Here is a 53535-nt window from a genome sequence, read left to right as displayed (position 1 = left end):
ACCTAAAGACAAGCATGTGGTCAAGACCGACAGCGTTGCAGACAGCATCTGGTGGGAAAATAACGCGGCCATGAGCCCGGAAGGATTTGATGCCCTGCATCAGGATATGCTCGCGCACATGAAAGGCCGCGACTATTTCGTTCAGGATCTCGTTGGTGGTGCTGACCCGACCTATTCGATCAATGTGCGTATGGTCACCGAACTGGCCTGGCACAATCTGTTTATCCGACACCTGCTGCGCCGTCCGGATCGTGAAGATCTGGATGATTTCGTCGCAGATTTCACCATCATCAACTGCCCCAGCTTTCAGGCAGACCCCAAGAAACACGATTGCCAAAGCGAAACAGTGATCGCGCTGAACTTTGATCGCAAGCTGATCCTGATTGGCGGCACGGAATATGCGGGTGAGAACAAGAAATCCGTCTTTTCACTGCTCAACTTCATGCTGCCGGAGAAAGGCGTGATGCCGATGCACTGTTCGGCCAACCACGCGGTTGGCAATCCGGTGGATACGGCTGTTTTCTTTGGCCTGTCCGGCACCGGAAAGACGACTCTGTCAGCAGACCCCGCCCGCATTTTGATTGGCGATGACGAACATGGCTGGTCGGATCGTGGCACCTTCAACTTCGAAGGTGGCTGCTATGCCAAGACCATCAATCTGAGTGCCGAAGCCGAACCCGAGATCTATGCGACCACCAGCAAGTTCGGGACTGTGATCGAAAACATGGTCTTTGACCCAGAAACCAAGGAACTGGATTTCGATGACGACTCCCTGACAGCCAACATGCGCTGTGCCTACCCGCTGGAGTATATCTCTAACGCCTCGTCCAGCGCGCTTGGCGGGCATCCGAAAAACATCATCATGTTGACCTGTGATGCCTTTGGTGTGCTGCCGCCCATCGCGCGTCTGACCCCGGCGCAAGCGATGTATCACTTCCTGTCTGGTTTCACCTCCAAGGTGGCAGGCACCGAACGTGGCGTGACCGAGCCGCAGCCCACGTTCTCAACCTGTTTCGGTGCCCCCTTCATGCCGCGCCGTCCCGAAGCCTATGGCAATCTATTGCGCAACAAGATCGCTCAGCATGGCGCCACATGTTGGCTGGTAAATACCGGCTGGACCGGAGGCGCCTATGGAATTGGCAGCCGGATGCCGATCAAAGCCACCCGCGCCCTGTTGACGGCAGCACTTGAAGGATCGCTGCGGGATGCAGAATTCCGCAAAGATGCGAATTTCGGCTTTGATGTTCCGGTCTCGGTTCCCGGCGTCCCCGAGGTGCTTTTGGACCCGCGTCGCACATGGGACGATCAAGCTGCATTCGACAAACAGGCCGAAAAGCTGGTGCATATGTTTGCCGAAAACTTTGAGCAGTATGTCCCGTTCATCGACGAAGACATTAAGGCCGTCGCAATCGGCTAGTCGGTAAAGGGGCCTCTTGGCCCCTTTCCTTCTTTCCGGTGTGCAATATGTTTCCGCCGGACAACACAACCCATCACGTTGACGCGAACCGGTTCAGAACGCGTTGCGAGGCTGGTTGGCCATAGTCTAAGACTGAGACTATTGCAGCGACGGCACTAGGCGCGTATACGCCCGAGCCGTCGTTCAACTTTAGCTGGCCTTTGCGCGCTCACTCACACCTGCGCTAATGGCTGACCAGATTTTGTAATGGACAGGAAAATGGGGGTGAGTGTTGGTTTCGGCGTTTTGGTAACGCGCCGCTAATCATGGACCGGCACTGAACAACACAGGAATATGATGACAGAAATCTCGAAACTTGCTGAACTTCGCAAACTCATGCAAAGCATGGAGCGTACTCTGGGGCTGGAGGAGCTTTCTCCGGTGGAAAAAGACATCTATTATGCCGCCGAAGAGCTGTCGAAGTCACAGCAAGAGGTTCGCACCTTTGGGTTGATTGAGCATACTTTGGTTCAGAGCGTATCCCGCCCGACCTTTTTTCGCGCTTTGAAGTCTCTGGTTCAAAAGGGTTACCTCTCGCAAAGTGGTAATGCGAACCGCGGGCGCTATGTGGTCAATGCACCGCGGTAACAGATGAACAACAATTTGGCTGACCTTTGTGCGTGACTGGATTTCTGAAACCTTAATCGCCTCGTCGGCCTATGTTCTTGCTTCCATCTTCACCTTCGAGGTGTTGATGCCTTTGCAGAACATGTTCTTTCCGCAGTATCCAAGCTATGCCAGCTTGCTGTTCCTACCCCACGGCGTACGGGTCCTTGCGGCTTGGTTGTTGGGGTGGCGCGCGATCTTTTCGCTGCTGCCCGGCGTATTCTTGGTGTTCGTCATGGTCGGCGGTTGGAGCGTGTTTCTGCCCAGTCGACTGTTGGCCATCGTCGTGGCGGTCACGACGGTGCCTGCGGTGTTCTATGCGTTCAAATGGATGGGGTGGGATCTGTTTCCAAAGCCAGATCGGCGCCCTTGCTGGTCCTGCATGATGGGCGTTGGCGTAATTACATCCGTTCTGGTCGCAATCCTGACCAACGCAGCGTTTGGCAGTGCCCGAGTGGAATATATTGCCTTTCTCATCGGCGATATCTCGGGTTTGTTCTTCCTGATGCTTGGTCTCTATTTTGCCTTCCGGTTTTGGGACAGGCGGGCCTAGCCCAAAAGCGCACGGCGCAGCAGGTTCAACCCGGCGATTAGCAACACCAACAGCGTCAGCTTTCTGAATTGGGTCTGGTCGATGCGGGTTTGAACTGCCAGGCCGCACATCATCCCCGCGATGGCCGGGGGCACGAGCGTGGCCGAGAACAGCGCCGTTTCGGTACGCAGGATACCCGACCCCAGATGCGCGACAACCAGAGCCACGGCCCCAAGGCCATAAATCACCCCTTGGATCCGCATCTGTTCAGCCTTGGGCGTGTTCAGAGCCGTCAGGTACGATACCGTCGGCGGCCCCCAAACACCCGAAAACCCGCCAACAAATCCCGCAAGCCCACCAATCAGCGCCTCGATGCGCAGCGACGGGTTTTGCAGCACCAGTTTCACGCCCAAAAGCTGGATCAGGGCGAAAAAGGACACCGGCAGCCCGATCATCAACAAAAGCGCCTGTGGGGACATCGCGCTGACCAGTTGCGCGCTGACCAAAAGGCAGAGCAAGCCGATGCTCAAAAACACCCGGAACCGACGGATCGACGAGAGCGCCGCGACCGGCCCTTCGCGCAGCGCTTGAACGCCGTTTGTCACAAGTGTCGGCAGGATCAATCCGGCCAAGGCCAAATCCGGCGGCAACATGATGCTAAGCCCTGAAATAAGTACCATCGGCATGGCAAACCCGACCATGCCCTTGATCCATCCCGCGACAAACGCCACCAGAAATGCCAAATACAGATCCTGCGGAGACATGAGTGAAAACAAAGTCATGCCCCTACATAACACCCAGATTTTTCTCTGCACTGCAAAATTCATCGCGTAACTTTTGAACTTTTTTGCGTCAAATAAGGTATTTTTGTTGCGCTGCACGTGCAGCATGATATGACCGGACAACCCAGAGAAGGACGTGATTCATGCCTCATGACGGACAGGATGTGACCACCATGACCCCCGCAGCCGTGTTGCCCGAGCTTCTGACACTCACCCGTGCTGCTTTGCCCGCGGTTCAGACTGTCTATGACCTCGCGCGGGAATCTGTCCGTGAAATGGTTGTCCAAGATGGGCGTGTGTCGGGCGGCTTGATCGAGGCGAACCAGACCGCAGCACATGGTCTGGCCTGGTTGGCCACATATCACCAGTCCTTGCAACAGATGCAGCGCTGGGCCGAGGCCCTGGACGCTGAAGGCAAATTTGCTGAGCTGGAACAGCTCTTGCACCAGATCGCTTTTGGCGAGTACCTGCATCAGATCGCTGGTGGAATTCCGATGAACCAGGGCGAAGTTATTCGCCTGCAGGATATGGGTCTCGGTTGGGACGCTTTATCTGGTTTCCAATGCACCGAGGCTCAGACTTTGATGGCGCAGGCCAACTCGCAACCGGCGCGCAGCCGGTTGGTTGCGTTGATGCAGGATCAGGCGGGCGCGACCATGTTCGGTGCTTCCGGGTTGGACGATGAACTGGAAATGATCCGCGACCAGTTCCGCCGCTATGCACAGGAAAAGGTCGAACCGAACGCGCATGAATGGCACCTAAAAGACGAGTTGATCCCAATCGAGATCATCGAGGAGCTGGCCGAGATGGGCGTCTTTGGCCTGACCATCCCCGAAGAATTCGGCGGTTTCGGCCTGTCCAAAGCCTCAATGTGCGTCGTATCGGAAGAACTATCGCGCGGCTATATCGGCGTGGGATCGCTGGGCACCCGCTCCGAGATCGCGGCTGAGTTGATTCTGGCCGGCGGCACAGATGAGCAGAAGGCAAACTGGCTGCCAAAGCTGGCCAGCGCCGAGATTTTGCCGACGGCGGTTTTCACCGAACCCAATACCGGCTCGGATCTGGGCAGCCTGCGCACCCGCGCCGTCAAGGATGACAACGGCGATTATCAGATCACCGGCAACAAGACTTGGATCACCCATGCGGCCCGCACCCATGTGATGACTCTGCTGGCCCGCACAAACCCCGACACCAGCGATCATCGAGGGTTGTCGATGTTTTTGGCGGAAAAGACGCCAGGCACGGATGAGAACCCCTTTCCCACCCCCGGCATGACAGGTGGTGAGATCGAAGTTCTGGGCTATCGCGGCATGAAGGAATACGAGCTGGGCTTTGACGGATTCCACGTGAAGGGCGAAAACCTGCTGGGTGGCGAAGAAGGCAAAGGCTTCAAACAGCTGATGGAGACTTTCGAATCCGCCCGCATCCAGACCGCAGCCCGCGCCATTGGCGTGGCCCAAAGCGCGCTGGATATCGCAATGCAATACGCGCAGGACCGCAAGCAGTTCGGCAAATCCCTGATCAACTTCCCCCGCGTTTCTGGCAAGCTGGCAATGATGGCGGTCGAGATCATGATTGCCCGGCAACTGACCTATTTCTCGGCCTGGGAAAAAGACAACGGCCATCGCTGTGACCTTGAGGCCGGAATGGCCAAGCTGCTGGGGGCCCGCGTGGCCTGGGCCGCGGCTGACAACGGGTTGCAGATCCATGGTGGCAACGGGTTCGCGCTGGAGTACAAGATCAGCCGCGTGCTGTGTGACGCGCGTATTCTGAACATCTTTGAAGGCGCCGCCGAAATTCAGGCTCAAGTCATTGCGCGACGGCTGCTGGGCTGACGCCCGGTTGTCATCGCGGTTTCCCCACCTGACCCGGCTTCAAGCAGCCGGGTCTTTTTTGGTCAAATTGATCACGCTCTGCAACGGATCGGCCTCGATCCGCCAATTCTGAAACTTTCCCCTAGGAAGACCGGCGCAACGGGACTACTGCACCCAACGAACACGCTTTGACCGAACAGCAGACGAACCAAGAAACATGACCAGACGCCTCTTCGCCCTGTGCCTGACATTTGTCCTCCTTGCTCTCGGAGGGTGTGCCACGACCTACCCCACGGCCAGCCAGACCGACATCGATGCTTTGGCCGCCGAAATCCGCAATCTGGGCCCCAATGTCGACCCCGCCGAGGCGCAGCGCGCCGCCACAATCTCATACGAGTATTCTCAGCGACTGGCGCGAGAGTGGCAGGTGACGGATTCTGCGCTCGTGCACAATGCCAAAATCGCCAACGGGTTTCGCGAAAAAGGTCTGTGCAACGACTGGGCGCAAGCGATGACAGGACGTCTCAACCAGGAAGGCTTTCGAACTCTTGACCTGCATTGGGTGACCTCGCCACCGACCTCTTGGCGCATCATTCACCATTCAGCCGCCATCAGTGCCAAAGGCGCGACCATGAAAGACAGCATCATCCTTGACCCGTGGCGAAACAGCGGTGCCTTGTATTGGGCTCCGCTTCAGGCAGACACGCGATACAGCTGGCGACCCCGGCTTGAAGTGCGCGACGAGCTTTTGAGCGGGGAAATCGCCTTTTGAGGGCGGTTTCAGCTGAAGTACGGACGCGTTAAGATCACGTGATGACCCGTTTGATCCTGACCCTGCCCTTTGTCGCCCTGTTACAGTGTGACAAGGACGAAACCGTCACAGCCTATGGCGCAGCAGACCGCAGTTGGTCTCTGCAGGAGATTGACGGTCAGCCCTACGCAGCAAGCGCCATCTTGAGCTTTCCAGCAGAGGGCAAGATTGCCGGCAACGCGCCTTGCAACAGCTATTCTGGCACGTTGGACGCCCCTTACCCCTGGTTCGAGATCAAAGACCTGTCCGCGACCCGCGCCGCCTGTGCGGGGCTAGAGGCCGAAGGGACCTTTTTCGCGGCCCTACTTGCGATGACGCAGTCCGAAGTGTCCGGCGAGGTACTGATCCTGCGCAATGAGGATGGGCATGAGATGGTTTTCACAGCCGTCGAGTGAAATGGTCCACGAACCGCCCGCGCGCCTCGGGCAGCGGCGTATGGGCTAGTGACGGCGCGACGCGGTGGTGCAGGAAGTATCCGGTCGTCTCAAGGGCTTGCGCGACCTCGGCATCCGGTGCCGCACCTTCTCCGCGCAGGCAAGGCGGCAAGGGCAACAGCTTGTCCGCCCATTCCCCTGCCCCTTGAGCGCTGACTGCGCGCCCGGTCTTCGGGGACACAAAAACCAGACCCTCGGTTGCGCCAGTCACGGCGCAAGAGGTCAAATCCAGCCCAAAACCCATCGACTCGAGCAGCGTGCGCTCCCAATGCATATAGGCCAAGGGCCAGATCTCATCCTGGCCCAGCAAATCCATCAACTGTTCGGTTTGTTTGTAAAGCGCCTGATAGGCGGCGCGCTCGGGCAGACAGAATGACAATAGCGCCACCACCGCGTTCAAACCGGACAACGCCAACCGCCCGGAAAAGGCCGCAGCTGCCCGCGACCGCAATGGTTCTACCTGAAACGTGCCCAGATGCTCTTCCAACCGCGCGCGCCACAGAACGTCCAATTGCGCTCCGGGCTGAAGGATCGGCGCGATCTTGCGACTGGTCCCTCCACGCACAACACCCGCATGGCGGCCATGGTCTTCGGTAAAGACCTCGATAATCGCTGCCGTCTCACCATGACGGCGAGAGGTCAGAAGTATGCCGTGATCGCGCCAGTCCAACTGATCTTCAAGTCCAGAAACAAAGGCAGAAAACCTGATCGCACGCGTTATCGCAAGAGCCGTTTGCGACGGCGCATGGATTGGAACCGGAACGCCTGCGCATTGATCAAGGTCAGCGGCAGCAAAACACGCTCTCCCAACCCGTCGATCACCACAAGCTTTCCGTCACGCTCCTGAGCCCGCACGATATTTTGCAGCCCGATATCCCCAACAATGATGCGACCACGATCAAGGTCATCCAAAAGCTCGATCAGCTCTTGTTTCAGGGCATCGCGTTTTGGATCATCCTTTGGCGTTTCGTTGAACTCTTGCGCCAGCGTGCGCGCCATCTGCCCGTCCGGGCCTGTCATCTTCTCGACAGCAATAGCTGGCCCCCTGCTGGTCGCGGCATAGCCGAAAAACCCCGCAAGCCGCCAGATCTCGGGGCATCCCCGGTGCAGAGCGGCAAGGTACTCATTCGCCTCACGGCTCCATTGCCGGAGGTTGCCATACCGGTATTGCGAATACCGTTTGAACAGCCTTTTTTTCGGCTTATCCACGCGCACCTTCAACAAAACGCCGGCATGAACCGGGTGATCAAAGATCTCGTAATTCTGGCTTTTCTGAAGGGGGTGTGCATCGTTCAAATCAAGCATTCACAAAACTTACACATTCGGATTGCCGATAAAAAGAACCGCTCAGTCGTTTCCGATCACATATCAGTAATTTGGCCACAATGATGATGACCCGTCGCGTGTCGAAAAAAGAGTTGCGCGTTGCCTGGGTAATCCCTAATGTTCCCTTTACGTTCTTTTTCAGGGAATTCAAAAATGTCACTTAACTATGTCATGATCGGTTCTAACGATGTGCCCAAAGCGCGCGGGTATTACGATGCCGTTGTGTCGAAAATGGGCGGCAAGGTCATCGCCGAATACATGCCGCATGCGGTCTGTTATGAGCTGCGCAGCGGGGGTACCATCTGGGTTGCCACACCGTTCGACAAAGGTGAAGCAACTGTTGGCAATGGCACTATGGTTGGCCTTCTATGTCAAAGTCAGGACGAGGTGCGCGACGTGCATGCGGCGGCTCTGGCAAATGGTGGCACCAACGAAGGCGATCCCGGCGAACGCCCTGACTATGGTCCCAACTTCTTTGGTGCATATGCCCGCGATCCCGACGGCAACAAAATGAGCTTTGTGTATTTGGGTGAGAACGGCTGATCCTGTCGGCAGCCATGGAAGTTGACGGGTTGTTATTCCAGCCCTTCTTCACCCAGCAAATGCCGCCCTTGCCGGTCTTCGACCTCGATTACCCAAAGATCAGGGTCAAAGCTGCGTTGTTTGGCGATGGCAGAATCCACTTCCAGCTCAGCACCTTTGGAAAGCTCGACCCATGCGCGCTCACCGCTCATCAGGTCAATGCTGCGCTGAAAGGCAACGGCCTGGCCGTCAAGTGTGTTCAGCTTGACCAGAACGGCGCCTGCGGTGTTGTCCCCATGGGTGACGACAAAGGCCGGGATGTCCTGGAACCGCAACCGGGCCAGATATGCATGAACCCAGAACTCGGCCGTCAGACGCGTCATGCGTTACCGTCTTTGAAATCCAGACCCATTTCCGAATAGCGCTCGGATTCCTCTAGCCAGTTGGGCCGAACTTTGACCTGCAGGAATAGATGGATCTTGCGGTCGAGAAACTCTTCCAGCTCGGCCCGCGCGGCCTGGCTGACCGCCTTGATCGTCTCGCCCTTTTTGCCAAGAACGATGCCCTTGTGGCCGTCGCGCATGACATAGATCACCTGATCGATCTTGGCGGAGCCGTCCTTTCGCTCTTCCCAGCTCTCGGTCTCGACGGTCAGCTGATAGGGCAGTTCCTGATGCAGGCGCAGCGTCAGTTTCTCACGCGTCATTTCAGCAGCGATCATGCGCAGGGGCAGATCAGCGATCTGGTCCTCGGGGTAGAGCCACGGGCCTTCCGGCAGCTTAGCGGCAAGCCATCTGCGCAGGTCATCAACACCGTGGCCTTTCTCGGCCGAAATCATGAAGGTTTCGGCAAAGGGGTATCGCGCGTTCAGATCGCTGGTCAGGGCCAAGAGCTTCTCGCTCGGCACTTTGTCAATCTTGTTGATGGCCAGTGCGGTTGTCCGGCCCTGCCCGATCTCTTCCAGTCCTTCGAGGATGCGTTCAACCCCTTCGGTGATACCGCGATGCGCCTCGACCATCAGCACAACGATATCTGCATCTGCCGCTCCGCCCCATGCTGCGGCCACCATGGCGCGGTCCAAACGCCGACGGGGTTTGAACAGGCCCGGCGTGTCGACAAAGACCAGCTGCGCGTCGCCCTCCATCGCCACGCCACGGATGCGGGCGCGGGTGGTCTGCACCTTATGGGTCACGATTGAGACCTTGGCCCCGACCATGCGGTTCAAAAGAGTGGATTTGCCCGCGTTGGGCTCTCCGATTAGGGCGATAAATCCGGCGCGTGTGGTCATATCTGTTGCGATCCTGGTTGCAGGTGCGCACCCCTATAGCAGATTGCACCGACGGGCCAGAGGGATTTGGTGCTTTGGGCTTGGGTCTAAAAGGGCTAGAGGGGTCCACCCACTTCACCCGGACGCCGTCCGGGCTCACCCTCAGGGTATTTTGGGCCAGATGACGTGGGGAGCGTGATTTGAGTTATTTGGACAGGGTGTCCAGCAGCGCTTTGGCGGCCGCCTGTTCGGCCTGACGTTTTGATCCAGCTGTGGCTTGGGCTTCGGTTCCGTCCTGCAGGCGCGCGGCGATGGTAAAGATCGGTGCGTGATCCGGGCCGCTGCGTTTGGTTTCCACATATGATGGCGGTTTCTGACCCCGTGCTTGAGCCCATTCCTGCAGCGCGGTTTTGGCGTCGCGGGCGTCGGCCTCAACCGAATGAATGCGGTCGCCCCAAAGGGCCAAGATCACATCGCGCGCAGCCTCGAACCCCGCGTCGCGGTAGATCGCTGCGATTACCGCCTCCATCGCATCCCCCAGCAGAGCTTGCTTGCGGCGCCCGCCGGAAAGCATCTCGGAACGGCCCAACTTCAATACCGCCCCCAGATCGATCTGGCGGGCCACATCGGCGCAGGCCTCTTTGCGCACCAGAGCGTTGAAACGCGGGGCGAGTTGCCCTTCGGTGGCTTTCTTGTCTGCTTCGAGCAAGGCAGTGGCCATCACCAGACCCAAGACCCTGTCGCCCAGAAACTCAAGCCGCTGATTATCAGGTCGCGTCGGCGAAGACACCGACCCATGGGTCAGCGCCCGCAACAGCAGCTCGGGGCTTTGAAATTCATAACCCAAGCGTTTTTGAAAAGCCTGTATCTCAGACGATAGCTTCACTTGACGGCCTTAAAGAACCGGTCGCCGCGCCATGTCCAGAAGAACAGCATCGAGCGGCCGGCGGACGAGAAGAAGATGCGATCTGCGCGACCGATCAGGTTTTCGTAGGGCACATATCCGACACCTCCGGCCGATTGCGGCAGTCGGCTGTCAGCCGAGTTGTCGCGATTGTCCCCCATAAAGAAGTAGTGGCCTTCGGGCACGTTGTAGATGCCTGTATTGTCCGATCCTTGATTGCCGATATTCAGAACGTCATACGAGACGCCATTTGGAAGGGTTTCAATCGAGCGGGACTTTTCGCAGGCGCCGCCAATCCCCACCGGGCCATTTTCGCATCGCGGACGCAGACCTTGCGGGCCCTGAGGCTCTGCGATTTCGGTGAACACGCCATCGGGCTGTTGTGGCACGGCAACATCGTTCAGGATGATCTGGCCATCGCGGATCTGGATACGGTCGCCGGGCAAGCCAATCAGGCGCTTGATATAGTCACGCCCAGTGACCGGGTGGCGGAACACGATGACGTCGCCGCGCTCAGGCTCTCCGCCCCAAATGCGTGTATTGTCGCCTTTCATCCAGCCGCAGATATCTTCGGCGTCGATATTCAGACCAAAGCGCGGGATGATCAGGCTGGGACAAGAAGCATAGGAATAGCCATAGGTCATCTTGTTGACGAACAGGAAATCCCCGATCAGCAGCGTTTGCTTCATCGACCCCGAGGGGATCCAGAACGGTTGAAAGAACAGGGTGCGGAATACACCTGCGATCAGCAGCGCATAGACGATGGTTTTGATCGTCTCCCAGACGCCGCTTCCGGTCTTGGCTTCCTCGGCCATACTGCTCTCTCCAGTCTTTGCTTGGCTTTGCTGCTACATGCGGGGATGGTGGGGGCAAGTCAAGGCCGTGTGGCGTGATCTTGAAGGGGCCGCGCCTCGATCACGACAAAGGCCTGCGCCCAAGGGTGGTCATCGGTCAGCGTCACGTGGATGATGGCTTCGTGGCCTTCCGGGGTCATCTCTTTCAACCGCTCAGCCGCCCAGCCCGTCACATGCATGATAGGTTGGCCCGTACGCAAGTTGCTGACCGCCATATCCTTCCATGCGATGCCCATGCGCAGCCCGGTGCCCAGCGCCTTAGAGCACGCCTCTTTCGCCGCCCAGCGTTTGGCGTAGGTGCCCGCCGTGTCTGCTCGACGTTCCGCCTTGCGTTGTTCGGTCTCGGTGAAGACGCGATTGCGGAAACGGTCGCCAAACCGATCCAGCGTTCCCTGGATGCGGTCGATATTGGCAAGATCTGTGCCGATGCCGAGGATCACGTCAGACTTCCAAAACCACGGTGCCCAGTTTCTGTCCCGCCTCAACCAACTGATGGGCGGCAACGGCATCTTCCAAACCACCTGCGGGCACTACCGCGTGGCTCAGCGCGCCTTGGTCCAACCACTGGTTCAATTGCGCCTCGCCCTTTCGGCGGGTGGCGGCGTCCAGTTGGTAGACGATCAACATATGCAGGCGGATGTTCTTGAACATGAAGCCATAGAAATCCAACTCGGGCCGCATTTGCGAGGCAGATGCGTAGCTGGCAATCGTACCACCGGGTCGGATCAGAGCCAGCGAGGCAGCTTGGTTGGCGGCGAAATCCACCTCGACGATGCGGTCCACACCTGCGCCTTGGGTCATATCCAGCACGGCTTCGGTCACGTCATCGGTGCGGTAGTTGATCCAGTCCGAGGCGCCGGAATGGGCCGCCTTTTCTTCCGAACTGACGGTAGTGATCACCCGCGCACCGCCCAACGCCGCCATTTGGCAGGCATAGCGCCCCACGGTCCCCGCCCCGCCGGTGACCAGAACGGTTTTTCCTTCGATTGGGCCGTCGCCAAAAAGAGCGTACCAGGCTGTCAGCGCCGGTATGCCCAAGCACGCCCCTTCGGCAAAGCTTGTCCCATCCGGCAGCCAAACCCCCTGTTCGGATGGCAGGGCGATGTATTCGGCACCTGTTCCGAAAGCACGCTGCCATTGACCGTTCCAGATCCAGACCCGCTGGCCAACCCGTGCCGCGTCGACGCCTTGCCCGACAGCCTCGATCACGCCAGCACCGTCCGAGTGGGGGATGACCAGAGGATATGCCATCACGGCACCGGGGCGCGCACCACCGCGCAGCTTTACGTCTGACGGGTTGATCCCACTGGCATGAACGCGCACCAGAACTTCGCCTGGCGCGGGGCTTGGCACAGGCATCTCGGTGATGCTCAGCACGTCTGCGGCGGGGCCAAATTCTTCGTAAGTTATTGCTTTCACAATTCGCCTCGATTCACGTTGTCATAAGCAAAGGCACAAAACACCTATAACCGCACCGTCAGTATCTTGTAGCTTGCGACACCAAAGAAACCTGCAAACGCCAAGTCAAACCAGCGACGTGTGTTGCGATAAATACGGACCATTCTTTCGGACGAGAAAAGAAATGCATAGCCGATGAAAACCAGCAAAGAACCCACATATAGCATCAAGAAATACGCCAAAAGGACCGATAACCCGGCGTTCTCGGGCGCAACAATGGCATAGATGGATCCCCAGCTTAGGATCGCTTTGGGATTGGTAAGATGTATCGCCGCGCCCTTGGCGAAGACGGTGCCAAGGCTACCAGTGACAGGTCTTCCCATCGCAACCTCATCCGAGTTGAAAGCCCGGCGCAACGCCTTGAGCGCCAGCCAACTCAAATAGGCAACGCCAACATACCGGATCACCTCAAAGACCCAGACATTTGCAAGCATGATAGCCGAAAGGCCTAAAGCGGCCGCTATGCCCCAACTTGCTGAGCCCGCGCAAATGCCCAGAGCAAAAACCAAACCCGAACGACGTCCTTCGTTCATTGCCGTACCGGCAATGCCCATGGTTGCAGGTCCGGGCGACCCACCTGCCATAAGCCAGGCGAACCAAATAGCGATAAAAGCCGGGGTAATCATGCGCGCGCCACATCCATCAGGCGGCGCATTTCGCGTATCGCGGGCTCGAGGCCCAGAAAAATCGACTCACCGATCAGGAAGTGACCGATGTTCAACTCGCGCACCTCGGGGAAGGCTGCGATGGGCATGACCGTATCATAGGTCAAACCGTGCCCGGCATGGACCTCAAGACCCAGTGAATGGGCAAATGTGGACATCTGCCGCAAGGCTTCCAATTCCCGCGCGGCGTCGTCCTCTCGGCCTTCGGAGAACGCATCGCAATAGGCGCCTGTGTGCAGCTCGATCACTTCCGCTCCGATCCGGTGGGCAGCTTCGATCTGTCGCTGATCCGCAGCGATGAAGATGGACACCCGGCAGCCCACGTCACGCAGGGGCGCAATGAAATGCGCCAGTTTGTTTTCTTCGCGCGCAACTTCCAGCCCGCCTTCGGTGGTCCGTTCCTCACGCTTTTCGGGCACGATACAGACCGCGTGTGGCTTGTGACGCAGGGCGATTTTCTGCATCTCATCGGTTGCCGCCATCTCAAAGTTCAGCGGAACCGAAAGCACTTCCATCAGCCCGTCGATATCCGCGTCCGAGATGTGGCGACGGTCTTCACGCAGATGGGCGGTGATACCGTCAGCACCCGCCTCTTCCGCCAATTTGGCAGCCCGTAATGGGTCGGGGTAAGCCCCGCCCCGTGCGTTGCGGACGGTTGCTACATGATCGATGTTCACACCCAAACGCAGATGGTTGTCAGACATCCGTTGATTCCTCTTTCACAGTTCGGCCCGAGACTATGGGCATTGCCCCTGGAACGGCAGAGTTTTCTTGTGCAAGGCGTTTGATTTCCTCGAACTTCGCCTTGATCCGCGCGCGGCGGCGCTGCTGATAGGTGAGGATCAATGGATAGCTGAGGTAATAACAGATAACGCCTGCGATTAGGCCTGGAATGATCCCGCCGATCATATAGGGGAAGAACACATCATCATAGAACTTGTCCAAACCACGCCAGTCAGCAACGCGATCCGAAAAAATTGCGAAAAAGTTGTTCTTCAGGTCGCCCAGGGCATCGGCAAACTTGGCGCCCAGGCCTTGCGTGTCGCTTTCGTCATATTCCGTACCCAGTAGGAAATGACCCGTTTGCAGACAAATCACACCTATCGGAACATAGGTCAGCGGATTGCCGAAAAACGTTCCGCTGAGCGAGGCCAGTATGTTGCCTTTGATCAGACGTGCTCCAATCGCGGCCACCACAAAATGCATCCCGTAAAACGGCGTGAAGGCCGCAAAGACCCCGGCACCAATCCCGCGCGCGATGCGGTCAGGTGTATCGGGAAGCCGGCGCACCCGGTGTTTGACATAGAGGAAGGCGCGGGTCCAACCGCCGCGCGGATAAACGAATTCCGATGCGATCTGGATAGGCGAGCGTCGATCTCGGCGCTTGAATACCACTCCTGATCACCCTTTCCTAACCAGCTGCAACTGCGGTTTTAGCTATATCCCGGTGCCGTTCAACTGCAGCCACATCACTTTCCGCCTCAAGCATCAGCATCAGCGAATGCAGCTGCTCAAGATCACGCAGCTCAACGCTCAGCAACAGGCGGTAAAAATCGGGTTTACGATCGACAAATTGCAAGTTCGAAATATTGGCCTTCTTCTCGCCGATCAATGTGCAAATGCGACCCAGAACTCCGGCGTCATTGCCAATGGTCAGCTCAAGCGTGGCGCTGTAGACAGCCGGGTGAGTACCAGAATGCCAATGCAGATCCACCCAACGCTCGGGCTCGCTCTCGAACTCGCTGAGCCGGTCACAGTCGATGGCGTGCACCACAACACCTTTACCGCGATAGGTGATGCCAACAATGCGCTCGCCCGGCAAAGGCTGACAACAAGGCGCACGATCAAAGCCCTGACCGGGCTCAAGACCGATCACTGCACGCCGCAACGGGATCGCGTCGCCTTCGTCTTTTGTCAGCTCGGGATAGACCGCCTCGACGACATCATGCGCTGTCAGCTCAGCGCTACCCAAGCGCGCAAGAAGCTCATGCCGGTCGTTCAAGCGCAAGTGTTTCGCGGCGGTGTCCAACGCCTTGTCCGTTGCTTTGCGCCCGACATGTTCGAAACCCGAGCGTGCCAATTCCTTACCCAGCTTGATAAAGCGTTCGCGGTCCACCTCGCGCAGCGCCCTGCGGATGGCCGTGCGCGCCTTGCCGGTCACCGCTATCTCAAGCCAGGTGACCTGCGGCGTCTGCCCATCAGCCGTAATGATGTCGACGGATTGACCGTTTTTCAGACGGGTCCAAAGCGGAACGCGGATACCGTCAACTTTGGCACCCACACAAGCGTGCCCGATGCGTGTGTGGATGGCATAGGCAAAATCGATCGGAGTTGCCCCACGCGGCAGTTTCACAACATCCCCTTTGGGGGTGAAGCAGAACACCTGGTCCGAGTACATCTCCAGTTTGACGGCTTCGAGGAAATCTTCGTGATCCTCTTCGCTGTCGAACTGTTCGGTCAGATTGGCAATCCATTTGGCGGGATCGACCGCAAACGGGTTTTCCGAGCGCACGCCGTCACGATAAGACCAGTGCGCAGCCACGCCTGTTTCGGCCACGTCATGCATCTGGCGGGTGCGAATCTGCACCTCGACGCGTTTGCCGTCACGCCCAGATACCGTGGTGTGGATCGAACGATAACCGTTCGACTTCGGTTGACTGATGTAGTCCTTGAACCGTCCCGGCACCGCGCGCCAGCGTTGATGGATCGCACCCAGCGTACGATAACAATCTTCCTCAGACCCGGTGATGATCCGAAAACCATAGATGTCAGATAGCCGCGAAAAGCCCTGATCCTTTTCCTGCATCTTGCGCCATATCGAATAGGGCTTTTTGGCGCGCCCAAAGACCTCGGCCTCAATCCCGGCCTTATCCAATTCGTGCCGCATGTCACCAGTGATCCGGTGGATCACGTCGCCGGTTTCGCGTTGCAAGGTGATAAACCGACGAATGATCGATTGCCGACCTTCCGGGTTCAACACGCGGAAAGCGAGATCTTCCAGCTCTTCGCGCATCCAATGCATCCCCATGCGGCCGGCAAGTGGCGCGTAGATGTCCATCGTCTCGCGCGCTTTTTGAACCTGCTTTTCAGGACGCATCGCCTTGATCGTGCGCATGTTGTGCAAACGGTCGGCCAGCTTGACCAGGATCACCCGTAGATCCTTGGACATGGCCATAAACAGCTTGCGGAAGTTTTCGGCTTGCTTGGTTTCACGGCTGGACAGTTGCAGATTGGTCAGCTTGGTGACGCCATCGACCAGCTTGGCAACCTCATCGCCGAACAGGTCCGCCACCTTCCCATAGTTGGCCTTGGTGTCTTCGATCGTGTCGTGCAGCAAAGCCGTGATGATCGTCGCATCATCCAGACGTTGTTCGGTCAGGATGGCGGCAACAGCAACGGGATGGGTAAAATAGGGCTCGCCGGAATGGCGAAACTGCCCCTCGTGCATCTGTTTCCCGAACTCATAGGCCCGGGTGATGCGGTCAACATTCGTTTTCGGGTTGTAATTGCGGACCAGCGCAATCAGGTCGTCAGCAGAAATCATCCGGTCCGCACCTTCATACTGGGGCTTAGCCCTGGCCCTGTGCCTCCATCAGGGCACGCAGGAGCTTTTCTTCGGACATGTCGTCTTCGACAGGTTTGTCCGAATCTGCACCCATAAGCAGTGCCATCTGATCTTCTTCCGGCTCGTCAACTTCGATCTGGGTCTGGTTTGACTCGATCAGACGCTCGCGAAGCTCATCTGCGCTTTGGGTCTCGTCTGCGATTTCCCGCAACGAAACAACAGGGTTCTTGTCGTTGTCACGCTCAACGGTGATCGACGCACCAGCGGAAATCTCGCGTGCCCGGTGGGCTGCAAGCATAACCAGTTCGAACCGGTTCGGGACCTTGTCTACACAATCTTCAACCGTAACGCGGGCCATTGGGCGCTCTCCGTAACTTCATCCGTGGCAAGAAGGGGTTTATCTAAGCGCGAATCCCGGCCTTTACAAGCAAGAAATACGGCCAACCGGCAGATCACAGGGGCTGAATAGCCGAGATGTCTTCGTCGGGCAGGTTGTCCAGCATCTGCCGCACGGTTTGGCCCAAAACGGGATGCGTCCAATCGGGCAGAATATCCGCCATCGGAACCAACACAAATGCCCGGTCCTGCAAGCGTGGATGCGGCAATATCAACTGATCTGGAGCCGATTTTATTTGTTCTGTCGAGGGCAGCAGACGCCAATGATTGTATTCTTTGAGGCTTGGTGAGACCTGATCGCCGCAGCACACCATGTCCAAATCAAGTGTTCGCATTCCCCAACGCTGCTGTCGCTGCCGTCCAAACCGGTTCTCAATTTCGTGCAATATGTCCAAAACAGACCGGGACGGCAGTTCGCTACCGACCAGAACGGCAGCATTCACATAATCAGGCCCGGAACCGGCGGGATAACACGGTGTCTTGTAAAAACGACTTCTGGCGCGAATCACCAAACCAGCAGTTTCCATTGCGTCAACTGCACGTTCAAGTGTCATCTCGGGGCTTTGCGATCTCAAACTGAGATTAGCCCCAAGGGCCACAACGGTATCTAAAGTATTATTAACCAAGGATACCTCCATATTCGGTTCAGAGAATACTTGCGGTAACAGCCAAATGACTTATTTTAGGCTCATCATTGTGCTGACCAATTTTTTCTCACTCACGGATCTCACGGCACGATGTTTTGTACCGAAAGGGTCTTTTTATGTTCTACAAAGACGAACGGCTAGCGCTGTTCATCGATGGATCGAACCTCTATGCCGCCGCCAAAGCGCTTGGGTTCGACATCGACTACAAACTCCTCCGCCAGGAATTCATGCGCCGAGGCAAACTGCTTAGGGCATTCTACTACACCGCACTACTGGAAAACGACGAATATTCGCCGATCCGGCCTTTGGTAGATTGGTTGCACTACAACGGCTTCACCATGGTGACCAAACCAGCCAAGGAATACACCGACGCGATGGGGCGTCGGAAAGTCAAAGGCAACATGGACATCGAATTGACCGTCGACGCCATGGAGCTTGCACCACGCGTTGATCACATAGTGCTGTTCTCGGGCGATGGGGATTTCCGCCCGCTGATTGCCAGCCTGCAACGTCAAGGCGTTCGCGTCTCGGTCGTGTCGACCATTCGCAGCCAACCCCCGATGATCTCGGATGAGTTGCGCCGCCAGGCAGATAATTTCATCGAATTGGAAGATCTGCGCGACGTCATTGGCCGCCCACCTCGCGAAATGCCAACCGATACGCGCGGCGTAGCAGTGGCCGGAGGCAGCTAAGCTTTTCTGGCCCACACAAGCGAAAAAAAATAAACGCGGTCAGAGCATTTGCCCTGGCCGCGTTTCTTTAACTAAGACTTGGTGATCAAACACCTGTTTCTTATCTACGATTCATGTCAAACAAATGACGCGCTCCTGTCTGGACCAAGGCAGGTAAAAGACCTAACTGGCTCGTAAGGAGACAGATGATGACCAAGCCCCCCCTGACCTTGTACCTTGCCGCCCCGCGCGGGTTCTGCGCCGGTGTGGATCGCGCGATCAAGATTGTCGAAATGGCAATCGAGAAATGGGGGGCACCCGTCTATGTGCGCCATGAGATCGTGCACAACAAATTCGTCGTCGACAGCCTACGCGACAAAGGCGCGGTCTTTGTCGAAGAACTGGATGAATGTCCTGACGACCGGCCCGTCGTGTTCTCGGCGCACGGGGTTCCGAAGTCGGTTCCCGCGGAGGCGTCTCAGCGCCAAATGGTGTTTGTCGATGCCACCTGCCCTTTGGTATCGAAAGTGCATGTCGAGGCGCAACGCCATTCGGATGCCGGGCTACAGATGATCATGATCGGCCACAAAGGCCACCCCGAGACTATTGGCACCATGGGACAACTGCCCGAGGGTGAGGTGCTGCTGGTAGAAACTGTCGCAGATGTCGCAACCGTGACGGTCCGCAACCCGGAAAAGCTAGCCTTTGTCACCCAAACCACGCTTTCGGTGGATGACACGAAGGACATCATCGCCGCGCTGAAAGATCGCTTCCCGGCCATTGTCGGCCCACACAAGGAAGATATCTGCTATGCGACCACCAACCGGCAGGAAGCGGCAAAAGCCGTGGCGCCAAAATCAGATGCATTGCTGGTCGTGGGCGCGCCCAACTCGTCGAACTCGCGCCGCCTGGTCGAAGTCGCGTCGCGCGCAGGCTGCAATTATGCGCAACTTGTTCAGCGCGCGACAGATATTGACTGGCGCGCGCTTGAGGGGATTTCCAGCGTCGCGATCACCGCCGGTGCCTCAGCCCCCGAGGTCCTCGTAAACGAGGTCATCGACGCGTTTCGCGCCCATTACGACGTCACCGTTACACCTGTGGAAACCGCAACCGAAAACGTCGAATTCAAAGTCCCGCGTGTTTTGCGAGAACCTGCATGAACGGCATTCCCCGTGCCCCCCTGTTCTTGGGATTGGCGGGCCTGATACCCTTTGTTTGGGGGGCGCTGACTCTTTTGAATAGCGATCTTCAGGCCTGGGGCAGCCGTGCCTTGGGGCCACGGATGGTCGGGCCTTATGTGCAGCTGTTCTATGGCTCAGTCATCCTCAGCTTTATGTCCGGGGTTCTCTGGGGCTTCGCCACAAAAACCGCGGGAACCAAGGCGACAATCTGTTATGGCCTGTCAGTGCTGCCTGCCCTCTGGGCGTTTTTCATGACAGGGGGTGGACCGGTAGCTGCTGGCCTGAACCTGATGACCGGCTTTGTCGGCCTTCTGATCCTGGATGCCCTGTTCTGGCAATGGGGGCTGGCACCGCGTTGGTGGCTGAAACTGCGCCTGTTGCTCACCGCCGTCGTTGTCTTGTGCCTGGCCGTCGGAGTGTACCTGTGACCGATCAAGACACCATTGCCGTCTATGACGCCCAAGCCGAAAAATATGCGCAGCTTACCAATAAGGACAACGCAGCCGATCCTCGGGTTTCCGAGTTCATCGCTGCAATTCCCGCAGGTGGACGCGTCTTGGATCTTGGATGCGGGCCGGGAACCTCGGCCGCGCTTATGGCGCAAGCCGGATTGGTTGTGGACGCGACAGATGCCTCAGCCCGCATGGTCGAACTTGCCTCGACCCATCCCGGCGTGACAGCCCGACAAGCCGGATTCGCAGACCTTGACGCTGCAGGCCTGTATGATGGGATTTGGGCCAATTTCAGCCTACTCCACGCCGCGCGGGCGCAATTTCCCAGCCATCTGGCCGCTATCCAGAATGCGTTGAAACCCCGTGGCATCTTCTTTATCGCGATGAAATTGGGCCAAGGTGAAGGCCCGGATCGGCTGGGGCGGTTCTATAGCTATTATTCCGAGGATGAATTGAAGACCTACATGAAGGATGCCGGTTTCACGGTAGTCAGCCAACGCACCGGTCGCGGAACGGGCCTGGATGGCTCGGAGTCGGACTGGATCGGATTGCACACCCATGCCTGATCTGTTTGCCTTTACTGACGGGGCCTGTTCCGGCAATCCCGGACCCGGAGGCTGGGGCGTCCTGCTGCGCGCCATGCAGGGCGAAACGGTTTTGAAAGAACGCGAACTTAACGGCGGCGAGGCGGAAACCACCAATAACAGGATGGAGCTTCTCGCCGCGATCAGCGCGCTTGAAACGCTGGAGCGCGCGTCCACGATCACCATCGTGACTGACAGCGCCTATGTGAAAAACGGTGTGACCGGCTGGATTTTCGGCTGGAAACGGAACGGCTGGAGAACCTCGAACAAAAAACCCGTCAAGAATGTGGACCTTTGGCAGCGTCTGGATGCGGCGCAAGAGCGGCACGATGTGACATGGGAATGGGTCAAAGGTCATGCAGGTCATCCCGAAAACGAGCGCGCCGACGAATTGGCGCGTGCCGGTATGGCCCCGTTCAAACCCAAAAAGTCAGAAGCATGACGGCGCTGTCGCTGCTGGATTACGCATCGGTTCTGGTCTTTGCCCTGACCGGGGCGCTGGTCGCCAGCCGGGCGCAGCTGGACCTTGTGGGATTTGCGTTCATCGCCTGCCTGACGGCGGTAGGCGGTGGCACGGTACGAGATCTGCTGCTGGACCGACATCCGGTTTTCTGGGTGGGTCAACCCAACTATGTCCTGATCGCCTGTGCAGCAGCCGTTCTGGTGTTCTTCACCGCACATCTGGTTGAAAGCCGTTACCGCTGGCTGATCTGGCTGGACAGTTTTGCCCTGTCCATCGCAGTCGCGGCGGGGACAGGCGCAGCCCTGTCACTGGATCAGTCGGGGGTGATTGTCGTGCTGATGGGTGTGACCACGGGCTGCCTGGGTGGTTTGATGCGCGATGTGGTCTGCAATGAGGTGCCGTTGGTGCTGAAACAAGGTGAACTTTACGTGACCTGCGCTTTTGCAGGGGCAGTGACGGCTGTCATGGCGACCCGGTTGGGTTTGCATGCTCTACCCGCGCTTGGCCTCTGCGCATTGGTCTGTTGGGGGCTCAGGGCCGGATCCTTGTTGTTTGGCTGGCAACTGCCGGTTTACAAAGGGCGCCCACCATCGGCTTAGCGCCGCAGGTAGGTTTTCCAGATCCAGATCACCAGCAACGCGCCCAGAACCGCACCGACGAAACCGGACATCCAGCCCATCATCGAGGCAAGCGAACGTAGGATCAACCCACCCAAAAGGGCGCCGACAATACCGATCAATAGCGTGGCAGGGATGCTTGCTTCGATCCGCATCAGGCGTGTGGCTAGAAAACCGGCTGCGGCTCCGATGATGATCAACACGACGATGGGCATGTCATTTTCTCCAATGCGTGGGGACGATGATCAGCGCACCAATCGAAGACAGCACCGCATCAAGTCCCGGCGGTCCAAAGCTGATGCCAAACATGATGCGGACAAAATAGAACAGGAACGCGCCGCCGACACATATGATGATCGACGGCAGGTACCCGTTATGGGTGAACCCGGTCTTCTCGGATAGATAGCCCACAATCCCGGCAATCACGACAGTGCCCATCAGGACCATGAACATGGCGGTCTACTCCGACGAAAGACGGGTGCCGACCGGGATCGGCCACCCTCGCAAGAAAGTTTCCCTATCCTGCGCGCCTTTGCCCGCCCGTTGCAAGCGCAACAACTCAACTGCACCTTCCCCGCAGGCCACGCGCAGCTGGTCATCCAGCACCTCTCCCACCGATCCCTGCCCCTCGGCCAGCCGAGAGGAGAGCAACTTGATCCGCTCGCCCTCGATTTCGGTCCACGCGCCAGGAAACGGAGACAGCCCGCGGATTTTTCGATCCACCTCGGAGGCGGGTGCTGACCAGTCGATGCGCGCTTCGGCTTTGTCGATCTTGCTGGCATAGGTCACGCCTGCCTCAGGTTGCGGTTCCAGGGTCAGGTCCGGCAATTGGGCCAAGGCCCGAACAATCAGCGCCGCCCCCATATCCGACAGGCGATCATGTAGCTGGGCGGTGGTTTCCTCAGCCCCGATATCAGTGGCCTGACGCAGCAGAACGGGCCCGGTGTCCAGCCCGGCCTCCATCTGCATGATACAGATCCCGGTCTGCGCGTCACCGGCCATGATCGCACGGTGGATCGGTGCCGCCCCGCGCCAGCGCGGCAACAGGCTGGCATGGATATTCAGACACCCTTGGCTGGGCGCATCCAGAATGGGTTGCGGCAAGATCAGCCCATAGGCGACCACCACGGCCACATCAGCTTTCACTGCAGCAAAACGGTCTTGTTCTTCGGGGGATTTCAAAGAGGTCGGATGCCGCACCTCTAACCCCAAGGCTGCAGCCCGCGCATGCACCGGCGTTGGACGATCTTTCTTACCCCGCCCGGCAGGACGCGGCGGCTGACAATAGACGGCGGCGATCTCGTGCCCGGCCTCGATCAGCGCATCCAGCACCGGCACCGAGAATTCCGGCGTTCCCATGAAGATAACACGCATCGCTACCCCTGTTTCTTGGCCTTGCGCAGCAGCATGTCGCGCTTGACCTTGCTCAGCCGGTCAAAATACATCCGCCCGTTCAAATGGTCGATCTGATGCTGCACGCTGGTGGCTTCGATCCCGACAAAGTCGCGGCGGTCGATCATGCCCTGTTCGTTCAGAAACCGCACGGTCACCGCGCGAGGGCGTTTCACCTTGGCCGAGACACCCGGCAGGTTTGGGCTGGCCTCATCATGTTCACGCAGCTCGACTGAGCTGTGCAGGATCTCGGGATTGGCCAGACGCACCGCCTTGCCGCGCTGCGTCGATCCGTCAACAACCGCCAATCGCAACATCACCCCGATCTGTGGCGCTGCCAGTCCAACGCCTGGCATCGCCTCCATCGTGTCGATCATATCGTCCCAGATGGCACGGATCTCATCGGTGATCTCGGATACTTTTTCGGCCTTGGTGCGCAGGCGTTTGTCAGGCCAAGGCAGGCATGTGCGCACCGTCATGCGCGCGCCCGTTCACGTTTGAGCTTTTGCATCTTGCGCGTGATCATCTGACGCTTGAGTGGTTTGAGATAGTCGATGAACAGCTTGCCGTTCAAATGATCAATCTCGTGCTGCACACATGTGGCCCACAACCCGTCGAACGTCTCTTGCTGCGCGTTGCCGTCACGGTCCAGCCAGGCGACATCCACCACCTTGGGGCGCGTGACCTCGGCATATTGCTCGGGGATCGACAAGCAGCCTTCTTCGTAGACATTCGTCTCATCCGATGACGCGATGATCTCGGGGTTGAACATGATCAATGGGCGCGGAGACTCGCCTTCTTCTTTGACGCAATCCACCACGATCAGCCGGTCCAGCACCCCGATCTGAGGAGCCGCGAGGCCGATGCCCGGCGCGTCATACATCGTTTCCAACATGTCATCGGCCAGGCTACGCAGTTCGTCGGTGATATCGGCCACCGGCGCGCAGACCTTTTTCAGACGGGGGTCAGGATGGATCAGGATATTGCGTTTCATGAGGCTGATTTAGGCCATCGCGCCCGTCACCGCAACGGCCCCCTTGCACCCGATCGATTTGTGGTTAGCTTTCGCCCCGACAGATGGAGATGACATGACTTTCAACGACCTGATCGACCGCCGGGGCACCAACTCTTCAAAATGGGACAAGATGGAGCGTCTCTATGGCGTGTCGCCCGAAGATGGCTTGGCCATGTGGACGGCAGATTCCGACTATGCGACCGCCCCTTGCGTGATCGAGGCCGTGCGCGCGGCCGCAGAACACGGCGCGTTTGGATATTCGTGGATACACCCGGACTACTTGAACGCGGTGCAGTGGTGGATGAACACGCGTCACAACTGGCAGATCGACACGGATTGGATTCTCACCTCGCAAGGTTTGGGCAACGCGATTGCCTTGTCGCTGGACGTCTGGAGCGAACCGGGTGACGGCGTGGCCATATTCACGCCCGTTTATCATGAGTTTGCGCATAAGGTGAACAAGGCCGGTCGGCGACTGGTCGAATGCCCATTGGTGCGTGACGGAGACAGCTATGCGCTGGATCTGGAGGACGCTCAACAGCGCTTGGACGGATCCGAAAAGCTGTTGCTCTGGTGTTCACCACAAAACCCTTCGGGCCGGGTCTGGACTGCGGATGAGCTGCGCGCGGTGGCGGATTTTGCCAAGCGGAACGGGTTGATACTGGTGTCGGACGAGATCCACCACGACCTGGTCTATCCCGGAAACACGTTTGTGCCGATGGACATCGCTGCCCCCGAGGCACGCCCTTGGACAGTGACCCTGAACGCCGCATCGAAAACCTTCAACATCGCCGGTCAGCGCACCGGGAATATGATCATCCCAGACCCGAAACTGCGCGCGGAAATGCGCCACCGGTTGCAGACGCTGGACTATGATCCCAGCGCATTGGGCGTGGCGATGATCACGGCCGCCTATTCCCCGGAAGGGGCGGCATGGGCGGATGCTCAGGTCGCGCATCTGGATGAAAACCGCAAGCTGTTCGATGCCACCATTGCCGAAATCCCTGGGCTCTGGTCGATGCCGCTCCAGGCAACCTATCTGGCTTGGGTCGATTTTTCGGGCACCGGGATGAACCATGCCGAGTTTGTGAAACGCCTGCGCGAGGATGCGCGTATCGCCACCTCATCCGGCCCCGGTTTTGGCCCGGGCGGAGAAACGTTCGAGCGTTTCAACCTCGCCACGCAGCGCACGCGGGTGGAAGAGGCCTGCGTACGGTTGAAACAGGCATTCGGCGATTTGCAATAAGGCAGCGACAGCATTCCACTGCAAAAAATGGAAGATCAATACGGTATTCTGCCGGCTGGCTGGCTTGCCGAGCCGGAAATCAATCAAGCGTTCGCTGAATGCTGCTTTCACCGCTGGCGAGCCTCGCAAACCGTCTTGGCAGGCGTTTCCCGACAACGGTCGTTCATGTATGGGGCCTGATGAAGAATAGGTGCTGGCCTTCCGGAAACGGATCCAGTGATGAAATGCGCGCGAACAGTCTAGGTTCAATAATCACACCCTGAACCAAGAAGTTGGGCTGGCGAGTACGGCGGAATCACTCAAAGCTTAGGGTGGCGACACCTTCGCCTCCAAAGCGTCTTCCGACCCCTATTCGTCGGATTCCAGCAAAGCGATCGGTGCGTCGGGCGCGCGATAGAAATCCAACGGCGCTTTGTCATGCGCCGCCGTGCTGCGTTTGAATTCGTAGCGCATTTCGCCCGCCTGTTCTTCATCCGCGATGATCAGGCACTGATACAGGTGATTTGCCCCATCAAAGATGTCGACCAATCCGCGCAGGCGCGGTGTTGATGCCGCCTCAACTGCAAAGCCATCTTTCCACAATGAAAGGATTTTATAGGCATTGTCGCCAAATTCGACACGAAGGCGACTGGCTTTTTTCAAGGATGCGATTCGCGCAGCGTCCAATTCGGCGCGAATTTCTTTTGAAACATAGGTACTCATTCAAAAAACTCCCCAAGCGCACTCTATTTTGACCCCATCCAGGTAAAAATCCAATGAACACGCGCAGGACCTTTTCGACTGTGTGCATCGCTGCAGGCAATCTGCGCGTCAATTCCGGTAGGAAAACACAAAGCCAAGACCTAGGTTCGGTTTCAACCAATCGGAGGACGAAAGATGGGGCTGCTTGTTGACGGCATCTGGCACGACCAGTGGTATGACACCAAATCCAATAATGGCGCTTTCAAAAGATCTGCCGCTCAGTTTCGCAATTGGATCACAGCCGATGGGGCCGCCGGACCTTCGGGCAAAGGCGGGTTCAAGGCGGAAAGCGGACGGTATCACCTCTATGTCAGCCTTGCCTGCCCCTGGGCGCACCGCACACTGATCTTCCGTGAACTCAAAGACCTGAGCAATCATATCTCCGTCTCGGTTGTTCATCCCGACATGCTGACACAAGGCTGGACTTTTGAGACCGACGAAAACGGTGCCACAGGCGACGATCTCTATGGGCTCGACTTCGCGCATCAGATCTATACCAAAGCTGATCCCACCTATTCCGGGCGCGTGACCGTTCCGATCCTGTGGGACAAGGTGCAGGAAACGATCGTGTCGAACGAAAGCTCGGAAATCATCCGCATGTTCAATTCAGCCTTTGACAGGATCACCGGAAACACCGACGACTATTGGCCCGAAGCGATGCGCGACGAAATCGAAGAGGTGAACGCCCGCATCTATTCGAACGTCAACAACGGCGTCTACAAATCCGGCTTTGCCACATCGCAAGAGGCCTATGACAATGCGGTTGCGCCGTTGTTCGAGACCTTGGACTGGCTGGAAGATCGCCTGGTGCGAAACCGCTACCTGATGGGCGAGCGCGTGACCGAAGCAGATTGGCGCCTGTTCACAACCCTGATCCGGTTTGACCCGGTCTATCACCTGCATTTCAAATGCAACCGCAAGCGTCTGATCGATTACCCGAACCTATGGGCCTATACGCGCGAATTGTATCAGTGGCCGGGCGTGGCCGAGACGGTGAATATGAACCACATCGTGCGTCACTATCACTTTAGCCACGAAAGCATCAATCCGCACCGGATCATTCCGGTCAATCCACAGTTGGATTACCTGGAACCACACATGCGGGATCAGCGCCCCGCGGCATAGTGCTCGACCATCGCGGCCAAGTCTTCGGGCGGGGTACTGCTTTGAACATAGGCGCAGGCATTGGCGCTATGGGAAAAGATTGACCCGTCCGAAAAGAAGGTTGTGTTGGTAACAAAGATGACGCGCGCCTCTGGTCGGCGATAGCTTGCGAAATCGGCAACCGCCAGAGCGCTGCCGGTCTCGAGAACCAGGTCCAGCACGATGATCTCGAAATCCGTTCCGTAAAGTGCAAGAATTGCGGCTTCCTGAGTTCCCACCAAAGTGACCTCGGCACCCTGTCTCTCCAGATGCCTTTTCCAAACCCGACCGAGGTCAGGATTACTCTCAACAATCAGTACTTTCATTTGCAACTACCTCGGCACGTGATATGATGCGTTATGCCGACCCCCAAGGTCCGTGATCCAGCCAAATCCTTAACAAAGTGTTAACATGACCTGTCACTGGCCCTGCTCGCGCGGATTTGCTTGCCCGAACGGCGAAAATCCGCTTGAAACGGGAAAATCCGGCCAAATCCAACGAATTGTACGATGAACCACTCTGACAGTTTGAACCCACGCGCAACACGCGACCATGGCGGTGGGCTCGCCGCTGCGATGGAGCGTTATGGTGGCATCCGTGGAGACTGGCTTGACCTATCGACAGGCATCAATCCTCATGCTTATCCGATCGGCGAACTGTCTGGCACGGATTGGACGGCGCTACCCGACCATGATGCTTTCCAGGCCATAAGCGGCGCAGCCCGCGCCTTCTGGAACGTACCGGATCAGGCTGCAATTCTACCCGCACCTGGCGCTTCGGCTCTGATCGCGCGCATTCCCGCACTGACGGACCCGGGGCGTGTGCGGATCACAACACCCACCTATAACGAACATGCCGCAGCTTTTGCGGCGCATGGATGGAACGTTCAGGAAGCAGGCCCGGCGGAAGCGCGGGTTCTGGTGCACCCCAACAACCCAGATGGCCGCCTGTGGTCGGCCAGTGACGCGGATGCCGCGCTGACCGTGATCGATGAAAGCTTTTGCGATGTGACGCCGGGCACCACATTGATCCAATTGGCCAAGCGACCGAGTGTGATCGTTCTAAAGAGCTTTGGCAAGTTTTGGGGGCTTGCGGGTCTGCGCCTGGGCTTTGCCATTGGTCAACCAAGTGTCATCGATCGGCTCAATGACCTGACAGGACCGTGGGCCGTTTCGGGCCCTGCCTTGCGCATCGGAGAGCGCGCTTTGCGCGACCTGAGCTGGGCCGAGGAGACACGCGCTCGCCTGAGCCAAGACGCAGACCGTTTGGATGCGATGTTGACCGCACACGGAGCACAAGTCGTAGGAGGCACCAGTCTCTTTCGCCTGTATCGCGTCGACCGGGCGTTCGCGTGGCAAGACCGCCTGGCCCAAGCACATATCTGGAGCCGGATCTTCCCCTATTCCGACACCTACCTGCGCCTGGGCCTGCCACCCTCAGATTCTTGGGACCGGCTTGAGGCCGCGCTGTGACCACCGCGCTTTTGCTGATCGCCGCGATGTGCCTCGATGCCGCGTTGGGCGAGCCGGACTGGCTTTGGTCTCGCATTCGCCACCCCGCCGTTCTCATCGGCAACTGTATCGGCTGGCTAGACCAGCGCTTGAATCGCGGATCAGGCAAACGCGTGAAAGGAACCGCGGTTCTGGCTCTGTTGATCATCTGCGGCTGGGGTATCGGAGCCCTGTTGGCACAATTGGGACCAATAGTCGAAATCCTCGTTTGCGCCATTCTTCTGGCCCAGAAATCGCTGGTCACGCATGTACGCGATGTCGCCGACGGGCTGCAGATTTCGCTAGAAGAAGGACGCGGTCGGGTTGCCATGATCGTCTCACGTGATACGCGCGACATGAGCCAGCCTCAGGTCGCGCGGTCGGCCATCGAAAGTGCCGCAGAAAACCTCAGCGATGGGGTCATCGCACCTGCATTCTGGTTTCTGCTGGGCGGGTTGCCCGGGATCCTGATCTACAAGGCTGTCAACACAGCCGACAGCATGATCGGGTACCGCAGCGAAAAATACGCGTCCTTCGGTTGGGCCGCTGCCCGATGTGACGACCTGCTAAACCTGATCCCCGCGCGCCTGACCTGCTTGATGATCATGGCGCTGTCGGGCACATGGTCGCGCTGGCGCGAGATCGTTGCCGACGCGCGACGCCATATCTCACCCAATGCCGGATTGCCCGAGGCCGCTATGGCCCGCGCGCTTGGGATCGCGCTGGCCGGGCCGCGAAGCTATGATGGCACGATGCGCGATCTGGCCTGGGTCAATGGTGACGCCCGGCGTGAGATCGGCCCGCATGAGGTTTTTCGCGCCTGTACCATGCTTTGGCAGGTTTGGGGGCTTGCGCTTGGCGCGCTGTCAGTGTGGGTTGGGATTAAACTGATTTTCTGACGGGACATCTTGATGCGCTTTCTTACAGGCCTGATCGCCGCCACCCTGCTTGCCACCCCTGCCCTGGCCCAATGTGGCGGTGGGTTTAACAGCTTCGTCAAAGGGTTGAAGGCCGAGGCTGTTCAGCAAGGCTTTGACAAAGCAACCGTCGACGCGTTTTTCAAAGGTGTGCAACAGGACGGTGCCGTGTTGAAAGCAGACCGCGCACAAGGCGTGTTCCAAAAACCGTTCATCGAGTTTTCCCGCCGCCTGATCTCGGCCAACCGGATTGATCGAGGCAAGGCGATGTCGGGCAAGTATGACGCGGAGTTTGACCAGATCGAACGCGAATATGGTGTGTCACGCGGTGTCTTATTGGCCTTTTGGGCGTTCGAGACTGACTACGGATCGTTTCAAGGCGATTTCAACACCCGCAACGCGCTGGTAACCCTGGCCCATGATTGTCGCCGCCCCGAGCTCTTCCGGCCTCAGATTTTTGCCGCGATCGAGCTTTATCAGAACGGTGATTTCGACCCTGCCCGCACAACGGGTGCCTGGGCTGGTGAGATCGGCATGGTCCAGATGCTGCCCCGCGACATTCTGGAGAACGGCATCGACGGGGATGGTGACGGCAAGGTGTCGCTTAAAACCTCTGCCCCGGATGCGCTGCTGTCAGGGGCCAAGATGCTGTCGCATCTGGGCTGGCAGCCGGGTCAACCCTGGCTGCAAGAGGTTACCGTGCCTGCGCAGATGGATTGGTCGCTGTCTGGCCCCGGAAAACCGCGCCCGGTCTCAGACTGGCAGGCCATGGGTGTACAGGCGCGCAACGGGTCGCTCAGCAACCTGCCCGCTTCCCTGATCCTGCCGCAAGGGCACCAGGGGCCTGCCTTTCTGGCTTATCCGAATTTCGACGTCTATTTCGAATGGAACCAAAGCTTTGTCTACGTCCTGACCGCCGCCTATTTCGGCACACGGTTAGAGGGGGCTCAGATCTATGACGCAGGCAACCCCGCTCCGGGGCTATCCGGGGCGCAAATGAAGCAATTGCAGACCAAGCTGCAAGCCCGCGGCCATGACGTCGGCAAGATCGACGGCATTCTGGGTGCGGGAACGCGGGCCGCCGTTCAGACCGAGCAACAGCGCCTCGGTTTGCCCGCAGATGCGTGGCCCACGGCCGAGTTGTTGAACCGTCTCTAGCAAGACGCCCCTTCAACCCTCCAAGTCAATCGGACGCGGTGTTCCGTCCTCATCCAGAGCGACAAACACGAAATCCGCATCCGTTACTTTTTGCCCATTGTCCGATTGTCGGGGACGCGCCCAGACATCCACATGTACACGGATCGATGTGCGGCCCACTTTCACGAGTGTGGCGTAGAGCGTCACCTCATCCCCCACCTTGACCGGTTGAAGAAACTGCATTGCCTCGACAGACACCGTGGCCGCCCGTCCCTGCGCCACCCGCGCCGCCATGTTTCCAGCCGCCAGATCCATTTGCGACATCAACCACCCGCCAAAGATATCCCCTGCCGGATTGGTATCGGCTGGCATAGCGATGGTACGGATGACCAGAACGCCTTCATCCTGCTGCCGCCCATGTGATGCGCGCCTCTTTGCCCGCACAAGCCGTTCATCGCTATCATTCGTCACTGCTTAGATCCTTCCGGTGGCAATGTGCACCACCTTCGATGCGCAACTGTCCAGACTCCGCGCGCCTGGTGCGTTGTTAAACCCTGTGTCACTCCGGCCGCACCGGATAGCGATCCCCTTTTTGGTCAATCACGATCAACCGATCACCGCTACGGACATAGAGGTCGCAGCGACTGAACCCGTTGCGATAGTCGATACAGATGCTCCCGTCCTCGGCGATGGAATAGGTGCCAAAGGCAGATTCCCCGCTGGCATAGGTATAGGAATAGGCCCCACCGGCCGAGAATTTCGATTGACCATCGTCATAGAAAGTCAGCGTACGGCCTGCCAGTGCCTCCAATTCTTGCACCGACAGGGGCACATCGCCGGGTTTGGTGGGCCATTCTGCGGCACTTAGGGGTGAGGCGACAATTAGGGCAAGGATGAGATATCGGGTCATGAGATCAGCTTAGCCTAAGCGATCGGAAACCGCTCATAACGTTGAGGTGATGCCTCATGCCACCATCTGCTCGGCTTTCTTCAGATCGACCGACACCAACTGGCTGACGCCCTGTTCCTGCATCGTCACACCAAACAGCCGGTCCATCCTGGCCATGGTTACCGCATGGTGGGTGATGATCAGGAACCGGGTATCAGTCTGGCGGCACATCTCATCCAGCAAGTCACAGAACCGGGTCACGTTTGCGTCGTCCAGAGGAGCGTCGACTTCGTCCAGCACGCAGATCGGGGCTGGGTTCGCCAGGAAGACGCCAAAGATCAGCGCCGTGGCGGTCAGGGTCTGCTCACCACCCGACAGCAGGCTAAGGGTCGACAGCTTTTTACCTGGCGGCTGACACATGATCTCAAGCCCGGCATCCAGCGGATCGTCACTTTCGACCATGACTAGGTTGGCCTCGCCACCGCTAAACAGGTGCTTGAACAGCATCGCAAAGTTCGAGTTCACTTGCTCAAACGCGGTCAGCAAACGTTCGCGCCCTTCGCGGTTGAGGCTGGCAATGCCGCTGCGCAGCGCCTTGATCGCCTCTTCCAGATCGGCCTTTTCGCTGGTGAGCGTGTCGAACTCATCCTGCACCTCTTTGCTGTCTTCTTCGGCGCGCAGGTTCACCGCCCCCATCGCATCGCGTTGACGCTTATGACGGTTGACCTCGGCTTCCAGCGCATCTGCGGCGGGCATCTGGTCGGGGTTCACATCCAATTGGTTTAGCAACTGGTTGGGGGTCAGCTGTTGGTCTTCGGCGATCCGTTCGGCGGCCGCGACAACACCTTCTTTCGCCGCTTCGCTTCGCGCCTCTGCGGCTGCGCGCATTTCGCGAGCTTCCGAGGCAAGCCGTTCTGCCTCACGTTCGGCCAGAACCGCGTCGCGCTGCTGCGCTTCGGCTTCGGCCAAACGATCACCAGCTTCTTTGCGGCGGGCTTCGGCGGTTTCGATCAAAGTGTTCAACTCGGCGCGCTGTGCGGCGATCTCGTCAGGTGCAGCCATCGCCTGCGACAGCTCAGCTTCCGAGCTCTCCTTGCGCTCTGCCAGTTCCGAAATCCGCTTTTCCGCCGTTTCCAGCCGGTGCCGCCAGCCGCTGAGGTCCTTGGTCACCTCTTGGCTGCGGCGCGTGCGTGCCTCGCCTTCGCGGCGCAGTTCGTCATGGGTCGACCGATGGGTCAACATGGTGATCCGCGCCGCCTCGACCGTTTGTTTGATGTCTTCCAGCTGGCTGCGCGCCGTGTCCAGATCACCCAAACCCGTCAACGCGTTTTCGGCCTCGCGCAGCTGCGCGCGCGCGGACATGGCATCCTCTTTGTGGCGGTCGACGGCCAGTGACAGGGTCTCAAGCTTGCCCTGCGCAAGATTACGATCTGCCTCGGCGCGGCTGAGCGCACGGGCAGCTTCGGCCATACGTTGATCGGCAGCGCGCCGGGCCTCACGCGCTTTGCGGTCTGCCTCGGTCACTTCAGCCAGTTTCTGCGACAATGTCTCATGCGCCGCGCGCGCGCCTTCGGCCTGCGCTTCGGTCCGTGCAAGCTCTTGCTTCAACGCTTCCAGCTTGTTCAACTGCTCCAACCGCAGCGCGGCTGCACTGGGCGCATCTTCGGCCCAGGCGCGGAACCCGTCCCAGCGCCACAAATCCCCCGAACGCGACACCAGACGCTGACCGGGCTTCAAGGCCGATTGCAAGCGCGCGCCCTGATCCGCATCCACAAGTCCGATTTGCGCAATACGACGGCTCAGCCGGTCTGGGCCCGAAACATGCAGAGCGAGCGGTTCGGCACCGTCAGGCAACGGTTGATCAGCATCATAGCCGCTCAATTCCACCCAACCCGACGGTCCATCTCCTTCGACCAGAGGTGCGCGCAAATCATCGGCCAAAGCGGCACCAAGCGCCTTTTCGAACCCCGGCACCACGCGCAACAGGTCCAGAACCTGACCGCCTTCGGCAGTGTCACGCTCGACCAATTTGGCCAATGCCGTCGTCTCGGCCCGGATCGCGCCCAACTCGCCTTCTGCCTCTGACCGTTTGGCCCGCGCGTCTGCCTCGCGCGCCTGCGTTTCGTTGCGCAACTCATCAGCCGCCGTCAGCGCAGTTTCCGCAGCGTCTGCTGCACTCCGCGCCGCGTCTTCGTCCTTCTGTGCCGTCGCATAGGCCTCACCCGCGCGGTTCACCGCCGATTTGGCATCCTCCACTGCCAGGCGCGCCTTTTCTTCCTCCCCCTCAGACCGGGCCAGTGTCTTGCGGCTGTCTTCGACCAAACGCTGCGCCGATTGGTGTCGCGCCACAAGTCGGGCCAGGTCTTCCGTCTCTTGAGACAAATGGTCCTCACGCTGCTGCAAGACCGAGGCCGCCTCGCGCGCAACCTCAGCCGCTTCGGCAAGCTTTTCGTCCTGACCCTCGGCCGCTTTTGCCAGTTCGCGTGCTTCCCATTCCAAACGCTCGATCATCTCACCGGCATCGCGGTTCAGACCCGTCTCACGCTCGATGTCATGACCCAACTGCTTGATGCGGTTGGTCAGCGTCTCGATGGTCTGCCGCGCGCGGGATTCCTGATCGGTCAGTTGATCCCGTTCGACCTGCTGGCGTTGCAGGACTGCGGCGGCGATGGCCTCTTCCTCGCGCAATGGCGGCAGAGTCTCTTCGATCTCGGCCCGCTTGGCAGAGGACGCGCGCGCCTGCGCTTCGGCACGCGACGCTTCGGTGATACGGTCCCGCAGCTTGTCTTCGGCTTGCTGGCGCGCGATATCGGCTTCTTTCCAACGGCGATACAGAAGCATCCCCTCGGCCTGCCGCAGCAAGGTTCCGATCTCACGATACCGGGCCGCCTGTCGAGCTTGACGCGCCAATTGCGCCAGTTGCCCGCCCAACTGCTCCAGCACGTCATCAACGCGGGTCAGGTTGGCCTCGGTCCCTTTCAGCTTCAACTCCGCCTCGTGGCGACGTTGGTAGAGCCCCGAAATCCCGGCGGCCTCTTCCAGAATGCGGCGCCGGGCGCGGGGTTTGGCGTTGATCAACTCGGCAATGCGGTTCTGTCCCACCAAGGCAGGCGAATGCGCACCGGTAGAGGCATCGGCGAACAGCATCTGCACATCGCGCGCGCGCACATCCTTGCCATTCGTCTTATAGGCGCTGCCCACGTCGCGGGTGATGCGGCGCACAATCTCAAGCTGATCATTGTCGTTGAACCCCGAAGGTGCGAGGCGTTCCGAATTGTCCATGGTCAGGACCACTTCGGCAAAGTTGCGCGCGGGCCGTGTGGCGGCCCCGGCAAAGATCACATCTTCCATCGCGCCACCGCGCATGGATTTCGGGCGGTTTTCCCCCATCACCCAGCGCAGCGCTTCCAGCAGGTTCGACTTGCCGCACCCATTGGGGCCGACGACACCAGTCAGCCCGTCCGCGATGATCAGATCGGTCGGATCAACGAAGCTTTTGAAGCCTGTCAATTTGAGTTTGCTAAAACGCAATGACGAACGGGTCCCATGATTCCTGTAGCTCCGAAGTCTGCGCAACCGACAGGGCCAGAGTCAACGGGAACCCGCAGGATATGGCCTGCCAGTGGCACTTATCCACAATATCTTGGCGAAATACGCAAGAACACGCGTGTTTCAATAGGGTGAACACTCGAACAGGTCATAGCCCAGATCCTCTGAGCGGCCGAAGTTGATGCATTCGTAATTGCGACGCGATATCGCCGCCAGCAACAGCTTTTCCCCGGCCTCACGGTCGCAACCCAGCACACCGACAGTTACAGCGGCGTCGCCCAACACATCGAGGATGGGGCAGCCCGAAACCTGCATCATCGCCAAGCCCGCCCGTTGGCGTATGGGCCCAAGACGGGGCGCGTATTGGGTGTTGACCCGCACGGCCTCGGCCAGATGCCCGCGCACGCGCACATCAAAGACGCTGCCATTCACAGCCACGCGCGTGGCAGGTAGGTCCCGGAAATGCGGCGTGCCTGCGGAACAGGCTGCCAGCAGGAAAATTGCAACAAAGCGGATCATGCCCGCTTATGTGCGCGAATTTGGTTAATAGAACCTTTCTGGCACTACGCCCGCAATACCTGACCCAACCGGCGGACACCCTCGCGGATCGTATCTTCGTCCGAGTTGGAAAAGCTCAGCCGGATCGTATTTGCCCCGCTGCCATCAGGGAAAAACGCCTGCCCCGGAACAAAGGCAAGCTTGACCGTCTTCAGCGCTTTCTCCAGCAGTTCCGCACCATCTGTTCCTTTCGGCAAAGTCACCCAGACAAACATGCCACCTTCCGGCTGAGTCCATGCGACCCCTTCGGGCATATGCTCGTCCAAAGCTGCAAGCATGGCGTCACGACGGGCGCTATAGGCGCTGCGCAGCTTGGGAATATGTGTTTCAAAACAGCTTTCGGCCACCTTATGCACGGCCATCTGGTTGATGGTAGACGAATGCAGATCAGCCGCCTGTTTCAGCAACACCAACCGCGAGATGGTCGACTTGGCCGCAACCACCCAACCCAGGCGCAATCCCGGTGAAAGGGTTTTCGAGAAACTGCCGCAATAGATCGTCCGGCACGCCTCGATGGATCCCTTGCGCGCGATCTCAAGCGCCAGCACGGGTGGGATCGGCTCACCATCATAGCGCAGCGCTTGATAAGCCCCGTCTTCGATCACGGCACAATCCAGCTCATCGGCCAGATCCAACACAGCATTACGGCCCCGCAAATCAGTGGTTTCCCCTGTAGGGTTGGCAAAATCAGCCGAGAGATAGGCGAATTTGACCGCACCTTCGCCAGCGGCGGCCCTGTATTCCGCCGCCCCCATATTGCCTTCGACGCTCAGTTGGTCAAAGCGTGGCTCATAAGCGCTAAAGGCGTTGATTGCGCCCAGATAGGTGGGCCATCCAACCAGGGCCGTGTCACCCGGTGACAGGAACAGCTTGCCCAGATAGTCCAGCGCCTGTTGCGAGCCTGAGGTGATCAGGATGTTATCGATATCGCAGGGGATACCCATCTGGCCCATGTGTTCGGCCAACCATTGGCGCAGCGGGGGATACCCCTCGCTGACGGAGTATTGCAGCGCCTGAGTTTGCTGGTCAGGGGTCAAAGACGCCTGGAATGCCTGCGCAAAAGCCTCGGCCGGAAACAAGGCCGGATCGGGGATGCCACCGGCAAAAGACACGATGTCCGGTTGCTCCAACAGCTTCAACAGCTCACGTATTTCCGACGCTTTCATGCGGGACATACGGGTTGCAAAAAGGTGATCCATCGACTCAGGCCTCCTCTGCCCTGACGTTTCAGGTCAAGTTACTCAGAACCCTATATAAGTCAATATTTATGACCTAAATTTCCAACGCGCCCGATGTCTTGAACACCGCCGCTTAACGTGGTCATATGATTTGACCAATTTCGAATGAAGACCGGATGCCCTTTCAAAAAGTTCAAACCGAAAAGCTGTCGCTTGCCGTGGTTCGGCAGATCGAACTTCTGATCCTGCGGGGCATTTTGCGCCCGGGCGAGCGCCTGCCGGCAGAACGTGAACTGGCCGAGCGCCTTGGGGTGTCACGCCCGTCGCTGCGCGAAGCCATTTCGGAATTGCAGGCGCAGGGTTTGCTGACCGCAAAAGCGGGTTCCGGCATCTACGTGGCCGAAGTTTTGGGCTCGGCCTTCTCCCCAGCGCTGATCCGTCTGTTCGGAAGCCATGACGAAGCGGTGTTCGATTATCTCTCGTTCAGACGGGACATGGAGGGGCTGGCCGCCGAACGCGCAGCGCGATTGGGTTCAGACAGTGATTTGCGTGTTATCCAAGCCTTGATGGACAAAATGGAGGCCGCCCATGCCGACAATGCGGCAGAAGATGAGGCCCAACTGGACGCTCAGTTTCACATGGCGATCATCGAGGCCAGCCATAACGTTGTGATGCTGCATATGATGCGTTCGATGTTCGACCTGCTGCGTCAGGGCGTGTTCTATAACCGGCAAATGATGTTCCATCAGCGCACCACCCGCGACGCAATCCTGGACCAGCACCGCGCCATCAACACGGCCTTGCAAGAACGCGACCCCAAAGGCGCGCGTCAGGCCGTGGAACAGCACCTAAGCTATGTGGAGCGGTGTATGGCCGACTACCAGAAAGCCAACCGAAACGAAGCCATCGCACAGCAACGCCTGCAACAGGTCAACCGGAGCAGTTGATGTTCATCGGTCGCTGATCAGCTGTTCCAGAACCTGAAGAAATTAGCACAAGAAAAAACCCGGTCATTGGACCGGGTTCGTTTCGTTCGTATGTGGCGCCAGATCAGTGCAGCTTTTCTCCAACATCCGCGATGGATGCGTCGATCAGCTTGTTGGCCTGGGTCGCTGTCATCTGCTTGGCCAAGACCGCGTTGGCTGCCGAAACCGCGACCGAGATCGCCTGATCGCGAACCTCTTTCACAGCAGACGCCTCGGCGGATGCGATCTGGTCCTGCGCAGCTGCGAGGCGACGCTCGATGGATTTCTCCAGATCGACCTTGGCTTGTTCCGCGGCCAGCGCCGCGTCTTCTTTGGCAGCGGCCACGATGGCATCGGCTTGACCCTGCACTTCGCGTTGCTTGCGCTCATACGAGGCCAACAGGCTGCGGGCTTCTTCGTGCAGCGCGCGCGCCTCGTCCAACTCGGACTTGATGCCTTCGGCACGTTTGTCCAACAGACCACCGATCATGCCGGGGACCTTGAAGTAGAACAAGATCGCGATGAAGACGATGAAGCCCAGAAGGACCACAAAGTCGGTATTGGCTAGCGAAAAGAACGGGCCTTTGGCTGCAAAGGCCGGGCTGGCTGCGCCGAAGGTCAGGATAAGGGCAAGAGTGTTCCGCATGTCACTTATCCTTTCATCTGCGCGTCAACAGCACTGTCGATGGCTTTGGCATCTGCCTCGCCGCCCAGCGCGGTTACCAGTTCAGCCGCCGTGTCCTTGGCAACCACTTGAATGCTTTCCAGCGCACCGGCTCGGATGTCGGCAATAGCCTTTTCCGATTCAGCCGCCTTTGCAGCGATTTCCGCATCCGCCTTGGCAATCGCGTCATCCAAACCAGCCTGGATTTCGGCGCGTGCTTCGGCAGCAATACGCTGCGCTTCGGCACGGGCATCAGCCAGCGCCTTGTTATAGGCCTCTTCGGCCTCGACCGCCTTGGCCTTCAGATCTTCGGCCGCAGCCAGGTCATTTGTAATGGTCCCCTGACGTTCCGCCAGGATAGCCGCAATGCGCGGCAGGGCCACGCGAGACAGGACCAGAAAGATGACGACCAGCGTAATGACCAGCCAGAAAATCTGGTTGGGGAACCAATCAAAGCAGAGCTGTGGCATCCCGATGGCAGAGCCATAGGAGTCAACGCACGAGCCAGCCACTTCTTTGGCAATGGGTTCAGTCGCCATGATGTCCTCCGTCGGAACGTTGTCTTTACAACAGGCGGGCCACTATGGCGTGGGCCCACCTGCGCGTAAGGATCAGGTTCCGCAGATTATACGGCGAACATCAGCAGCAGCGAGACCAGGAATGCAAAGATCCCCAGGGCTTCTGCGAACGCGATACCGATGAAGAGGGTTGCGGTCTGCGATGCAGCCGCCGAAGGGTTGCGCAGAGCGCCGGCCAGGAAGTTGCCTGCAACGTTGCCCACCCCGATTGCGGCTGCGCCGGAACCGATTGCTGCCAGGCCTGCGCCGATATGTGCGAGATCGCCTTCCATGATGTATCTCCTTACGAATTGGAAGTTTCGATGTTGGGTGTTCGAACCTTAGTGCGACGGATGCAGCGCATCCTTGAGGTAAACACAGGTCAGAATGGTGAATACGTAGGCCTGAATGAAGGCCACCAGGACCTCAAGACCATACATTGCGGTGATCGCCAGGACCGACACGGGCGAAATCACGGCAACCGCGGCAAAGCCTGCGAAAACCTTGATCACGGCGTGGCCCGCCATAACGTTACCGGCAAGACGGATGGAATGGCTGACCGGACGCACAAAGTACGAGATCAGCTCGATCACGGCCAGGATGGGCCGCAACGCCAGAGGCGCGCTGGAAACCCAAAACAGGCCCAAGAACGCAGTGCCGTTCTTGACGAAGCCCAGGACGGTGACGGTCAGGAACACGGCCAGCGCCAGCGGGATGGTAACAGCGAAATGCGATGTGGTGGTGAACGATGTCGGGATCAGGCCCAGGAAGTTCGCGCTGACGATGAACATGAACAAGGTCATGACATAGGGGAAGAACTTGACGCCGTCCTTGCCACAGATGTCTTCCAGCATCTTGTAGACGAACCCATAGGTCAGCTCTGCAATCGACTGGGTCCGGCTGGGGACAATAGCGCGCTTCGACGTGGGCAGAACCAGCAACAGAACAACGGCAACGATCGCCAGGAACAACCACAGTGTCACGTTGGTGATCGTGAACATGCCAACCGCACCGTCGCCGAACAACGGCTTGACGATGAACTGGTCCATCGGGTGGAAAACCAGGCTGCTGCCTTCTGCTGCGGTGGTCTCAGTTGCCACGTTCAGTCCCTCTCGTCCTTCTCGGCAGCCGTCGCTGCCACTTGTTTCTCTTGAACCTCTTTCGCGCTGCGGAGCATAACCTTCACGCCCGCGACAAGGCCCAGCAATGTGAACAGCACCAGAAAGATCGGGATCGTCCCGAACAGGCTGTCCAGCCCGTATCCGATGCCAAACCCGATCCCCAGACCGGATACCATTTCGATGACCATCCTCCAGGCAAGCTCGCCCCCGGATATGTCAGCATCAGCGCGGGTCTTGGGCTCATTGGCCTTTTTCGCCGCGTCGATCTTGGCCTCAAGCTGCGCCATACGCTGCTTTTGGTCGTCATCGGTCACGGACGGTTTCCTCGCGCTGTCTTGAGGCTAGGTGCTAAGGGTGAAGCCGCCCAGAGTCAACGCCATTGCGCGGCCAGATTGCCACAGGTTAAACCATTGTAAAATATATGGATTTATCCCTTCCCTAGAAGAGGGAACGGTGCCAGTTTGCGGCGGTAACGCGCCAAAAGCCTGAAACCGCATATTCAACCAAATGGTTGACCAAACCCAAGCGCTGTGGTTGAGCCTGCTCATGTCAAATGATCTCGACACTGTTTTCGCGGCCCTTGCCGACCCGACCCGCCGCGCCATACTGGCGATGTTGCTGGAGGACGATATGGCGGTCACCGACGTGGCGGAGCCGTTCGAGATGTCACTGGCCGCGATCTCGAAACATCTGGTTATCTTGACCAGGGCGGGGCTGATTTCTCAGGAAAAGCGGGGGCGCGTCAAATGGTGCAAGCTGGAACCCGACGCCCTGCGCGCGGCTTCGGTTTGGATGCAGGGGTTCGGGCAGTTCGAGCCCGTGAACCTGGATGCCTTCGAGCGGTTTTTAGAGGTCGAACTGCCCACTGACGAAAGCTGAACGCGCCTACCGCACGGCCAGTACCGACATTTTTGCGTGCTTGGCAAGATATCCGGCATGGCTTGAAAAGATATAGTCGGTAATTCGCGGTGCGTGAGTTCCAACCACGATCAAATCGGCATTGATTTCCTCGGCCGTTCGCGTCAGGTCTCTGTCCACCTCGGCTGCCACATCGACCGAATGAATCTTGCGAACGATGACTTCCGCACCGCTGTTTGTTGCCAGATTTTCCGCAAATGCAGCAAGTTCGGCATCAAACTCGGCCTCGGATTTCGAGGCGGTGCCCATATGAACACCCGACACGCTTACCAGGGTAATTTTCGCATGTTGCCATTTGGCCATTTCTGCAGCGATATCCGCTGCTTTTCGGACTTCAGGTGGCAAATTTCGATCGACGGGTAACATGATATGACTGAACATATTTGTCCTCCTCTCCCATTAACTCAAGATAGGTGGAATGGACAAAGGTCGCCTTGATCTGGCTCAACAAATTCTGCAGTTGGCATATGATTTGACGTAAGCTTTTCGCGGTCGATCTTAGCGGTCGATACGCGCCCGGATCCCTTCAGCTTGTTGTAACAGTTTTCTCACCGGACACCTGCGCATCACTTTTCAACAAAAGCAACAAAGCCACCACTGTCATAACGGCACCACCCAGGATCAGCACCGTGGGCGCTGGACGGCCCAAGGCGATCTCCCACAAAATCACCCAACTGGGGATCAGATAGGTATAGGCCATAACCTTGGCCGAAGGCAGGCGCAGCGCTGCGAATTGAACCAGCACAAAGCTTGAGGCGGTGGCAAAAACCGCAAGATACATCAGAGTGATCCAGACGATAGCGGGAAGATTGGCCCAATCGGTCTGGCGAATGTCAGACCATCCAAAGACGGTCAGCATGACACAGCCTGCGATCAATGTACCGAAGGTGAACACAACCGCGGGTTCGCCGCGATTCAGTTTACGCACCATCGGGGTATAGACCGCGTGCGCGGCGCAGCCCCAGAAAAAGATGATCTCACCCGTCCCGACTTCGAATGCGCGAAAGGCCTGCCAATCCGCGCGAAAAATCACCCAAAGGGCTCCGACAGCACCAATGGACAAAGCCAAAGCCATGCGCGGTGTCGTAACCTGTCGCAACAACACCCAGCCCGCAACGGCAGACATCACCGGGGTCAAGGTAAACACTGCTGCCGCGCTGACGGGCTTGGCTGTTTTGAGGCCATAGAACATCAGCACGAAATAGGTCCCGAACAGGCCACCAAGCACCGCGTATCGCCACGGGGCTTGCGCCGCACTACGAGGCAGGCCTGTCGTCACCAAGGCGGCGACACCGATCAAAACCGCTGCAATCGCAAAGCGCGCCGCAGTGATCGCGGACGGCGCTATCTGATTTGCAACAATTGATCCTAAAGAAAAACTACCGGCCACCAGACCGGAGAAAACCAGCATGGCCAGGTGGCCACGGGCCTGATCCGTCATGAGACCCAGCCCTTTGCCTTTTCTTTCAGGAAGGTCAAAAAGGTCTGTACCTTTGTGGTGCGATGCAAATCGACATGCGTGACCAGCCACAGTTTCCCGGACCAATCCGGAACCGGGTCCATAACCTCGACAAGATCCGGATGTCGCGCGGCCTCCCACCGGGCCATGAACCCGATCCCCGCGCCTGCCACAACCGCTTCGCGCATGCTGAAGTTGTTGGTACACCGGAACGTTATGGTGTCTGCCGGAACCGTTTCCCGAAGCCAGCGCGAGAACGGTGCCCGGCTGTTTTCATCATCAGTGCTTACAAACACGTGGTTGGGAAAGTCTTCAACGCTGGATGGGGCACCATTTCTCTCGATATAGGACCGGCTGGCATATAGGCCGATTTCCTGCGGAATGAAGGGCTGCACCACGTTGTCCGGTTGGTCGGGCACCGACCCGGCCCGGATTGCCACATGCGCCTCGCCATATTCCAATCGGAACAAGCGATCGCCGGTCAGATAGCGCACGATCAAGCCTGGGTGCATCTGCTGAAACTCGGTCAAGGCCGGTACGATCAGCGGCGCCAACGAAGCAAGCGAAGTCACCACGAGCTCGCCCGAGACATCGTCACCGCGCCCTTTCATGCGCCCGACAAGCTGGTTGAACTGATCTTCGGTGGCTTGGGCCACGCGCAGCAGATCCTCTCCGGCATCTGTCGGCGTGTAACCACGCGCATGGCGCTGAAACAGTTTTACACCCAGCCGCATCTCGATAGCATCAATATGCCGGATAACCGTTGCGTGGTGCACGCCCAGCACATCCGCGGCGCCACTGACCGTGCCCATCCGTGCAACGTGGTAAGCCGTTCTCACTTCGTCCCAATTGTCCATTGCATCTCTTTCAATGTGCAAATCCTGGAAGCTGTGCAAATTCTAACAGCAACTGTTGGTATACTTGGGTTTTGTTCGCGAATGCAACAATCATATTGACATCAACTGCATCACCACAACCACAGGACAAAGCTGATGACACAGACCGTATTGCATATCGACGCCTCGGCCCGGCGCACAGGATCCACCACCCGAGACCTGTCCGACAAGATCGTCAAGCACCTCAACGCAACCCGCATCATTCGCCGTGACCTTGCTACACCCTTGCCGTTGCTGACCGAAGACTGGATCACCGCGAATTTCACCCCAGCTGATGAGCGTGACGATGTCCAACGCGACCGCCTGGCACTGTCGGATGAACTGGTCAACGAATTGCAGCGCGCCGACACCGTGGTGATTGGCCTTCCGATCTACAACTTTTCCGTCCCCGCCGCGTTCAAGGCGTGGATTGATCTGGTCGCCCGCGCTGGACTGACCTTCGCGTATTCCGAAAACGGCCCCAAAGGGCTGCTGCAAGGCAAGCGCGCCATTCTGGCCATCGCCTCGGGCGGCACTGCCGTCGGGTCCGAGATTGATTTTGCCACCGATTACGCCAAACACGTGTTGGGCTTTATCGGCATTCAGGATGTTGATGTGATCGCGGCTGATCAAATGGCACTGGATGCGGAAGGCTCGCTCAACAAGGCGCAACAAGCGCTATCTGAACTGGCAGCCTGATTGACCTCCCTCAAATTTGCGTCCAGTCTGCGCTTTGGATCGAAGTGAGCAGCCTGGACGTTTCCCATGAAGAAGATCGGCATCTTGGGCGGTGTGGGATGGGCCTCCACCGTCGATTACTACCGCGCCATCGCCCAGGGCGCAGGGCGTTATTTCGCCGAACGTAGCCACGGCTCACCCTTGCCGATACCACCTATCACAATCGAATCCGTTGTGCAGGCGCAAACCCGCGCGTTGCGTGGCATCGCGGGTGACGAAGACAGCTGGGCAGAATTTGACGCCGTGTTCCGCAACGCGCTTTTGACCTTGCAAAGTGCAGGCTGCGATTTCGCCATCATCGCCTCAAACACGCCCCATGCCCGCCTGCATGCGATCCGGCAGGGAGTTTCCATGCCAATCCTCAGCATTTTCGACGCCACGGCCGAGGCGACCAAGACCACTGGTGCTTCGAAGGCTCTGGTACTAGGCACAACCGTCACGATGCAAGCGACGAACTATGCAGATCATCTGGCAAATCACGGCATCGCCGCCAACCCGCGCCTGCCTGAGACAGAGATCGCCGAAATGCAGGCTATGATCGACACAGATTTCTATGGTGGAGCTTCAAATGGTGCTCATGCCCGTTTGCTAGACTTCTGCAACCGACACGCAACACCCGGCGCCGCTATCCTCCTGGCCTGCACCGAACTCCCGCTTGCTTTCCCCGATCACCTGGACGATCCGGTGTTCGAGGCAGATGGCCATCTTTTCATCAACCCCTCCGCCGCACATGTCACTGCGGCTCTGACCAAAGCTTTGGCAGGGTTCTAGGCCCCTCTTCTTCTGTTCAAAAATACCTCCGTCGGAGACACGCGCCGCAAGGCGCGTTTTATTCCCCCCAACTCTTTGACCGCATTGCTATGAAGATACTCCGCGATACGCCAAACCAACTGATCCTGTCCAACACTCCCTGGCTGATTGGCCTGATGCTTATTGGCTTTATCCTCGCCTTTCTGGGCGCGGGTATCTTTATGGTCAGCGACGGCGACAAGCCTGTCTGGTTCGGCATCTTGTTCGCGTTTTTTGGTGGCGGCATGGGGGCCGTAATCTTCTGCGCCATGGTCCGGCGGGTTCAGGTCATATTGGACCGCCCATCCAAAACAATCCTGATCCGCCGCCAATCCGTTTTCGGCTACGAGACAGTTGAACATGCGCTTTCGGATCTTTCGCATGCCGAGGTTGAGACATCGCGCACCTCACGCCGAGGCAGCTCTTCCAAGGTCCACCGGCCTGTTCTGATTTTGGACAAAGGCATGAGCGCCGGTCGCCATCCCATCGTCGAGACCTATTACAGCGGAGGCGGGGCCCAAAGGCTGGTTGATGCCGTCAACAGCTGGCTTCCGGCCCGCAAGGTTGACACAGACGGCCAATCCGCATAAAGCCCTGCCCAAACATCCGGAAGCGTTTGACCTTCCGGTCCCTTGAGTCGTTCAGGGATCGCCCCCCACCAGCGAGTTTCGCCCGTGGGGGCAATGCCAGTTGGCCTGCCCCCACATCTAAGCCAGTGGGTTAGGGGCAAGCCATTTGGAACGTCCCCCGCACCTAATTCGGTGGGAGGGGGTAATTGTGGATTGAACCGGTGCCGCTTACGTAAGGGGTGCCACCAGATAACCGGCATAGGAGGCCGAAGGCATGTTTGAAAATCTATCCGAACGCCTCTCTGGCGTCTTTGACCGGCTGACCAAACAGGGTGCCCTGTCCGAAGAGGACGTCAAAACCGCGCTGCGCGAGGTGCGTGTTGCCCTGCTGGAGGCGGATGTCTCGCTGCCGGTTGCGCGTGAATTCGTCAAGAAGGTGCAGGAACAAGCCACTGGGCAAGCCGTCACCAAATCGATCACCCCCGGCCAGCAGGTCGTGAAGATCGTGCATGACGCGCTGGTCGATACACTCCGGGGCGAGGATGACCCCGGTGCACTCAAGATCGACAACCCGCCTGCCCCAATCCTGATGGTCGGTCTGCAGGGTTCTGGTAAGACCACCACAACCGGTAAGCTTGCCAAGCGGCTAAAAGAGAAAGAGGGCAAGAAGGTTCTTATGGCCTCGCTCGATGTCTATCGCCCGGCGGCGATGGATCAGCTGGCGGTTCTGGGCACACAGGTGGGCGTCGATACCCTGCCGATCGTGCCAGGCCAGAAACCGGTCGATATCGCAAAACGCGCTAAGCAGCAGGCCACCTTGGGTGGCTATGACGTCTATATGCTCGACACTGCCGGCCGCCTGCACATTGACGAAGTCCTGATGGACGAGGTCGAGCAGGTCCGCAACGTGGTCGATCCGCGCGAGACTCTGCTGGTGGTCGATGGCCTGACCGGTCAGGTCGCCGTTGAAGTTGCCGAGGAGTTCGACGCCAAGGTCGGCATCTCGGGCGTTGTTCTGACCCGGATGGATGGCGACGGACGCGGCGGTGCGGCGCTGTCGATGCGCGCGGTCACCGGCAAGCCCATCCGCTTTGTCGGTCTAGGCGAGAAAATGGACGCGCTCGAAACCTTCGAGCCGGATCGGATCGCAGGCCGCATTCTGGGCATGGGCGATATCGTTGCGCTGGTCGAAAAAGCCCAGGAGACGATGGAGCTTGAACAGACCGAGCGCATGATGAAGCGCATGGTCAAAGGTCAGTTCAATATGAACGACCTGAAAATGCAGCTCGAACAGATGATCCAGATGGGCGGGATGCAAGGCATGATGGGCATGATGCCCGGCATGGGCAAGATGGCCAAACAGATGGATGCCGCTGGTCTGGACGACAAAATCCTGCGCCAGCAGATCGCCATGATCCAATCGATGACCAAACGCGAACGCGCCAACCCGCAATTGCTGCAAGCCAGCCGCAAGAAACGGATTGCCGCTGGTTCGGGGATGGAGGTCAGCGACCTCAACAAGCTGCTCAAGATGCACCGGCAGATGTCGGACATGATGAAGAAGATGGGCAAGATGGGCAAAGGCAAGATGCTGAAACAGGCCATGAAAGGCATGTTCGGCAAAGGCGGCCCCTCGCCCGAAGAAATGGCCGCAGGCATGGACCCCAAGGCGCTGGAACAGGCGGCCAAGGCAATGGGCGGCAAGATGCCCGGCGGCCTGCCCGGCCTGGGTGGCGGCATGGCTCTGCCACCGGGGCTCAGCGGCTTTGGGAAGAAGAAGTAATTGGCTGTTTACCGCTGCATATCGCTGTGCTCACGCGTGAAACCGGAGGTCTTTCGATGACCTTTGGGTTCGAAGTCGCGCCAAATGCGCAGGGGGCTGAACTGGCCGAACGTGTGGCGGGTGCTATCCCGACGCTCGAAACAGAGCGTTTGGTTCTGCGCGCACCGCGATTGTCGGATTTTGACACCTATGCCCGGATCGTCGCCAGCCCGCGCGCACGCTATCTGACCCTGATGTCGCGCGAAGATGCGTGGTACGATTTCGCTCAGATGATCGCCATCTGGGCTCTTCGCGGTCACGGATTGTGGTCTGTCACTTTGAAGACGGATGGCGCATTGCTGGGGTTCGTCGTCCTGGGGTTTGAACCCGAAGATCCTGAACCGGAACTTGGTTTCATCTTCACCGAGGAAGGTGAAGGCCACGGCTTTGCCCATGAAGCTGCCAGCGCTGCGCTGCGCTTTGCGTTCCAACGATTGAATTGGGAAACGCTGGCCAGCTTTGTCGCCAAGGGCAACGATCGGTCACAGCGCCTTGCAGAACGTTTGGGCGCCACGCTGGAACGCGAGATCATTGAGCAAGACGGTGTCACATTGGTCTATCGTCATCTGCCCGACCCCGGTGATGGCGGGATGGAGGCTTACGCATGACCTCTTTCGCCATCCCTTCCATTGAGACCAACCGTTTGATCCTGCGCGCACCGCATCTGGATGATCTGCCCGCAATGACCGCCTTCTTTGCGACCGAACGCAGCCATATGGCGGGCGGTCCAAAAGATGAGATCGGTTGCTGGGAGTCGCTGGCCAAACGCTTGGGACACTGGGCGCTGAACGGGTTCGGAATGTGGCACCTGACCGAGAAATCGAGCGGAGAGTTCGTTGGTTGGGCCGGAATGATCTTTGCCCCCGGCTGGGCCGAGCCTGAATTGGGGTGGGCCCTGATGGCCGAAGCTGAAGGCAAAGGTTTTGGGTTCGAGGCCGCGCAGGCCGCGCGTGACTATGCTGCCCGACATCGGGGTCTGAACGGCGTCATGAGCTATATCGCCCACGCCAATGACCGCTCGCGCGGATTGGCCGAACGCCTTGGCGCCACCTACGAGTGCGACGGCACATTGCTGGGCAAAACAGCCCAGATCTGGCGTCACCCGCAGATTGACCTGACGACCGAAAGGACCGGCCAATGACCAACCCCGTGACCCAAGCTGCCACGCTGTTGAAAGAGCATCGCGAAAGCATCGACCGGCTGGATGCGATCCTTGTCTATACACTGGGCGAGCGGTTCAAGCACACCCAGGCCGTTGGCAAGCTCAAGGCCACACATGACCTTCCCCCGTCCGATCCCACGCGCGAAGCCGCGCAGATCGCACGGCTTGAAGACCTGGCGAAAGAGGCCGATCTGGACCCCGCTTTCGCCAAGGCTTTCCTGAATTTCATCATTCAGGAAGTCATCCGACACCACAAGAAACACCAAGAATAACTGGGCATCCCCCAGTCACGCCATTCAAAGGAGATACCACCATGGCAATGAAAATTCGTCTCGCCCGCGGCGGCTCGAAAAAACGTCCCTTCTATCGCATTGTTGCGGCTGACAGCCGTATGCCCCGCGATGGTCGTTTCATCGAGAAGCTGGGCACCTACAACCCGCTGCTGCCGAAAGACAGCGAAGAGCGCGTGAAAATGAACATGGAGCGCATCCAGTACTGGCTGGATCAGGGTGCTCAGCCCACCGACCGGATCGCCCGCATGCTGGAAGCGGCCGGTGCCCGTGACAAGGCTGAGCGTAACAACCCCAACAAGGGTACCCCGGGCAAGAAAGCTCAGGAACGCGCCGAAGAAAAAGCGGCCAAAGCTGCTGAGGCGGCTGAAGCCGCTGCTGCACCGGCTGAAGAAGAAGCTGTCGCAGCAGAAGAATAAGCAGGCGGGCGCGTGCGAGATCAGGATTTCACCGACGATTTTCGCACGCAGTTCGATCTGTTGATGCGGCTCCGGCGCGATGTACGCCGGTTCCGCACCGACCCGATAGACGAGGCAGTGCTGACGCGCTGCCTCGACGCGTTTCAACTCGCACCCTCTGTGGGGCTTAGTGAACCCTGGCGGCTGCTTCGGGTCGACTCCGAGCACGCACGGGCGCTGGCACTTGAAAATTTTGAGGACGCCAATGCACAGGCCCTAACCGGATACACAGGCGAGCGCGCGCAGCTATACAGCAGCCTCAAGCTTTCGGGCATGAAACAGGCACCGGTTCATCTGGCCGTTTTCTGTGACGAGGCAACACCAAAGGGCCACGGGCTGGGTGCGAGCACCATGCCCGAGATGCGGCGTTATTCGGTCGTCTCGGCCATCACGCTATTCTGGCTGACCCTTCGGTCCGAAGGGCTGGGCATGGGCTGGGTTTCGATCCTCGACCCAGAGCGCCTGCGCCACGACCTGAAGGTCGAAGAAGACTGGAGCCTGATAGGCTATTTCTGCATCGGCTGGCCGGAACGCAGCTCGGACACGCCCGAACTTGAACGCGCAGGCTGGGAAAACCGCGCCAACGCTCTAACGATTGAGAAACGGTAACATCCTATGTTCGGATTGATACGACTTCCCATCCTGCTGCTGATCGCATTTATTGTGGGCGTGTTCTTTGAACGCAGCAATCAGCGTGAAGCCTGCGAGGGGCTTGGGCAATGGCGAAACGGAATATGTTTGACGACGGGCGCGCCAAATGAGTGATCTGATCTGTGTGGGCAGCATTGCCGGTTCTTACGGGGTACGCGGCGAGGTGCGGGTGAAGAGCTTTTGCGCCGTACCCGAGGATATCGAAAGCTATTCGCCATTGACCAACGAAGACGGCAGCGAACGCTTTCCGCTGGTCCTGACCCGCCCGATCAAAAACGGGTTTGCGGCCCGACTGGGTGGCATTGAAACCAAGGAACAGGCGGATGCGATCAATGGTCTGCGTCTCTATGCGCGCCGCGATCAACTGCCCTCGCTGCCGGATGATGAGTTCTATCACACAGACCTGATCGGCCTTTCGGTCTATGACACCGGCGGTACGTTGCTGGGGCGGGTCAAGGCAGTTCAGAACCACGGCGCGGCGGATCTACTGGAGCTTGAGGGCGCAGGGTTGAAGTCAACCGTCTTGTTGCCCTTCACGCTCGAGGCTGTGCCCACCGTCGATCTGGACCAAGGCCGTATCATCGCCGACCCACCCGAAGGTCTGCTGTAATGCGCCGCGTGCTGCTGCATTTGGGTCTGCACAAGACGGGCACAACTGCAGCACAGTCTTTTCTGTTTGAAAACCGCGAGTTGATCTGGCCCCGCCATGCGCTGGTCTTGCCTTATCGGACCCGCAAAACCGGCCTGTCCGAAGCGGCTACACGACACTCGGTTTATGGCCTGCCAAGCACCCTATCCGAATTTCGCGACAAGATGCGTGATTTTCTGGCTAGTTTGGATTTCGGCGAGAAACGCGGTCTGATCCTGAGTGAAGAGAATTTCTCGGGCCTGCGCCCCAGCCGTAATGTAGCGGTGGGATATGAAGCTGCACCCGAACTGGCAGCGTGTTTGGTCGAATTGGTCCAGGAACGGCTTGGCGACGAGGTCGACATAACGCTTTACCTTTCGCTGCGCCAACGCGGAGGATGGCTGCGCAGCCTGTGGTCGCACGACCTGTTGCGCACCCGTCTGGTGCAGGATTTCGAAACCTATCGCGACCGGATGGCTGAGGTTCCGTCACCACAAACGGCTGCGATGCAGATCCGCGACCGCATAGAGAACGCTCGGGTCAAAACAGAATGGCTGGAAGATCTGCAGTATCGTCCCTTCGGCGCTGGCGACCCGTTTGCCGCGTTTCTGGATCTGCCCCCAGAGCTAAAGTCGAAACTGCTTGCCCCAACACGCGTGAACCCGCGCCTGCCCGAAGATCTTCTGGAAGAATTGTTGCAGTTGAACCGCTCGGGGCTGGACGATGCGGCGCTGGAGTTGCAAAAGACGGCTTTGGTTGAAAACGCGCAAAAGGATCTGGCTCGTACCCGATGACCGAAACATCCGACAAACCTCTTGGCAAGTCTCATGGCCGCAAGGCGATCCGGCCAACGCTGAAGCCGCGCGAGTTGATGACCCCGACGCCTGATCTGCACGGGGTTTGGAAGGCCAAGGTCATCACCCTGTTTCCCACCGCCTTCCCCGGCGTTCTGGGTGAAAGCCTGACCGGCAAAGCCTTGCAGGAAGGCCTGTGGCAACTGGAAACCGTTGACTTGCGCCAGTTCGGCATCGGCAAGCACCGCAATGTTGATGACACCCCTGCTGGCGGCGGTGCGGGCATGGTGCTGCGCGCGGATGTTCTGGGCGCCGCGATTGAGCACACGATGTCGGGTATCCGCGGCAACTGGCCCCTGATCTATCTCAGCCCGCGCGGCCGAAGAATGGATCAGCAAATGATGCAGAACCTCGCGCGCTGCGATGGCATGACCCTGCTCTGCGGACGTTTCGAAGGTGTGGATGAGCGTGTATTGGAGCACTATGGCATCCAGGAAGTCTCGTTGGGCGATTTCGTCATGACGGGTGGTGAGATTGCCGCGCAAGCGCTGATCGACGCCACCGTGCGACTGATCCCCGGCGTCTTGGGCAATCAGGCCTCGGCTGAAGAGGAAAGCTTTTCCTCGGGCCTGCTGGAACATCCGCAATATACCCGCCCGGCCCAATGGAACGGACGCGACATCCCCGAGGTTCTGATGTCAGGCCACCACGGGCGCATCGCCGAATGGCGTCAGAAAATGTCAGAAGAGATCACGCGCGCGCACCGTCCCGACCTTTGGGCGAAACACGCGGGCAACAAATCCGACTAGCCGCCTGACTTCCACCGGGCCCAGATCTCGGGTGGGCCGTTGAACGTGTTGATATCGACACGCCCGTCGACACCAGGTACCAGACCGGTGCCGGTATATTGCCAGAACCGCCAGATTGTTCCGGGATAGACCTGACGCGGATGCCCGGCCACGGAGCGCAGCCAGAATTCGGTCTTGGGCAGGCGATCGATCTGCGTGTCGGCAAAGAAATCGACGGTCGTGTAGACGATCGGCCTGCGCCCGTAATGACGTTCGAGGATGTCCAGAAACCGCTGCGCCTCGGCCCGTACTTTGCGACCATCAGGGCGGATCCGACAGGTCCTGGAATGCGGTGTCCATTCCATATCCAGCACATGCGGAAGGTCCGCGCCCTTCGGCACATTCTTGATGAACCACCGCGCCTGCTCGCGCGCGGATCGGCAGAAATAGTAATAGTGATAGGCGCCCCAGGGCACACCTGCGGCCTGCGCCCCTTTACGGTGGGTGTCGAACATCGGATCGGCCACGTCGCCACCCTCGGTCGCCTTGATGAAAACAAAACTCACCCCATTGGCCCGCGCGGTGCGCCAGTCAATCGCCCCTTGCCAACGCGACACATCCAACCCATGCACCGGGTAAAGCCCGGGATGACGCCCGTCCCATTCATGCGGATCAGCATCCGCAAATTTTGGAAAGATCAAAGCCGGGCTGGTCGTATCCGCAAAAGCCTGAGGCTCAAGACGCTGCGGCGGCGGGCCACCGCGACCGCACGACAGGGCAACAAAGGCCAGAACGGCCAGCGTAACGACACTGCGCATAATCCATACCTGCACAAAAGAACTGCTCTTCTAATTCCGTCCAGAATGCCTGATCGGCCCCTAAAAGCAACGCCGTGATTTTGGAGCGGCGGAATATTACCGGGTTGGATCAGGTCGTTTGACTGCAATGTATCGATCAGCCAAGGACCTCACCCACGGATGTCTGCCAAAGTAGACCAAGCATCTCTGGATCGACCATGCCGTCAA

Annotated in this window: 68 protein-coding genes (1 of these 68 only partly in view); 32 read left to right on the top strand and 36 right to left on the bottom strand. The window is 58.5% G+C overall.

The window, feature by feature from the left end:
* The 3 genes from GOV38_RS20590 to GOV38_RS20580 all read left to right on the top strand — a co-directional run.
* Positions 1-1417, top strand: the 3' portion of a protein-coding gene (locus tag GOV38_RS20590) for a phosphoenolpyruvate carboxykinase (protein WP_171208802.1). The gene continues 182 nt to the left of window position 1, outside the view; 1417 of the gene's 1599 nt are visible here — the last part of the coding sequence; the start codon falls outside the window, past its left edge; the stop codon is at positions 1415-1417.
* Between the two features lie 333 nt (positions 1418-1750).
* On the top strand, positions 1751-2044 hold the full coding sequence (locus GOV38_RS20585) for a hypothetical protein (protein ID WP_254448337.1): 294 nt from the start codon (positions 1751-1753) through the stop codon (positions 2042-2044).
* A 28-nt stretch (positions 2045-2072) separates the two neighbouring features.
* Complete coding sequence (locus GOV38_RS20580; RefSeq protein WP_171208803.1) at positions 2073-2615, top strand: hypothetical protein; 543 nt, start codon at positions 2073-2075, stop codon at positions 2613-2615.
* On the opposite strand, the gene GOV38_RS20575 is transcribed toward GOV38_RS20580, so the two are convergent.
* Entirely contained in the window at positions 2612-3376 is a 765-nt protein-coding gene (locus GOV38_RS20575; protein WP_171208804.1) for a sulfite exporter TauE/SafE family protein, read from the bottom strand. The two genes, GOV38_RS20580 and GOV38_RS20575, sit on opposite strands and share 4 nt — an antisense overlap.
* Positions 3377-3519: 143 nt before the next feature.
* On the opposite strand from GOV38_RS20575, the gene GOV38_RS20570 reads away from it, so the two are divergent.
* The 3 genes from GOV38_RS20570 (at position 3520) to GOV38_RS20560 (ending at position 6396) form a co-directional block, all read left to right on the top strand.
* Positions 3520-5211, top strand: a complete 1692-nt coding sequence (locus GOV38_RS20570) for an acyl-CoA dehydrogenase family protein (RefSeq protein WP_171208805.1) — start codon at positions 3520-3522, stop codon at positions 5209-5211.
* Positions 5212-5407: 196 nt separating this feature from the next.
* Positions 5408-5962: a hypothetical protein gene (locus GOV38_RS20565; RefSeq protein WP_171208806.1), complete on the top strand. Its 555-nt coding sequence runs from the start codon at positions 5408-5410 to the stop codon at positions 5960-5962.
* A gap of 41 nt (positions 5963-6003) precedes the next feature.
* Positions 6004-6396 carry an META domain-containing protein gene (locus GOV38_RS20560; protein WP_171208807.1) on the top strand — a complete coding sequence of 131 codons (393 nt, stop codon included), beginning with the start codon at positions 6004-6006 and terminating at the stop codon, positions 6394-6396.
* Here the strand turns inward: GOV38_RS20560 and recO are convergent.
* Together recO and GOV38_RS20550 are read right to left on the bottom strand one after the other, a co-directional pair.
* Positions 6380-7105: a DNA repair protein RecO gene (gene recO / locus GOV38_RS20555; RefSeq protein ID WP_171208808.1), complete on the bottom strand. Its 726-nt coding sequence runs from the start codon at positions 7103-7105 to the stop codon at positions 6380-6382. The genes GOV38_RS20560 and recO overlap by 17 nt on opposite strands.
* Before the next feature lie 47 nt (positions 7106-7152).
* Entirely contained in the window at positions 7153-7740 is a 588-nt protein-coding gene (locus tag GOV38_RS20550) for a YrbL family protein (protein WP_171102796.1), read from the bottom strand.
* A 174-nt stretch (positions 7741-7914) separates the two neighbouring features.
* Here GOV38_RS20550 and GOV38_RS20545 point away from each other — a divergent pair, with 174 nt between their 5' ends.
* On the top strand, positions 7915-8304 hold the full coding sequence (locus tag GOV38_RS20545) for a VOC family protein (protein ID WP_171208809.1): 390 nt from the start codon (positions 7915-7917) through the stop codon (positions 8302-8304).
* Between the two features lie 32 nt (positions 8305-8336).
* Here the strand turns inward: GOV38_RS20545 and GOV38_RS20540 are convergent, their stop codons facing one another.
* From GOV38_RS20540 to folK, 12 genes are all read right to left on the bottom strand, one after another.
* Positions 8337-8666, bottom strand: coding sequence for a DUF1491 family protein (locus GOV38_RS20540; RefSeq protein ID WP_171208810.1), 330 nt, complete (start codon positions 8664-8666; stop codon positions 8337-8339).
* Positions 8663-9571 carry a GTPase Era gene (gene era, locus GOV38_RS20535; protein WP_171208811.1) on the bottom strand — a complete coding sequence of 303 codons (909 nt, stop codon included), beginning with the start codon at positions 9569-9571 and terminating at the stop codon, positions 8663-8665. The genes GOV38_RS20540 and era overlap by 4 nt, the downstream gene beginning before the upstream one ends.
* A gap of 184 nt (positions 9572-9755) precedes the next feature.
* The gene (rnc, locus tag GOV38_RS20530; RefSeq protein ID WP_171102789.1) at positions 9756-10436 is read right to left on the bottom strand and encodes a ribonuclease III; all 681 of its coding nucleotides are present in this window, start codon (positions 10434-10436) and stop codon (positions 9756-9758) included.
* Positions 10433-11269 (bottom strand): signal peptidase I, encoded by an 837-nt coding sequence (lepB, locus tag GOV38_RS20525; RefSeq protein ID WP_171130550.1) that lies wholly within the window; start codon positions 11267-11269, stop codon positions 10433-10435. Before lepB ends, rnc begins: the two co-directional genes overlap by 4 nt.
* Positions 11270-11328: 59 nt before the next feature.
* Positions 11329-11748, bottom strand: a complete 420-nt coding sequence (acpS, locus tag GOV38_RS20520; protein ID WP_171208812.1) for a holo-ACP synthase — start codon at positions 11746-11748, stop codon at positions 11329-11331.
* A 1-nt stretch (position 11749) separates the two neighbouring features.
* A complete protein-coding gene (locus tag GOV38_RS20515; protein WP_171208813.1) occupies positions 11750-12727 on the bottom strand; it encodes an NADPH:quinone reductase in 978 nt (325 codons plus the stop codon).
* A gap of 44 nt (positions 12728-12771) precedes the next feature.
* Entirely contained in the window at positions 12772-13392 is a 621-nt protein-coding gene (locus GOV38_RS20510) for a LysE family translocator (RefSeq protein WP_171102782.1), read from the bottom strand.
* Positions 13389-14135 carry a pyridoxine 5'-phosphate synthase gene (locus tag GOV38_RS20505; protein ID WP_171208814.1) on the bottom strand — a complete coding sequence of 249 codons (747 nt, stop codon included), beginning with the start codon at positions 14133-14135 and terminating at the stop codon, positions 13389-13391. Before GOV38_RS20505 ends, GOV38_RS20510 begins: the two co-directional genes overlap by 4 nt.
* On the bottom strand, positions 14128-14826 hold the full coding sequence (locus tag GOV38_RS20500; RefSeq protein WP_171102778.1) for a DUF2062 domain-containing protein: 699 nt from the start codon (positions 14824-14826) through the stop codon (positions 14128-14130). The genes GOV38_RS20505 and GOV38_RS20500 overlap by 8 nt, the downstream gene beginning before the upstream one ends.
* Before the next feature lie 16 nt (positions 14827-14842).
* Positions 14843-16975, bottom strand: coding sequence for a bifunctional (p)ppGpp synthetase/guanosine-3',5'-bis(diphosphate) 3'-pyrophosphohydrolase (locus GOV38_RS20495; RefSeq protein WP_171102776.1), 2133 nt, complete (start codon positions 16973-16975; stop codon positions 14843-14845).
* 25 nt (positions 16976-17000) lie between these two features.
* A complete protein-coding gene (gene rpoZ / locus GOV38_RS20490) occupies positions 17001-17354 on the bottom strand; it encodes a DNA-directed RNA polymerase subunit omega (protein ID WP_171102774.1) in 354 nt (117 codons plus the stop codon).
* A gap of 94 nt (positions 17355-17448) precedes the next feature.
* The gene (folK, locus tag GOV38_RS20485) at positions 17449-18030 is read right to left on the bottom strand and encodes a 2-amino-4-hydroxy-6-hydroxymethyldihydropteridine diphosphokinase (RefSeq protein ID WP_171208815.1); all 582 of its coding nucleotides are present in this window, start codon (positions 18028-18030) and stop codon (positions 17449-17451) included.
* Between the two features lie 125 nt (positions 18031-18155).
* Here folK and GOV38_RS20480 point away from each other — a divergent pair, with 125 nt between their 5' ends.
* The 6 genes from GOV38_RS20480 (at position 18156) to GOV38_RS20455 (ending at position 21989) form a co-directional block, all read left to right on the top strand.
* A complete protein-coding gene (locus GOV38_RS20480; protein WP_171102769.1) occupies positions 18156-18731 on the top strand; it encodes an NYN domain-containing protein in 576 nt (191 codons plus the stop codon).
* Positions 18732-18919: 188 nt separating this feature from the next.
* On the top strand, positions 18920-19870 hold the full coding sequence (gene ispH, locus GOV38_RS20475; protein WP_171208816.1) for a 4-hydroxy-3-methylbut-2-enyl diphosphate reductase: 951 nt from the start codon (positions 18920-18922) through the stop codon (positions 19868-19870).
* Positions 19867-20319: a DUF3429 domain-containing protein gene (locus tag GOV38_RS20470; protein ID WP_171208817.1), complete on the top strand. Its 453-nt coding sequence runs from the start codon at positions 19867-19869 to the stop codon at positions 20317-20319. Before ispH ends, GOV38_RS20470 begins: the two co-directional genes overlap by 4 nt.
* Positions 20316-20909: a class I SAM-dependent methyltransferase gene (locus GOV38_RS20465; protein ID WP_171208818.1), complete on the top strand. Its 594-nt coding sequence runs from the start codon at positions 20316-20318 to the stop codon at positions 20907-20909. Before GOV38_RS20470 ends, GOV38_RS20465 begins: the two co-directional genes overlap by 4 nt.
* On the top strand, positions 20902-21369 hold the full coding sequence (gene rnhA / locus GOV38_RS20460; RefSeq protein ID WP_171208819.1) for a ribonuclease HI: 468 nt from the start codon (positions 20902-20904) through the stop codon (positions 21367-21369). Before GOV38_RS20465 ends, rnhA begins: the two co-directional genes overlap by 8 nt.
* Entirely contained in the window at positions 21366-21989 is a 624-nt protein-coding gene (locus tag GOV38_RS20455) for a trimeric intracellular cation channel family protein (protein ID WP_171208820.1), read from the top strand. Before rnhA ends, GOV38_RS20455 begins: the two co-directional genes overlap by 4 nt.
* Here the strand turns inward: GOV38_RS20455 and GOV38_RS20450 are convergent.
* The 5 genes from GOV38_RS20450 to def (GOV38_RS20430) are packed head-to-tail and all read right to left on the bottom strand — an operon-like array spanning position 21986 to position 24393.
* Positions 21986-22222 carry a GlsB/YeaQ/YmgE family stress response membrane protein gene (locus GOV38_RS20450; RefSeq protein ID WP_171208821.1) on the bottom strand — a complete coding sequence of 79 codons (237 nt, stop codon included), beginning with the start codon at positions 22220-22222 and terminating at the stop codon, positions 21986-21988. The genes GOV38_RS20455 and GOV38_RS20450 overlap by 4 nt on opposite strands.
* A gap of 1 nt (position 22223) precedes the next feature.
* Positions 22224-22460 (bottom strand): hypothetical protein, encoded by a 237-nt coding sequence (locus GOV38_RS20445; protein WP_170400813.1) that lies wholly within the window; start codon positions 22458-22460, stop codon positions 22224-22226.
* Positions 22461-22466: 6 nt separating this feature from the next.
* Positions 22467-23381, bottom strand: coding sequence for a methionyl-tRNA formyltransferase (gene fmt, locus GOV38_RS20440; RefSeq protein ID WP_171208822.1), 915 nt, complete (start codon positions 23379-23381; stop codon positions 22467-22469).
* A 2-nt stretch (positions 23382-23383) separates the two neighbouring features.
* Complete coding sequence (def, locus tag GOV38_RS20435; RefSeq protein WP_171102754.1) at positions 23384-23878, bottom strand: peptide deformylase; 495 nt, start codon at positions 23876-23878, stop codon at positions 23384-23386.
* Complete coding sequence (gene def, locus GOV38_RS20430) at positions 23875-24393, bottom strand: peptide deformylase (RefSeq protein WP_171130577.1); 519 nt, start codon at positions 24391-24393, stop codon at positions 23875-23877. The genes def (GOV38_RS20435) and def (GOV38_RS20430) overlap by 4 nt, the downstream gene beginning before the upstream one ends.
* Positions 24394-24487: 94 nt before the next feature.
* On the opposite strand from def (GOV38_RS20430), the gene GOV38_RS20425 reads away from it, so the two are divergent.
* Entirely contained in the window at positions 24488-25660 is a 1173-nt protein-coding gene (locus GOV38_RS20425; protein ID WP_171208823.1) for a MalY/PatB family protein, read from the top strand.
* Positions 25661-26008: 348 nt separating this feature from the next.
* Here GOV38_RS20425 and GOV38_RS20420 read toward each other — a convergent pair whose 3' ends face one another.
* Complete coding sequence (locus GOV38_RS20420; RefSeq protein ID WP_171102749.1) at positions 26009-26362, bottom strand: hypothetical protein; 354 nt, start codon at positions 26360-26362, stop codon at positions 26009-26011.
* Between the two features lie 174 nt (positions 26363-26536).
* On the opposite strand from GOV38_RS20420, the gene GOV38_RS20415 reads away from it, so the two are divergent.
* Positions 26537-27526, top strand: coding sequence for a glutathione S-transferase family protein (locus GOV38_RS20415; protein ID WP_171208824.1), 990 nt, complete (start codon positions 26537-26539; stop codon positions 27524-27526).
* Here GOV38_RS20415 and GOV38_RS20410 read toward each other — a convergent pair.
* On the bottom strand, positions 27508-27870 hold the full coding sequence (locus tag GOV38_RS20410) for a response regulator transcription factor (protein ID WP_171130588.1): 363 nt from the start codon (positions 27868-27870) through the stop codon (positions 27508-27510). The two genes, GOV38_RS20415 and GOV38_RS20410, sit on opposite strands and share 19 nt — an antisense overlap.
* A gap of 183 nt (positions 27871-28053) precedes the next feature.
* Here GOV38_RS20410 and cobD point away from each other — a divergent pair, with 183 nt between their 5' ends.
* Genes cobD through GOV38_RS20395 form a run of 3 tightly spaced genes read left to right on the top strand, consistent with a single transcriptional unit; the run spans position 28054 to position 31109 of the window.
* Entirely contained in the window at positions 28054-29016 is a 963-nt protein-coding gene (gene cobD, locus GOV38_RS20405; protein ID WP_171208825.1) for a threonine-phosphate decarboxylase CobD, read from the top strand.
* The gene (gene cbiB / locus GOV38_RS20400) at positions 29013-29933 is read left to right on the top strand and encodes an adenosylcobinamide-phosphate synthase CbiB (RefSeq protein WP_171208826.1); all 921 of its coding nucleotides are present in this window, start codon (positions 29013-29015) and stop codon (positions 29931-29933) included. The genes cobD and cbiB overlap by 4 nt, the downstream gene beginning before the upstream one ends.
* Before the next feature lie 12 nt (positions 29934-29945).
* The gene (locus tag GOV38_RS20395) at positions 29946-31109 is read left to right on the top strand and encodes a lytic murein transglycosylase (RefSeq protein WP_171208827.1); all 1164 of its coding nucleotides are present in this window, start codon (positions 29946-29948) and stop codon (positions 31107-31109) included.
* A gap of 12 nt (positions 31110-31121) precedes the next feature.
* Here the strand turns inward: GOV38_RS20395 and GOV38_RS20390 are convergent, their stop codons facing one another.
* From GOV38_RS20390 to GOV38_RS20370, 5 genes are all read right to left on the bottom strand, one after another.
* The gene (locus tag GOV38_RS20390; protein ID WP_171102937.1) at positions 31122-31460 is read right to left on the bottom strand and encodes an acyl-CoA thioesterase; all 339 of its coding nucleotides are present in this window, start codon (positions 31458-31460) and stop codon (positions 31122-31124) included.
* A 187-nt stretch (positions 31461-31647) separates the two neighbouring features.
* Positions 31648-31998 carry a hypothetical protein gene (locus tag GOV38_RS20385; protein ID WP_171208828.1) on the bottom strand — a complete coding sequence of 117 codons (351 nt, stop codon included), beginning with the start codon at positions 31996-31998 and terminating at the stop codon, positions 31648-31650.
* Positions 31999-32052: 54 nt separating this feature from the next.
* Entirely contained in the window at positions 32053-35508 is a 3456-nt protein-coding gene (locus GOV38_RS20380) for a chromosome segregation SMC family protein (protein ID WP_171208829.1), read from the bottom strand.
* A 141-nt stretch (positions 35509-35649) separates the two neighbouring features.
* Positions 35650-36045, bottom strand: coding sequence for a hypothetical protein (locus GOV38_RS20375; protein ID WP_171130599.1), 396 nt, complete (start codon positions 36043-36045; stop codon positions 35650-35652).
* 44 nt (positions 36046-36089) lie between these two features.
* Complete coding sequence (locus tag GOV38_RS20370; protein ID WP_171208830.1) at positions 36090-37283, bottom strand: PLP-dependent aminotransferase family protein; 1194 nt, start codon at positions 37281-37283, stop codon at positions 36090-36092.
* A 155-nt stretch (positions 37284-37438) separates the two neighbouring features.
* Between GOV38_RS20370 and GOV38_RS20365 the strand changes: the two genes are divergently transcribed.
* Positions 37439-38209, top strand: a complete 771-nt coding sequence (locus GOV38_RS20365) for a FadR/GntR family transcriptional regulator (RefSeq protein WP_171102731.1) — start codon at positions 37439-37441, stop codon at positions 38207-38209.
* Positions 38210-38312: 103 nt separating this feature from the next.
* Here GOV38_RS20365 and GOV38_RS20360 read toward each other — a convergent pair whose 3' ends face one another.
* From GOV38_RS20360 to GOV38_RS20340, 5 genes are all read right to left on the bottom strand, one after another.
* Positions 38313-38873 carry a F0F1 ATP synthase subunit B gene (locus GOV38_RS20360; protein WP_171102729.1) on the bottom strand — a complete coding sequence of 187 codons (561 nt, stop codon included), beginning with the start codon at positions 38871-38873 and terminating at the stop codon, positions 38313-38315.
* Between the two features lie 5 nt (positions 38874-38878).
* On the bottom strand, positions 38879-39430 hold the full coding sequence (locus tag GOV38_RS20355) for a F0F1 ATP synthase subunit B' (protein ID WP_171102727.1): 552 nt from the start codon (positions 39428-39430) through the stop codon (positions 38879-38881).
* A gap of 86 nt (positions 39431-39516) precedes the next feature.
* Positions 39517-39741 (bottom strand): F0F1 ATP synthase subunit C, encoded by a 225-nt coding sequence (locus tag GOV38_RS20350; protein ID WP_005981269.1) that lies wholly within the window; start codon positions 39739-39741, stop codon positions 39517-39519.
* Between the two features lie 48 nt (positions 39742-39789).
* The gene (locus GOV38_RS20345) at positions 39790-40548 is read right to left on the bottom strand and encodes a F0F1 ATP synthase subunit A (protein WP_171102725.1); all 759 of its coding nucleotides are present in this window, start codon (positions 40546-40548) and stop codon (positions 39790-39792) included.
* 2 nt (positions 40549-40550) lie between these two features.
* Complete coding sequence (locus GOV38_RS20340) at positions 40551-40883, bottom strand: AtpZ/AtpI family protein (RefSeq protein ID WP_171208831.1); 333 nt, start codon at positions 40881-40883, stop codon at positions 40551-40553.
* 232 nt (positions 40884-41115) lie between these two features.
* On the opposite strand from GOV38_RS20340, the gene GOV38_RS20335 reads away from it, so the two are divergent.
* Positions 41116-41448, top strand: a complete 333-nt coding sequence (locus tag GOV38_RS20335) for a helix-turn-helix transcriptional regulator (protein ID WP_171102721.1) — start codon at positions 41116-41118, stop codon at positions 41446-41448.
* Positions 41449-41454: 6 nt separating this feature from the next.
* Here the strand turns inward: GOV38_RS20335 and GOV38_RS20330 are convergent, their stop codons facing one another.
* The 3 genes from GOV38_RS20330 to GOV38_RS20320 all read right to left on the bottom strand — a co-directional run bounded on the left by GOV38_RS20330 (position 41455) and on the right by GOV38_RS20320 (position 43803).
* On the bottom strand, positions 41455-41868 hold the full coding sequence (locus GOV38_RS20330; protein ID WP_171102719.1) for a universal stress protein: 414 nt from the start codon (positions 41866-41868) through the stop codon (positions 41455-41457).
* A 145-nt stretch (positions 41869-42013) separates the two neighbouring features.
* Positions 42014-42928: a DMT family transporter gene (locus GOV38_RS20325; protein ID WP_171208832.1), complete on the bottom strand. Its 915-nt coding sequence runs from the start codon at positions 42926-42928 to the stop codon at positions 42014-42016.
* Positions 42925-43803 (bottom strand): LysR family transcriptional regulator, encoded by an 879-nt coding sequence (locus tag GOV38_RS20320; RefSeq protein ID WP_171102716.1) that lies wholly within the window; start codon positions 43801-43803, stop codon positions 42925-42927. The genes GOV38_RS20325 and GOV38_RS20320 overlap by 4 nt, the downstream gene beginning before the upstream one ends.
* Before the next feature lie 135 nt (positions 43804-43938).
* Here GOV38_RS20320 and GOV38_RS20315 point away from each other — a divergent pair, with 135 nt between their 5' ends.
* The 12 genes from GOV38_RS20315 (at position 43939) to trmD (ending at position 52531) form a co-directional block, all read left to right on the top strand.
* Complete coding sequence (locus GOV38_RS20315) at positions 43939-44520, top strand: FMN-dependent NADH-azoreductase (protein WP_171102714.1); 582 nt, start codon at positions 43939-43941, stop codon at positions 44518-44520.
* 66 nt (positions 44521-44586) lie between these two features.
* A complete protein-coding gene (locus GOV38_RS20310) occupies positions 44587-45330 on the top strand; it encodes an aspartate/glutamate racemase family protein (protein WP_171208833.1) in 744 nt (247 codons plus the stop codon).
* A gap of 89 nt (positions 45331-45419) precedes the next feature.
* Positions 45420-45938: a hypothetical protein gene (locus GOV38_RS20305; protein WP_171208834.1), complete on the top strand. Its 519-nt coding sequence runs from the start codon at positions 45420-45422 to the stop codon at positions 45936-45938.
* Positions 45939-46191: 253 nt separating this feature from the next.
* The gene (gene ffh, locus GOV38_RS20300) at positions 46192-47700 is read left to right on the top strand and encodes a signal recognition particle protein (RefSeq protein ID WP_171208835.1); all 1509 of its coding nucleotides are present in this window, start codon (positions 46192-46194) and stop codon (positions 47698-47700) included.
* 56 nt (positions 47701-47756) lie between these two features.
* Positions 47757-48347, top strand: coding sequence for a GNAT family N-acetyltransferase (locus GOV38_RS20295; RefSeq protein WP_171208836.1), 591 nt, complete (start codon positions 47757-47759; stop codon positions 48345-48347).
* On the top strand, positions 48344-48880 hold the full coding sequence (locus tag GOV38_RS20290) for a GNAT family N-acetyltransferase (RefSeq protein ID WP_171208837.1): 537 nt from the start codon (positions 48344-48346) through the stop codon (positions 48878-48880). The genes GOV38_RS20295 and GOV38_RS20290 overlap by 4 nt, the downstream gene beginning before the upstream one ends.
* Entirely contained in the window at positions 48877-49173 is a 297-nt protein-coding gene (locus GOV38_RS20285) for a chorismate mutase (RefSeq protein WP_171102694.1), read from the top strand. Before GOV38_RS20290 ends, GOV38_RS20285 begins: the two co-directional genes overlap by 4 nt.
* A 41-nt stretch (positions 49174-49214) precedes the next feature.
* A complete protein-coding gene (rpsP, locus tag GOV38_RS20280) occupies positions 49215-49610 on the top strand; it encodes a 30S ribosomal protein S16 (protein WP_171102692.1) in 396 nt (131 codons plus the stop codon).
* Between the two features lie 12 nt (positions 49611-49622).
* On the top strand, positions 49623-50258 hold the full coding sequence (bluB, locus tag GOV38_RS20275) for a 5,6-dimethylbenzimidazole synthase (RefSeq protein WP_171208838.1): 636 nt from the start codon (positions 49623-49625) through the stop codon (positions 50256-50258).
* Positions 50259-50406: 148 nt separating this feature from the next.
* On the top strand, positions 50407-50910 hold the full coding sequence (rimM, locus tag GOV38_RS20270) for a ribosome maturation factor RimM (protein WP_171102688.1): 504 nt from the start codon (positions 50407-50409) through the stop codon (positions 50908-50910).
* The gene (locus GOV38_RS20265) at positions 50910-51722 is read left to right on the top strand and encodes a hypothetical protein (protein ID WP_171208839.1); all 813 of its coding nucleotides are present in this window, start codon (positions 50910-50912) and stop codon (positions 51720-51722) included. Before rimM ends, GOV38_RS20265 begins: the two co-directional genes overlap by 1 nt.
* Positions 51719-52531, top strand: a complete 813-nt coding sequence (trmD, locus tag GOV38_RS20260; protein WP_171208840.1) for a tRNA (guanosine(37)-N1)-methyltransferase TrmD — start codon at positions 51719-51721, stop codon at positions 52529-52531. Before GOV38_RS20265 ends, trmD begins: the two co-directional genes overlap by 4 nt.
* Here the strand turns inward: trmD and GOV38_RS20255 are convergent.
* The gene (locus GOV38_RS20255) at positions 52528-53328 is read right to left on the bottom strand and encodes a GH25 family lysozyme (protein ID WP_171208841.1); all 801 of its coding nucleotides are present in this window, start codon (positions 53326-53328) and stop codon (positions 52528-52530) included. The genes trmD and GOV38_RS20255 overlap by 4 nt on opposite strands.
* Positions 53329-53535 lie beyond the last annotated feature (207 nt).

This window comes from Ruegeria sp. HKCCA5839, from assembly GCF_013035585.1.
Taxonomy (GTDB): domain Bacteria; phylum Pseudomonadota; class Alphaproteobacteria; order Rhodobacterales; family Rhodobacteraceae; genus Ruegeria.
Note: the sequence above shows the minus strand (reverse complement) of the source record. Positions and strands in the feature narration are given on the sequence as shown.

Bases quoted from the DNA above. Each gene is read 5' to 3' on its own strand.
- GOV38_RS20365 (WP_171102731.1), top strand. From the start codon at position 37,439: ATGCCCTTTCAAAAAGTTCAAACCGAAAAGCTGTCGCTTGCCGTGGTT.
- lepB (WP_171130550.1), bottom strand. From the start codon at position 11,269: ATGGCCGAGGAAGCCAAGACCGGAAGCGGCGTCTGGGAGACGATCAAA.
- GOV38_RS20420 (WP_171102749.1), bottom strand. From the start codon at position 26,362: ATGAGTACCTATGTTTCAAAAGAAATTCGCGCCGAATTGGACGCTGCG.
- GOV38_RS20480 (WP_171102769.1), top strand. From the start codon at position 18,156: ATGTTCTACAAAGACGAACGGCTAGCGCTGTTCATCGATGGATCGAAC.
- rnhA (WP_171208819.1), top strand. From the start codon at position 20,902: ATGCCTGATCTGTTTGCCTTTACTGACGGGGCCTGTTCCGGCAATCCC.
- GOV38_RS20445 (WP_170400813.1), bottom strand. From the start codon at position 22,460: ATGTTCATGGTCCTGATGGGCACTGTCGTGATTGCCGGGATTGTGGGC.
- GOV38_RS20570 (WP_171208805.1), top strand. From the start codon at position 3,520: ATGCCTCATGACGGACAGGATGTGACCACCATGACCCCCGCAGCCGTG.
- rimM (WP_171102688.1), top strand. From the start codon at position 50,407: ATGAGTGATCTGATCTGTGTGGGCAGCATTGCCGGTTCTTACGGGGTA.
- rpsP (WP_171102692.1), top strand. From the start codon at position 49,215: ATGGCAATGAAAATTCGTCTCGCCCGCGGCGGCTCGAAAAAACGTCCC.
- GOV38_RS20360 (WP_171102729.1), bottom strand. From the start codon at position 38,873: ATGCGGAACACTCTTGCCCTTATCCTGACCTTCGGCGCAGCCAGCCCG.
- GOV38_RS20505 (WP_171208814.1), bottom strand. From the start codon at position 14,135: ATGTCTGACAACCATCTGCGTTTGGGTGTGAACATCGATCATGTAGCA.
- GOV38_RS20560 (WP_171208807.1), top strand. From the start codon at position 6,004: ATGACCCGTTTGATCCTGACCCTGCCCTTTGTCGCCCTGTTACAGTGT.
- trmD (WP_171208840.1), top strand. From the start codon at position 51,719: ATGACCGAAACATCCGACAAACCTCTTGGCAAGTCTCATGGCCGCAAG.
- GOV38_RS20545 (WP_171208809.1), top strand. From the start codon at position 7,915: ATGTCACTTAACTATGTCATGATCGGTTCTAACGATGTGCCCAAAGCG.
- GOV38_RS20575 (WP_171208804.1), bottom strand. From the start codon at position 3,376: ATGACTTTGTTTTCACTCATGTCTCCGCAGGATCTGTATTTGGCATTT.
- GOV38_RS20310 (WP_171208833.1), top strand. From the start codon at position 44,587: ATGAAGAAGATCGGCATCTTGGGCGGTGTGGGATGGGCCTCCACCGTC.
- GOV38_RS20450 (WP_171208821.1), bottom strand. From the start codon at position 22,222: ATGCCCATCGTCGTGTTGATCATCATCGGAGCCGCAGCCGGTTTTCTA.
- GOV38_RS20390 (WP_171102937.1), bottom strand. From the start codon at position 31,460: ATGCCAGCCGATACCAATCCGGCAGGGGATATCTTTGGCGGGTGGTTG.
- GOV38_RS20375 (WP_171130599.1), bottom strand. From the start codon at position 36,045: ATGATCCGCTTTGTTGCAATTTTCCTGCTGGCAGCCTGTTCCGCAGGC.
- GOV38_RS20370 (WP_171208830.1), bottom strand. From the start codon at position 37,283: ATGGATCACCTTTTTGCAACCCGTATGTCCCGCATGAAAGCGTCGGAA.
- GOV38_RS20285 (WP_171102694.1), top strand. From the start codon at position 48,877: ATGACCAACCCCGTGACCCAAGCTGCCACGCTGTTGAAAGAGCATCGC.
- GOV38_RS20410 (WP_171130588.1), bottom strand. From the start codon at position 27,870: ATGAAAGTACTGATTGTTGAGAGTAATCCTGACCTCGGTCGGGTTTGG.
- GOV38_RS20330 (WP_171102719.1), bottom strand. From the start codon at position 41,868: ATGTTCAGTCATATCATGTTACCCGTCGATCGAAATTTGCCACCTGAA.
- folK (WP_171208815.1), bottom strand. From the start codon at position 18,030: ATGGAGGTATCCTTGGTTAATAATACTTTAGATACCGTTGTGGCCCTT.
- GOV38_RS20565 (WP_171208806.1), top strand. From the start codon at position 5,408: ATGACCAGACGCCTCTTCGCCCTGTGCCTGACATTTGTCCTCCTTGCT.
- GOV38_RS20320 (WP_171102716.1), bottom strand. From the start codon at position 43,803: ATGGACAATTGGGACGAAGTGAGAACGGCTTACCACGTTGCACGGATG.
- GOV38_RS20510 (WP_171102782.1), bottom strand. From the start codon at position 13,392: ATGATTACCCCGGCTTTTATCGCTATTTGGTTCGCCTGGCTTATGGCA.
- fmt (WP_171208822.1), bottom strand. From the start codon at position 23,381: ATGCGTGTTATCTTCATGGGAACGCCGGAATTCTCGGTGCCGGTGCTG.
- GOV38_RS20550 (WP_171102796.1), bottom strand. From the start codon at position 7,740: ATGCTTGATTTGAACGATGCACACCCCCTTCAGAAAAGCCAGAATTAC.
- def (WP_171130577.1), bottom strand. From the start codon at position 24,393: ATGAAACGCAATATCCTGATCCATCCTGACCCCCGTCTGAAAAAGGTC.
- rpoZ (WP_171102774.1), bottom strand. From the start codon at position 17,354: ATGGCCCGCGTTACGGTTGAAGATTGTGTAGACAAGGTCCCGAACCGG.
- GOV38_RS20455 (WP_171208820.1), top strand. From the start codon at position 21,366: ATGACGGCGCTGTCGCTGCTGGATTACGCATCGGTTCTGGTCTTTGCC.
- def (WP_171102754.1), bottom strand. From the start codon at position 23,878: ATGACGGTGCGCACATGCCTGCCTTGGCCTGACAAACGCCTGCGCACC.
- GOV38_RS20355 (WP_171102727.1), bottom strand. From the start codon at position 39,430: ATGGCGACTGAACCCATTGCCAAAGAAGTGGCTGGCTCGTGCGTTGAC.
- GOV38_RS20295 (WP_171208836.1), top strand. From the start codon at position 47,757: ATGACCTTTGGGTTCGAAGTCGCGCCAAATGCGCAGGGGGCTGAACTG.
- GOV38_RS20255 (WP_171208841.1), bottom strand. From the start codon at position 53,328: ATGCGCAGTGTCGTTACGCTGGCCGTTCTGGCCTTTGTTGCCCTGTCG.
- cobD (WP_171208825.1), top strand. From the start codon at position 28,054: ATGAACCACTCTGACAGTTTGAACCCACGCGCAACACGCGACCATGGC.
- GOV38_RS20265 (WP_171208839.1), top strand. From the start codon at position 50,910: ATGCGCCGCGTGCTGCTGCATTTGGGTCTGCACAAGACGGGCACAACT.
- GOV38_RS20470 (WP_171208817.1), top strand. From the start codon at position 19,867: ATGAACGGCATTCCCCGTGCCCCCCTGTTCTTGGGATTGGCGGGCCTG.
- GOV38_RS20305 (WP_171208834.1), top strand. From the start codon at position 45,420: ATGAAGATACTCCGCGATACGCCAAACCAACTGATCCTGTCCAACACT.
- GOV38_RS20350 (WP_005981269.1), bottom strand. From the start codon at position 39,741: ATGGAAGGCGATCTCGCACATATCGGCGCAGGCCTGGCAGCAATCGGT.
- GOV38_RS20335 (WP_171102721.1), top strand. From the start codon at position 41,116: ATGTCAAATGATCTCGACACTGTTTTCGCGGCCCTTGCCGACCCGACC.
- GOV38_RS20315 (WP_171102714.1), top strand. From the start codon at position 43,939: ATGACACAGACCGTATTGCATATCGACGCCTCGGCCCGGCGCACAGGA.
- GOV38_RS20415 (WP_171208824.1), top strand. From the start codon at position 26,537: ATGGGGCTGCTTGTTGACGGCATCTGGCACGACCAGTGGTATGACACC.
- GOV38_RS20585 (WP_254448337.1), top strand. From the start codon at position 1,751: ATGATGACAGAAATCTCGAAACTTGCTGAACTTCGCAAACTCATGCAA.
- GOV38_RS20395 (WP_171208827.1), top strand. From the start codon at position 29,946: ATGCGCTTTCTTACAGGCCTGATCGCCGCCACCCTGCTTGCCACCCCT.
- GOV38_RS20425 (WP_171208823.1), top strand. From the start codon at position 24,488: ATGACTTTCAACGACCTGATCGACCGCCGGGGCACCAACTCTTCAAAA.
- GOV38_RS20290 (WP_171208837.1), top strand. From the start codon at position 48,344: ATGACCTCTTTCGCCATCCCTTCCATTGAGACCAACCGTTTGATCCTG.
- GOV38_RS20540 (WP_171208810.1), bottom strand. From the start codon at position 8,666: ATGACGCGTCTGACGGCCGAGTTCTGGGTTCATGCATATCTGGCCCGG.
- GOV38_RS20325 (WP_171208832.1), bottom strand. From the start codon at position 42,928: ATGACGGATCAGGCCCGTGGCCACCTGGCCATGCTGGTTTTCTCCGGT.
- ffh (WP_171208835.1), top strand. From the start codon at position 46,192: ATGTTTGAAAATCTATCCGAACGCCTCTCTGGCGTCTTTGACCGGCTG.
- ispH (WP_171208816.1), top strand. From the start codon at position 18,920: ATGACCAAGCCCCCCCTGACCTTGTACCTTGCCGCCCCGCGCGGGTTC.
- GOV38_RS20385 (WP_171208828.1), bottom strand. From the start codon at position 31,998: ATGACCCGATATCTCATCCTTGCCCTAATTGTCGCCTCACCCCTAAGT.
- era (WP_171208811.1), bottom strand. From the start codon at position 9,571: ATGACCACACGCGCCGGATTTATCGCCCTAATCGGAGAGCCCAACGCG.
- GOV38_RS20495 (WP_171102776.1), bottom strand. From the start codon at position 16,975: ATGATTTCTGCTGACGACCTGATTGCGCTGGTCCGCAATTACAACCCG.